This is a genomic window from Maricaulis maris, assembly GCF_003634045.1.
Lineage (GTDB): Bacteria > Pseudomonadota > Alphaproteobacteria > Caulobacterales > Maricaulaceae > Maricaulis > Maricaulis maris.
Genome location: NZ_RBIM01000003.1, coordinates 108626 through 164776, shown reverse-complemented (window position 1 = coordinate 164776; position 56151 = coordinate 108626). Strand labels below are relative to the sequence as shown.

Annotated in this window: 56 protein-coding genes (1 of these 56 running past the window's edge); 32 read left to right on the top strand and 24 right to left on the bottom strand. The window is 63.3% G+C overall.

From position 1 onward, the window contains the following. Positions 1–2165 carry the 3' portion of an NHL repeat-containing protein gene (locus C7435_RS06780; protein ID WP_233350700.1) on the top strand. It extends 568 nt beyond the left edge of the window, so the window shows 2165 of its 2733 coding nt (coding positions 569–2733); its start codon lies beyond the left edge, outside the window; it ends in the stop codon at positions 2163–2165. Here C7435_RS06780 and C7435_RS06775 read toward each other — a convergent pair. The 4 genes from C7435_RS06775 to C7435_RS06760 all read right to left on the bottom strand — a co-directional run bounded on the left by C7435_RS06775 (position 2162) and on the right by C7435_RS06760 (position 4801). Next, on the bottom strand, positions 2162–2836 hold the full coding sequence (locus tag C7435_RS06775; RefSeq protein WP_121210529.1) for a class I SAM-dependent methyltransferase: 675 nt from the start codon (positions 2834–2836) through the stop codon (positions 2162–2164). The genes C7435_RS06780 and C7435_RS06775 overlap by 4 nt on opposite strands. 69 nt (positions 2837–2905) lie before the next feature. Next, the gene (locus C7435_RS06770) at positions 2906–3355 is read right to left on the bottom strand and encodes a flagellar basal-body protein FlbY (RefSeq protein WP_121210528.1); all 450 of its coding nucleotides are present in this window, start codon (positions 3353–3355) and stop codon (positions 2906–2908) included. A gap of 2 nt (positions 3356–3357) precedes the next feature. Next, positions 3358–3684: a rod-binding protein gene (locus C7435_RS06765; RefSeq protein ID WP_075190474.1), complete on the bottom strand. Its 327-nt coding sequence runs from the start codon at positions 3682–3684 to the stop codon at positions 3358–3360. Between the two features lies 1 nt (position 3685). Then, positions 3686–4801: a flagellar basal body P-ring protein FlgI gene (locus tag C7435_RS06760; RefSeq protein WP_121210527.1), complete on the bottom strand. Its 1116-nt coding sequence runs from the start codon at positions 4799–4801 to the stop codon at positions 3686–3688. Between the two features lie 216 nt (positions 4802–5017). Between C7435_RS06760 and C7435_RS06755 the strand changes: the two genes are divergently transcribed. Then, positions 5018–5461: a flagellar assembly protein FliX gene (locus C7435_RS06755; protein WP_233128305.1), complete on the top strand. Its 444-nt coding sequence runs from the start codon at positions 5018–5020 to the stop codon at positions 5459–5461. 161 nt (positions 5462–5622) lie between these two features. Beyond that, entirely contained in the window at positions 5623–6051 is a 429-nt protein-coding gene (dksA, locus tag C7435_RS06750) for an RNA polymerase-binding protein DksA (RefSeq protein WP_075190475.1), read from the top strand. Positions 6052–6060: 9 nt separating this feature from the next. On the opposite strand, the gene C7435_RS06745 is transcribed toward dksA, so the two are convergent. The 5 genes from C7435_RS06745 to C7435_RS06725 form a co-directional block, all read right to left on the bottom strand. Next, on the bottom strand, positions 6061–6987 hold the full coding sequence (locus C7435_RS06745; RefSeq protein ID WP_170150365.1) for a sulfite exporter TauE/SafE family protein: 927 nt from the start codon (positions 6985–6987) through the stop codon (positions 6061–6063). Positions 6988–7105: 118 nt separating this feature from the next. Next, positions 7106–7861 (bottom strand): flagellar basal body L-ring protein FlgH, encoded by a 756-nt coding sequence (gene flgH, locus C7435_RS06740; protein WP_075190477.1) that lies wholly within the window; start codon positions 7859–7861, stop codon positions 7106–7108. Positions 7862–7877: 16 nt separating this feature from the next. Continuing rightward, positions 7878–8822 (bottom strand): flagellar basal body P-ring formation chaperone FlgA, encoded by a 945-nt coding sequence (flgA, locus tag C7435_RS06735; RefSeq protein ID WP_075190478.1) that lies wholly within the window; start codon positions 8820–8822, stop codon positions 7878–7880. A gap of 12 nt (positions 8823–8834) precedes the next feature. Next, positions 8835–9620 carry a flagellar basal-body rod protein FlgG gene (gene flgG, locus C7435_RS06730; protein WP_075190479.1) on the bottom strand — a complete coding sequence of 262 codons (786 nt, stop codon included), beginning with the start codon at positions 9618–9620 and terminating at the stop codon, positions 8835–8837. Between the two features lie 16 nt (positions 9621–9636). Then, complete coding sequence (locus tag C7435_RS06725) at positions 9637–10386, bottom strand: flagellar hook-basal body complex protein (protein ID WP_121210525.1); 750 nt, start codon at positions 10384–10386, stop codon at positions 9637–9639. Between the two features lie 262 nt (positions 10387–10648). Between C7435_RS06725 and C7435_RS06720 the strand changes: the two genes are divergently transcribed. From C7435_RS06720 to C7435_RS06700, 5 genes are read left to right on the top strand one after another with little or no spacing between them, the layout of a single operon-like run. Further along, positions 10649–11212 carry a flagellar basal body-associated FliL family protein gene (locus C7435_RS06720; RefSeq protein ID WP_075190481.1) on the top strand — a complete coding sequence of 188 codons (564 nt, stop codon included), beginning with the start codon at positions 10649–10651 and terminating at the stop codon, positions 11210–11212. Between the two features lie 29 nt (positions 11213–11241). Continuing rightward, positions 11242–12372 (top strand): flagellar motor switch protein FliM, encoded by a 1131-nt coding sequence (fliM, locus tag C7435_RS06715; protein ID WP_075190482.1) that lies wholly within the window; start codon positions 11242–11244, stop codon positions 12370–12372. After that, positions 12369–12761, top strand: coding sequence for a DUF6468 domain-containing protein (locus C7435_RS06710; RefSeq protein ID WP_075190483.1), 393 nt, complete (start codon positions 12369–12371; stop codon positions 12759–12761). The genes fliM and C7435_RS06710 overlap by 4 nt, the downstream gene beginning before the upstream one ends. 4 nt (positions 12762–12765) lie before the next feature. Beyond that, positions 12766–13494: a MotE family protein gene (locus tag C7435_RS06705; protein ID WP_075190484.1), complete on the top strand. Its 729-nt coding sequence runs from the start codon at positions 12766–12768 to the stop codon at positions 13492–13494. Continuing rightward, entirely contained in the window at positions 13478–16909 is a 3432-nt protein-coding gene (locus C7435_RS06700; protein ID WP_121210524.1) for a tetratricopeptide repeat protein, read from the top strand. Before C7435_RS06705 ends, C7435_RS06700 begins: the two co-directional genes overlap by 17 nt. A 1-nt stretch (position 16910) precedes the next feature. On the opposite strand, the gene C7435_RS06695 is transcribed toward C7435_RS06700, so the two are convergent. From C7435_RS06695 to C7435_RS06685, 3 genes are read right to left on the bottom strand one after another with little or no spacing between them, the layout of a single operon-like run. Next, positions 16911–17333, bottom strand: coding sequence for a hypothetical protein (locus tag C7435_RS06695; protein WP_075190486.1), 423 nt, complete (start codon positions 17331–17333; stop codon positions 16911–16913). A 55-nt stretch (positions 17334–17388) separates the two neighbouring features. Then, positions 17389–18144, bottom strand: coding sequence for a flagellar type III secretion system pore protein FliP (fliP, locus tag C7435_RS06690; RefSeq protein ID WP_121210523.1), 756 nt, complete (start codon positions 18142–18144; stop codon positions 17389–17391). Beyond that, a complete protein-coding gene (locus tag C7435_RS06685) occupies positions 18141–18458 on the bottom strand; it encodes a flagellar biosynthetic protein FliO (protein WP_075190488.1) in 318 nt (105 codons plus the stop codon). The genes fliP and C7435_RS06685 overlap by 4 nt, the downstream gene beginning before the upstream one ends. Before the next feature lie 107 nt (positions 18459–18565). Here C7435_RS06685 and flgB point away from each other — a divergent pair, with 107 nt between their 5' ends. Genes flgB through fliE form a run of 3 tightly spaced genes read left to right on the top strand, consistent with a single transcriptional unit; the run spans position 18566 to position 19794 of the window. Beyond that, positions 18566–19006 carry a flagellar basal body rod protein FlgB gene (gene flgB / locus C7435_RS06680; RefSeq protein ID WP_075190489.1) on the top strand — a complete coding sequence of 147 codons (441 nt, stop codon included), beginning with the start codon at positions 18566–18568 and terminating at the stop codon, positions 19004–19006. A 9-nt stretch (positions 19007–19015) separates the two neighbouring features. Beyond that, positions 19016–19429 (top strand): flagellar basal body rod protein FlgC, encoded by a 414-nt coding sequence (flgC, locus tag C7435_RS06675; protein ID WP_075190490.1) that lies wholly within the window; start codon positions 19016–19018, stop codon positions 19427–19429. Between the two features lie 44 nt (positions 19430–19473). Next, a complete protein-coding gene (fliE, locus tag C7435_RS06670) occupies positions 19474–19794 on the top strand; it encodes a flagellar hook-basal body complex protein FliE (RefSeq protein WP_075190491.1) in 321 nt (106 codons plus the stop codon). 831 nt (positions 19795–20625) lie between these two features. On the opposite strand, the gene C7435_RS06665 is transcribed toward fliE, so the two are convergent. The 3 genes from C7435_RS06665 to C7435_RS06655 all read right to left on the bottom strand — a co-directional run bounded on the left by C7435_RS06665 (position 20626) and on the right by C7435_RS06655 (position 26491). Continuing rightward, the gene (locus C7435_RS06665; RefSeq protein ID WP_121210522.1) at positions 20626–22515 is read right to left on the bottom strand and encodes a DUF885 domain-containing protein; all 1890 of its coding nucleotides are present in this window, start codon (positions 22513–22515) and stop codon (positions 20626–20628) included. Between the two features lie 20 nt (positions 22516–22535). After that, positions 22536–24434: a DUF885 domain-containing protein gene (locus C7435_RS06660; protein WP_121210521.1), complete on the bottom strand. Its 1899-nt coding sequence runs from the start codon at positions 24432–24434 to the stop codon at positions 22536–22538. A 167-nt stretch (positions 24435–24601) separates the two neighbouring features. Beyond that, positions 24602–26491 carry a DUF885 domain-containing protein gene (locus tag C7435_RS06655; protein WP_075190494.1) on the bottom strand — a complete coding sequence of 630 codons (1890 nt, stop codon included), beginning with the start codon at positions 26489–26491 and terminating at the stop codon, positions 24602–24604. A gap of 110 nt (positions 26492–26601) precedes the next feature. On the opposite strand from C7435_RS06655, the gene fliQ reads away from it, so the two are divergent. From fliQ to C7435_RS06625, 6 genes are all read left to right on the top strand, one after another. Then, a complete protein-coding gene (fliQ, locus tag C7435_RS06650; protein WP_075190495.1) occupies positions 26602–26865 on the top strand; it encodes a flagellar biosynthesis protein FliQ in 264 nt (87 codons plus the stop codon). Continuing rightward, on the top strand, positions 26862–27614 hold the full coding sequence (gene fliR, locus C7435_RS06645; RefSeq protein WP_075190496.1) for a flagellar biosynthetic protein FliR: 753 nt from the start codon (positions 26862–26864) through the stop codon (positions 27612–27614). The genes fliQ and fliR overlap by 4 nt, the downstream gene beginning before the upstream one ends. A gap of 14 nt (positions 27615–27628) precedes the next feature. Further along, positions 27629–28720 (top strand): flagellar biosynthesis protein FlhB, encoded by a 1092-nt coding sequence (gene flhB / locus C7435_RS06640; RefSeq protein ID WP_121210520.1) that lies wholly within the window; start codon positions 27629–27631, stop codon positions 28718–28720. A gap of 39 nt (positions 28721–28759) precedes the next feature. After that, on the top strand, positions 28760–31321 hold the full coding sequence (locus tag C7435_RS06635; protein WP_121210519.1) for a hybrid sensor histidine kinase/response regulator: 2562 nt from the start codon (positions 28760–28762) through the stop codon (positions 31319–31321). A gap of 110 nt (positions 31322–31431) precedes the next feature. Then, the gene (locus C7435_RS06630; protein WP_121210885.1) at positions 31432–34113 is read left to right on the top strand and encodes a valine--tRNA ligase; all 2682 of its coding nucleotides are present in this window, start codon (positions 31432–31434) and stop codon (positions 34111–34113) included. Beyond that, positions 34113–35084: a DUF3137 domain-containing protein gene (locus C7435_RS06625; RefSeq protein WP_121210518.1), complete on the top strand. Its 972-nt coding sequence runs from the start codon at positions 34113–34115 to the stop codon at positions 35082–35084. Before C7435_RS06630 ends, C7435_RS06625 begins: the two co-directional genes overlap by 1 nt. Before the next feature lie 3 nt (positions 35085–35087). Here the strand turns inward: C7435_RS06625 and mnmH are convergent, their stop codons facing one another. Beyond that, a complete protein-coding gene (mnmH, locus tag C7435_RS06620) occupies positions 35088–36161 on the bottom strand; it encodes a tRNA 2-selenouridine(34) synthase MnmH (protein WP_233350698.1) in 1074 nt (357 codons plus the stop codon). 33 nt (positions 36162–36194) lie between these two features. On the opposite strand from mnmH, the gene selD reads away from it, so the two are divergent. Continuing rightward, positions 36195–37244 carry a selenide, water dikinase SelD gene (gene selD / locus C7435_RS06615; RefSeq protein WP_121210517.1) on the top strand — a complete coding sequence of 350 codons (1050 nt, stop codon included), beginning with the start codon at positions 36195–36197 and terminating at the stop codon, positions 37242–37244. Positions 37245–37283: 39 nt separating this feature from the next. After that, positions 37284–37883 carry a 2'-5' RNA ligase family protein gene (locus tag C7435_RS06610; RefSeq protein WP_121210516.1) on the top strand — a complete coding sequence of 200 codons (600 nt, stop codon included), beginning with the start codon at positions 37284–37286 and terminating at the stop codon, positions 37881–37883. Between the two features lie 93 nt (positions 37884–37976). On the opposite strand, the gene C7435_RS06605 is transcribed toward C7435_RS06610, so the two are convergent. From C7435_RS06605 to C7435_RS06595, 3 genes are all read right to left on the bottom strand, one after another. Continuing rightward, entirely contained in the window at positions 37977–38768 is a 792-nt protein-coding gene (locus tag C7435_RS06605; protein WP_121210515.1) for a DUF2145 domain-containing protein, read from the bottom strand. A 1-nt stretch (position 38769) separates the two neighbouring features. Next, entirely contained in the window at positions 38770–39048 is a 279-nt protein-coding gene (locus tag C7435_RS06600) for a hypothetical protein (RefSeq protein ID WP_147422645.1), read from the bottom strand. Between the two features lie 217 nt (positions 39049–39265). Beyond that, a complete protein-coding gene (locus C7435_RS06595) occupies positions 39266–40054 on the bottom strand; it encodes an exodeoxyribonuclease III (RefSeq protein WP_121210513.1) in 789 nt (262 codons plus the stop codon). Between the two features lie 82 nt (positions 40055–40136). On the opposite strand from C7435_RS06595, the gene C7435_RS06590 reads away from it, so the two are divergent. After that, entirely contained in the window at positions 40137–40691 is a 555-nt protein-coding gene (locus C7435_RS06590) for a hypothetical protein (RefSeq protein ID WP_147422644.1), read from the top strand. Positions 40692–40759: 68 nt separating this feature from the next. After that, positions 40760–42025: a M1 family aminopeptidase gene (locus tag C7435_RS06585; RefSeq protein WP_121210511.1), complete on the top strand. Its 1266-nt coding sequence runs from the start codon at positions 40760–40762 to the stop codon at positions 42023–42025. Between the two features lie 2 nt (positions 42026–42027). Here the strand turns inward: C7435_RS06585 and C7435_RS06580 are convergent, their stop codons facing one another. The 4 genes from C7435_RS06580 to C7435_RS06565 all read right to left on the bottom strand — a co-directional run bounded on the left by C7435_RS06580 (position 42028) and on the right by C7435_RS06565 (position 44173). Further along, complete coding sequence (locus tag C7435_RS06580) at positions 42028–42705, bottom strand: nitroreductase (RefSeq protein ID WP_121210510.1); 678 nt, start codon at positions 42703–42705, stop codon at positions 42028–42030. 174 nt (positions 42706–42879) lie between these two features. Continuing rightward, complete coding sequence (locus tag C7435_RS06575; RefSeq protein ID WP_121210509.1) at positions 42880–43359, bottom strand: VOC family protein; 480 nt, start codon at positions 43357–43359, stop codon at positions 42880–42882. A 1-nt stretch (position 43360) separates the two neighbouring features. Then, entirely contained in the window at positions 43361–43714 is a 354-nt protein-coding gene (locus C7435_RS06570; RefSeq protein ID WP_121210508.1) for a DUF1428 domain-containing protein, read from the bottom strand. A gap of 18 nt (positions 43715–43732) precedes the next feature. Then, positions 43733–44173: a VOC family protein gene (locus C7435_RS06565; protein WP_121210507.1), complete on the bottom strand. Its 441-nt coding sequence runs from the start codon at positions 44171–44173 to the stop codon at positions 43733–43735. A gap of 114 nt (positions 44174–44287) precedes the next feature. On the opposite strand from C7435_RS06565, the gene C7435_RS06560 reads away from it, so the two are divergent. After that, positions 44288–44974 carry a winged helix-turn-helix transcriptional regulator gene (locus tag C7435_RS06560; RefSeq protein ID WP_233350697.1) on the top strand — a complete coding sequence of 229 codons (687 nt, stop codon included), beginning with the start codon at positions 44288–44290 and terminating at the stop codon, positions 44972–44974. Between the two features lies 1 nt (position 44975). On the opposite strand, the gene erpA is transcribed toward C7435_RS06560, so the two are convergent. Beyond that, positions 44976–45305 carry an iron-sulfur cluster insertion protein ErpA gene (erpA, locus tag C7435_RS06555; RefSeq protein WP_121210506.1) on the bottom strand — a complete coding sequence of 110 codons (330 nt, stop codon included), beginning with the start codon at positions 45303–45305 and terminating at the stop codon, positions 44976–44978. Between the two features lie 95 nt (positions 45306–45400). Between erpA and C7435_RS06550 the strand changes: the two genes are divergently transcribed. From C7435_RS06550 to C7435_RS17100, 10 genes are all read left to right on the top strand, one after another. Continuing rightward, positions 45401–46591: a deoxyguanosinetriphosphate triphosphohydrolase gene (locus C7435_RS06550; RefSeq protein WP_121210505.1), complete on the top strand. Its 1191-nt coding sequence runs from the start codon at positions 45401–45403 to the stop codon at positions 46589–46591. Positions 46592–46688: 97 nt separating this feature from the next. Further along, the gene (locus tag C7435_RS06545; RefSeq protein WP_121210504.1) at positions 46689–47546 is read left to right on the top strand and encodes an SPOR domain-containing protein; all 858 of its coding nucleotides are present in this window, start codon (positions 46689–46691) and stop codon (positions 47544–47546) included. Further along, positions 47543–48559 carry a beta-N-acetylhexosaminidase gene (nagZ, locus tag C7435_RS06540; protein ID WP_121210503.1) on the top strand — a complete coding sequence of 339 codons (1017 nt, stop codon included), beginning with the start codon at positions 47543–47545 and terminating at the stop codon, positions 48557–48559. Before C7435_RS06545 ends, nagZ begins: the two co-directional genes overlap by 4 nt. A 47-nt stretch (positions 48560–48606) precedes the next feature. Further along, on the top strand, positions 48607–49422 hold the full coding sequence (locus C7435_RS06535) for a segregation and condensation protein A (protein WP_075190516.1): 816 nt from the start codon (positions 48607–48609) through the stop codon (positions 49420–49422). Continuing rightward, positions 49415–50224, top strand: coding sequence for an SMC-Scp complex subunit ScpB (gene scpB / locus C7435_RS06530; RefSeq protein WP_121210502.1), 810 nt, complete (start codon positions 49415–49417; stop codon positions 50222–50224). Before C7435_RS06535 ends, scpB begins: the two co-directional genes overlap by 8 nt. 67 nt (positions 50225–50291) lie before the next feature. Further along, positions 50292–50516, top strand: a complete 225-nt coding sequence (locus C7435_RS06525; protein WP_075190518.1) for a twin-arginine translocase TatA/TatE family subunit — start codon at positions 50292–50294, stop codon at positions 50514–50516. Between the two features lie 3 nt (positions 50517–50519). Further along, entirely contained in the window at positions 50520–50987 is a 468-nt protein-coding gene (gene tatB, locus C7435_RS06520) for a Sec-independent protein translocase protein TatB (RefSeq protein WP_121210501.1), read from the top strand. A 5-nt stretch (positions 50988–50992) separates the two neighbouring features. Then, a complete protein-coding gene (tatC, locus tag C7435_RS06515; protein WP_121210500.1) occupies positions 50993–51808 on the top strand; it encodes a twin-arginine translocase subunit TatC in 816 nt (271 codons plus the stop codon). Positions 51809–51878: 70 nt separating this feature from the next. After that, positions 51879–53156, top strand: a complete 1278-nt coding sequence (gene serS / locus C7435_RS06510) for a serine--tRNA ligase (protein WP_121210499.1) — start codon at positions 51879–51881, stop codon at positions 53154–53156. Positions 53157–53467: 311 nt separating this feature from the next. Continuing rightward, positions 53468–56151, top strand: a 2684-nt coding sequence (locus C7435_RS17100; RefSeq protein WP_170150364.1) for a tandem-95 repeat protein, incomplete at its 3' end; no start/stop codon positions are given.

Here is a 56151-nt window from a genome sequence, read left to right as displayed (position 1 = left end):
GCGGCGTCACCCAGACGATCAATATCGATCTGGCCGACATGGGCGCGACGACGCGCAATCTCGACAACATCTCCGACCACATCAACACCCAGCTCGAAGCCGCCGGTGTCATCACGCGCTTCGAACGCACCAAGATCGGTGAGAAGAATGATGTCGGTGTGGTGCCGGGCGATAATTACGGTTTCCTGATCGCCGGCGTGTCGACGGAAACCGTGTCCTTCTCGGCCTCGGCGGCCGAACCGGCCCTCTATTTTGCCGGCGTATCGGGCATCAATGACAGCGCCGGCGGACAGGTGGTCAAGCTGACCGACCTGGCCAGCGGCGACCCGCAGACCGATTACTCGACCCGTTTCAGCGCCGATCCCAATGAGACCGAAGTCGCTGTGGTCGGCGGCGAGGAAGGCGAGACCCGGATCAAGCAGGAAGACAATCCGCTCGAGATCCACGCCACAGTCGCCTCGAACGATGGCGGCATATTTGTTGTCGGTCACACCACGGCCTCGACGGATGGTCAGACGCTCAAGGGCGAGCAGGACCTGGTGCTGGCCAAATATGATTCCACCGGCAATCGCGTCTGGAGCCGTGTGCTCGGCGCGGCCGAAAGTGCCCAGGGCCTGTCGATCGCGACAGACAGCAGCGGCAATGTCGTTGTCGCCGGCAAGGTCGAGGGCGGCCTCGGTGACAGTACCCAGATCGGCGGCAGTGACAGTATTGTCGTGAAATATTCGGCCAGCGGCGTCGAGCAATGGAACCAGCGCTTCGGCGGCACCAAGGACGACCAGGCCGGCACTGTCGCGATCGGCGATGACGGCACCGTCTATGTCGCCGGCAAGTCGGCCAGCGCTTTTGGCGATGATGCCCACGAAGGCGGCGGCACGGACGGTTATATCCGCGCCATTGATGCCAGTGGCACGACCCTTTGGACCCGACGCGTCGGGTCGACCGGCGAGGAAAACGTCTCGGCGATTGCCATCGCGGAAGACGGCAATCTGGTGGTCGCGAGTGAGGAGGATGGCCGCGCCGTCCTGCGCAAGTTTGACGTCTCCGACGACACCTCGGCCGCGATCTGGGAACAGGATTTCGGCGATCTCGCTGACGGCCGTATCGGTGGTCTCGCGATTGACGCCAGCGGGATTTACGTGACCGGCGCGGCCGGCAGCAGTTTCGCGCCGACGGCACCAGTCTCGGCCCATGCCGGCGGCGTGCGCGACGCTTTCGTGATGAAGCTGACCGATGGCGGCACGCCGACCACTGACTTCCTGACCTTTGTCGGATCCGACAAGGATGACGCGGCGGCCGGTATCCAGGTCCACAACGGCAAAATCTATATCGCCGGCAAGACGCTCGGCGGCATCAATGGCGATACGCTCAATGGTGAGCGCGACGCCTTTGCCGCCCAGCTCGACGGCACCACGGGTGCGCTGGACTGGTCGACCCAGATTTCCGGACGCGGCGGCCTGGCCGATGCCAAGGGTATTGCGCTCTCGACCACCGATGACAGCGTGCTCGACGCGCTTGGCCTGCCGACCGGGACGCTGACCTATTCAGACAGCCGCGTGGTCACCGACCGCAGCTCGGCTCGCGAGGACGACTTCTTCTATATTTCGGTGGACGGTGGTCGCCGCAAGAAAATCACCATTGACGCCGATGACACGATGCGGTCGCTGACCTTCAAGATCAACGCCACGCTGGTCCTCAAGGGCACCGCCGATGTGCGCCGCTCGACCGAGGGCGACATGCTTCGCATCAAGGCGGCGGAAGGCTCGACGATCGAGCTGTTTGCCGGCAGCGAAGGGCGCGATTTGCTCAAATCCCTTGGCATTTCTCCGGGCGCAATCGTCAATAATGGCTCCCTGCTCGACAAGGATGACAAGACGACCGACGCGCCGCCGCTGTTTGCGCTGGACCTTCCGACCTCCATGTCCCTGAAGGAAATGGACTCGGCTGAAAAGGCGATGGAAGCGATCCAGGACGCCCTGTCCAAGATCCAGCGCGCCTATCGCGACCTGACCATGGACCCGGCGCTCAAGGATTTGCTGAATGGCCCGCAGGCGGGCAAGACGGGCGGCACGGTTCCGGCCTATTACAATTCCCAGCTGGCAAATTATCAGGCCGGGCTCGACCGACTGAACTCCGGCTCCAGCTCCGGTGGCCTCTACTTCTAGGTGGTCTTCACAAATTGCAGGACGAGAAGGCGCGGCGGTGTTCCGGCGCTGATTGCGGTGCCGTCTTCGACCGGTTCTTCGAGCTTGCGAAGTGACAGGCCGGCTGCCTGCGCGGCGGCAAGGTAATCCGACACTCCGTGATAATAGGCCTCGACCATTGCCTCGCTGCCATCGGCCCGGTCGAAGCGGGCCTGGCTGCCGCGCAGCTGCCGGAAAGGGTGAAGCTCAGACAGGTACAGCCGTGCGCCCGGACGCAGGGTCCGCGCAGCCTGCGCCATTACAGGCCCAAGCTCGCGGACATGCTCCAGAACCAGATTGCCAACCACGACATCCGCCGTGCCGGGTTCGACCGGCCATTCCCGGGTGATGTCATGCTCGATAAAGCGGACATGCGCACCCAGTCCACGCTCGCGCGCCCGCGCCAGCATGTCCGGTGACAGGTCCATCGCGATCACACCGGCGGCGTGCCGAGCCAGATGCGCCGTGTTCTTTCCGGTGCCGGCCCCGAACTCGACCACGATCGCGCCGGCCAGCGGCAGGTCGGCGGCGATCAGGCAAGCGGCGTCGAGATCGCGGGTCTTGTTGTCATTGCTGTCATAGACAGCCGCCCAGTCGCGATAGGCGGTGCGGGCGGGGATGTCGTCGGCGGTGCGGGGTGTCGAGATGGACATGAGGCGGCTCCCTTGTGGCTGGAATGCCAGCCGGAAGCCGCCTCGTAAATACGCGTTTGTCGTTGTGCGTCAGGCTGTGCGGTTGACCGCGATCGCAAAATTGCCGCCGCGACCGGTCTGCTGGGCCGCGCCGGGTCCATAGCCGCCGGCTGTGGAACGCTGGCGGGCGGCTTCGTCGGCGATGGCCTTGACCACGCCTTCGGTCACCGTCTTGAGGGCGCCGACAATGCGGCCATTCTCGGCCAGCGATTCATGGAAGCTCTGGGTCGCCTGGCGCAGCGCCGCCTTGAGCGGGGCCGGGGCGCCGGCAAAGCGGGTCGGTTCCTTGCGGGCCCGCGCGACTTCGGCGCGGTAGATATTGGCCAGTTGTGATTTCTCGTCCTGCAGGCCGAGAGCGTCCTGGGGACGGCGGTCCTTGAACAGGCGCGTCTCCTCATTGATCAGATCGGTCAGGCGCTTGGTCAGCTTGAGCAGGCCCTCGGCCCGTTCGGCCGGACTGGCGGCAGCAAGTTCGGTCATCGCTAAATCTCCCCGGTTTCCTGGTAGCGCAGGATTTCTGATGTCAGGCGGTCGGCGAGGCCAAGCCCGCCGGACTGCGCCATCACCTTAGCGTATTCTTCATGCAGCAGGCCGGTGAAGGCGCGCTCGCCCGAACCGCCGCCGAACGGATTTTCCTCGCCGACCTGCGAGAACATCTGTTCGATCATCTGCGACAGGAAGAAGCTCTCGAAGTCCTCGGCAATGGCGCGGGCTTCGGTTTCGTTGCGGGCGCCACCGATATTCGGCGCGCCCTGGGCGCGGCCGGTGCCGGTGGCGTTGGCGAGCTGGAGTTCGAGGAAATTGTCCATCCTAGAGGACCTCGATCTCGGCCTGCAGGGCGCCGGCGGCCTTGATCGCCTGCAGGATGGTGATCATGTCGCGCGGGCTGACGCCCATCGCGTTGAGACCATCAACCAGCTGGCTCAGCGAGACACTCTCGTCCAGCACGCCCAGGCGGGTATTGTCCTCGGTGACCGAGACATCGGTGCGCGGCAACACCACCGTCTCGCCCTGCGAGAAGGGGGCGGGCTGGCTGGCGACTGGGTTTTCGGTGACGGTGATGGTCAGATTGCCCTGGGCGATAGCGACGGTGGAGACGCGGACATTTTCGCCCATCACGATGGTGCCGGTGTTCTCGTCGATGATGACGCGGGCCGGGATATCGGCCTCGACACGCAGCTGCTCGACTTCGGCCAACAGGTCGATCATGTCGCCGTCGAAATGGCCGGGACGCGACAGGGTGACCGTGCTCGGATTGGTGGCGCGGGCGGCGCCCGGTCCGACATAGGCATTGATCGCATCGGCCATGCGGCGGGCGGTGGTGAAGTCGGGATTGCGCAGGGACAGGCGCAGGCTGGCGCGATTGGCCAGCTCGGCCCAGGGGTCGACGCCCGAGCCTTCGAACGGGTTCTCGACCAGGGCCCCGTTTGCGATCCGGCCCGAGGTCGGCACACCGCGGGTGATGCTCGCACCGTCGCCTGCCGCTTCAAAACCGCCGACCGCGAGCGAGCCTTGGGCGACGGCCCAGGCGCGGCTCTGGCTGTCGAACAGTGGCGTGGCGACAAGGACGCCGCCCTGCAGGCTGGAGGCGTCACCGATGGCCGATACCGTGACGTCGATGCGGCTGCCCTGCGATGAGAAGGCCGGCAGCGAGGCGGTCACCATGACGGCGGCGACATTGCGCGTGTTCAGGTTGGCATCGCGGGTATTGACGTTGAAATGTTCCAGCATCGCGTTGAGCGACTGGTTGGTGAAGGCGGAGTTGCGCAGGCTGTCGCCCGACCCGTCCAGACCGACCACCAGACCGTAGCCGACCAGATGGTTGTCGCGGACATCCTCGACATCGACCATGTCCTTGATACGCGAAGAGGCCAGCCCGGGGGCGGCCAGGGACAGGGTGGCGAGAAGGGCGATGATCAGGCGCATTTTGCGGTCTCCGGAACGTGTTCGCGGATGACCTTGCCAGTGGCGTGCCAGTTTCCCGGATTTGGTTAATAAAATAAAACGCTGAAAAACAATGGCTTGGCGAGTAGAGTGGCTCTCGCAGGGGCGGAAAATCCCGCCACCTGCAATCCCGGACCGGCAGTTTTTGCCGATCCGGGGTGCCGGGTTAAGCTTCTGTTAAGCGCCCCGGTCGCATCCATGACACGTCATCACGAGGAAATGATTCCCGCCATGAAAGTCTCCGGACCCAGCTCAACCAGCTCCGTCTCAGCCGGCAAGCGCAAGACCACGTCGCGCGCCTCCGGGGAAGGATTCTCGCTGGACACGCCGGCCAAGACTGCGGGTTCGATGACGGCCAGTTCGGTCTCGTCCGTACAGTCGGTCGATGCCATTCTGGCGCTGCAGGGCGTGGAGGATTTCACGCAGGCCCGCAAGCAGGCCACCAACCGCGCCTTTGACATGCTGGACATGCTCGACGAGCTCAAGATCGCCCTGCTGGAAGGCGGTCTTCCGCGGGCCAAGCTGATCGCCCTGATGGACCTTTTGCAGACGCGCCGCGACGCCACCAATGATGCGCGGCTTGAAGCGGCGCTCGATGAGGTCGAGACCCGTGCTGCGGTTGAGCTGGCCAAGTTCAGCTAAACTCGCCACTTCGACACAAATCATTCAAGCTTTTTCGCTATTTGCTGCGTCTAAATGGTGTGGCAACAGCGTCTCCACATTGACTTGGGCGGCTCGGTGCATATTCTCCGGCCCGCTTTCTGGGGGAGAGCGCTGTACCGCGTGGAGTTGAGTGGAAAGCGATGAGCCAAGCTGAACCGATCGAATTACCCAAGGATTATTTCCCGTCGGAAGACGAGCCGTTCATGAATGACCGGCAGAAAGAATACTTCCGCCGGAAACTCATGGCTTGGAAGGACGACATCCTCCGGGAGAGCCGCTCGACGATCACCAATCTCCAGGAAGACATGGGCGCCCTGCCGGACCTGGCGGATCGGGCCTCGACGGAGACCGACCGGTCGCTGGAACTGCGGGCCCGTGATCGTCAACGCAAGCTGATCTCCAAGATCGACAAGGCCCTGCGCCGCATCGAAGAAGACGAGTACGGCTATTGCGACGAGACCGGCGAGCCGATCTCGCTGGCTCGTCTCGATGCCCGCCCGGTCGCCACGCTCAGCCTAGAAGCCCAGGAGCGCCACGAGCGCAAGGAACGCGTCCACCGCGACGAATAGTGCGGGCCGTCATAGCACCAGCAGTGCTGCGCCGGATCCGGTGATCCAGAGCGCGGTCATCAGCTTTAGGCGCAGCCCGCCGAGGGCATGGGCCAAGCGACGGGCAAAGAAACCGCCAGCCGCCACGGCGGGCGCGGCAAACACCAGCACACCCCAGTCCAGATGCCCCGCCTCGAAGTGGTAATGACTGCCGACCCACACTGAAACCGCCGAGACGATCACCGCCGTCGAGACACAAATGTCGACCGGGAAGCGGCGCAGGAAGAGGGTCAGCGCCAGCAATTCCCCGATCCCGACCGAAAACAGGGCGGTTGCTGCCCCGCCGGCCAGTCCGATCAGCAAAATGAGGACATGGTCCAGTGACTCCAGCCGTTCGCGCTCGGCATGCGGGCTGCGCAGGACGATGAGCTGGATGATCAGCGCACAGCCCAAGCCAATCGAGAAAAGCTTGAACAGCAGGAAGGCAAGCTCGCCATTCATGCCGGCCAGATACTGGGTCGCGACCAGAGCCGGCAGGCCGGTGGCGAGTGCCATCACCACGACGCGCCCGACCACGGGCCGGTGCGCGATCTCGTCGGGGCGCACGCCCGGACGATAATAGCGGTTGAGCCAGGTCAGCGCGCCGACGCCCATCCCGAAACACTGGATCGAGAAACTCGTCCCGACGGTTTGCAGCGGTCCCAGGTCGAGCAGGCCGCTCTCGCGCAGGACCGAGAAGACCGGCACGAAGACGACGCCGCCCCCGACTCCGGTCGCGCTGGCGACCAGCGCTCCGGCGAGTCCGACGATGCTGATCGGCCACAGGCCTGCAATCTGCGGCCAGCCGGGGGCGGACAGGATCAGCACAGCCCCATAGGCCAGCGCCAGCAATGCCAGGCAGGCGAGGGTGAAGCGGCGGACCGGGCTGGTCCGAAGCGAAGGCGCGAAACTGGTCATGGCGTTGAGATTAGCTGTCGCCGTCGGCCCGGCAAGCGCCCGCATACACAGAAAAGAGGGCCGTCACGCGCGTGGCGTAACGGCCCAGTCGATCCCGATGGTGGCGGGGTTTCGTGTCCTAGAACGGCATCAGGATGTCGTAGAGTTCCTGGCCGTAGCGCGGGCGCTGGGCATCGGAGAGATGTCCGCGGCCGCCGTAGGAAATGCGGGCTTCGGCGATTTGCGTGTGGGCGATCGTATTGTCCGATCCGATGTCCATCGGACGCGCAATGCCGGTGATGAGAAGTTCGCGCACCTCGTTGTTGACGCGGACTTCCTGACGCCCGGCGATCACCAGATTGCCGTTCGGCAGGACCTGGGTGACGAGGGCGGCAACCGTCAGCGAGATGCTTTCAGTGCGGTTGACCGAGCCGGAGCCGGCCAGTGACGAGGTCGAGCCGAGGCTGGTCAGCGAGGTCGGGTCGATATTGTCGTTGAAGAAGCCGGTCAGGTCGGCGCCGAGGAAATTCGTCAGATCGCTGTCTTCGGCTGAACTGCGCGAGCGGTTCGTCGTGTTGTTCAGCTGGGCGCTGTCGGAAATATCGATATTGACGGTGACGATATCGCCGACCTGGTCGGCCCGCGGATCACCGAAGAAGGTCGGCGAATTGGCGTTCCACAGCGAGTTGTTGGCGGTCGCGTTCTGGGCATAGCGCTGCTGCGGCATGCGCGGCATCGGCATGGGAAGTTGCGACGGTCCGGTGCCGGCCAGCTCGGCCGGGTTCTGGATCGGGGTCATGGGCGGGGCCTGGCCGATATAGGACAGGCGGTCGGAGGTCGCGCAGGCCTGCAGGGCAGCGGCGGCGATGACGAGGGCGGCGAGTTTGCGGATCATGACGGGATCTCCTCGATCAGAAGCTGGTGGCCGGTGAGGCGCCGACGCGGGCGCGGCCCGGACCATCGACAAGGGCCTCGATCGTACGGTTCGATTGCAGGTTGACGAAGCGGGCGACCTCGCCGTCGGCGGCATTTTCCATCGCCCGTGCGCGCACGGTCAGCTGGATGCCGGGGACTTCAAACATCAAGGTGACCAGGTCACCGCGTTCGACCATCAGCGGACGCTGCAGGTCGTAGCCGCGCACCGGCTCGTTCGGACGCAGGGCGCGACGGGTCTCCAGCCCGACTAGTTCGGACGGGTCGAGAATGGCGTCGGGCCGGATGCGGTCGGCACGATGGCTGATCCAGGTGATGTCACCGGCGGTGATTTCCTGGCCGGCGGCGATCGGACGGGCCAGAACCGGCAGTTCGATCGTGGCATAGGCGCGCCCGGTGACGCGGACGGTCTGGGCGCCGTGATAGGGCGCGATCTCGGCCGCCAGCATGCCCGAGCGACTGTCGAAGGAGAGATCGTGGATTTCCGGCCCGCCGGCGCTGTCGAGGGGGGCGTGCAGGGACATTGCCGTGTTCGACAGCTGGACGTCGTGGACGCGACCTTCCGAGGCGAAGAGTTCGCCTTCCAGCATGTCGGCCAGGGTCTGGGCCGTGACGACGCGGCTGGCGCGTTCGATCGACAGGCGGCGCAGGCCGGCGGCATTGGCCCAGTCGAGATCATTCTCGAGTGCGATGCGGCGGACATAATTGACGTCCAGCGCGGTGCGGCTGCCCGGGGCCGGCGCGCGGGCGACGACGATGTCGGCCTGCGGTCCGGTGATCTCGAACAGATCGCCCAGGGTGATGTGGGCGCTGTCGACGCGGATGGTTTCGCGCAACACGACCGGCTCGGATGCCAGGGCCGCGGATGTCGCCAACGGTGCCGTGGTGAGGCAGGCGAGGGCAATGAGACTTGTGCGGATCATCTATCTCTCCCGTTAGCGAAGGTTGGAGGAAGCGGCCATCATCTCGTCAGACGCGGTGATGACGCGGGCATTCATTTCATAGGCGCGCTGGGCCTGGATCAGGGCGGTGATCTCGGACACCGAATTGACGTTCGAGGTTTCCACGAAGCCCTGGCGGATCGTGCCGAAGCCCGGCGAACCCGGCGTGCCGGTATTGGCGGCGCCGGAGGCGGCGGTTTCCAGGAAGATGTTGTCACCGCGGGCTTCAAGGCCGGCCTGGTTGAAGAAGGTTGCCAGTTCGAGCTGGCCGAGCGTCTGCGGGTCGGTCTGGCCGTCGATCAGGGCCTGGACCTGGCCTTGGGCATTGATCGCGATTTCGCGAGAGCCCTGCGGGATGGCGATGCCCGGCGCGACGGTGTAGCCGTCCGTGGTCACCAGCTCACCTTCGGGGCTGATCGAGAAGTTGCCGGCGCGGGTATAACCGTCCGAACCGTCCGGCATCTGGACCCGGAAATAGCCATGGCCGGAAATCGCCAGGTCGAACGGGTTGCCGGTGTTGGACAGGGCGCCCTGTTCGGTGATGCGGTAGATCGAGGCGGTCTGGACACCCAAGCCGACCTGGACACCGGTCGGCACGATGGTGCCGGCGTCGGATGAGTCCATGCCCATCTGCTGGACATTCTGGTAGAGCAAATCCTGGAACTCGGCCCGCTGGCGCTTGAACCCGGTGGTGTTCATGTTGGCCAGGTTGTTCGAGATCACTTCGACATTGAGCTGTTGAGCCTGCATGCCGGTGGCGGCGGTGGTGAGAGCACGCATATTCGTTCTCCTCCGATCAGATCCGGCCAAGGCGCTCGATGGCGCGCTTGTTCAGGTCTTCTGCTTGTTCAAGGAATTTCGAGACCGACTGATAGCTGCGCATGACAGCCATCATGTCGGTAAGTTCGAGGATCGACTGGACGTTCGACTGTTCGACAAAGCCCTGGTTGACGCTCGGCTCGAGCATCGCCAGCGGGGCGTCGGCGGGGTCGTCGCTTTCCGGAATCGTGTAGCGGCCATTGCCCTGCTTGGACATTTCCGCACGATTGGCGATCTCGAACACGCCGATCCGGCCGATCTGCTGGCCGTTCTGCATGATCATGCCGCCATCAATGACCTGAATGTCGCCGGCAGAGGCGTCGATCAGGATCGGGCCGCGCGTGTCGGCGTCGAGCACCGGCGCGCCATCGGAGGCGACCAGCTGGCCGGCGCCATCGAGGCGGAAGCGACCGTCACGGGTATATTGTTCATTGCCGTTGGCTTCGACGGCAAAAAAGCCTTCGCCCTCGATCGCGAGATCGAATTCACGACCGGTGAAGGCGAGCTCACCCTGGCGGAAATCACGGGCCATGCCCCACGTGTTCACGAACTGGATGTCCGACGGTCCGTCGGCATGTTCGGCGGTGGGCGCAGCGCGGTTTTCCAGCAGCAGGGATTCAACCTTGAAGCCGGCGGTGTTGGCGTTGGCGATATTGTTGGCCACGACGTCCATTGACCGGCGAAGGGTCATCTGGCGCGACAGGCCTATCATCATTGCGTTGTCCATCGGGTGGTTCCTTTCTGGAGCCGGGGGTCCGCCGTCGTCATTGCGCGGCAGTTGCCCGACAAGCTGCACGCGGCGTGCCAAGGTTAATTTTGATGGAAAACAAGAGGTTGACGGGGAGGGGTCAAATCGACCGGCAAGCCTTTCCGGCAAAGACCGTCACAGCGGTGGGAAGAAGTTGCCGGGTCGCGCCCGATCACTACGAAACGTTAACCGCGCTCACCGTTAATGGGGTCAGACGATTCCCCCGAATGGGAGCCACGCAATGGCTGACGAGAACGACGACATCGAAGAAGAGACCGAAGGCGAGGAGAAGCCGAAGAAGAACCCATTGAAATTGGTTCTTTTTATCGGTTTGCCGGTCCTCATCCTGCTGCTCGCGGGCGTGGGCGGTTTCATGATGTTCGCCGGTGGTGGCGATGATGAAGAACAGCATGCGGACGCTGGTCACGGCGAGGCCGGAGACGGTCATGGGGCCGCTGACGCCCACGCCACCGAAGAAGTATATTATTATGACCTGCGGGAGGGTGACGGCACCGAAGAGACCATCACCACCAATATCCGCTCCTCGACCGGCCGCCCGGTCATCGTTCAGTTGAAGATCACCTTCGAGTCCAGCCGCGACGATCTCGGCCCGGTTCTCGAAGAGCATGTCGATCCGATCATGGATCAATTCATCATGTTCCTGCGCGAGCTGCGTGAAGACGATCTCTACGGATCGGCCGGCATGCATCGTGTGAAGCTGGAATTGCTGCGCCGGGTCAACCTGGCGATCGAGCCGGCCCAGATCGATGCGGTCTGGATCCAGGAATTCATGATTGTCGACTAGGCCCGAGACGACCAACGGAAAGCACACGCATGTCTGACGATATGGACCAAGATGCACTGGCGGCCGAATGGGAGGCCATGGCCGAGGACGGAGACGACCTCGACCTGGCGTCCGAATGGGAGGCCATGGTCGGTGCCGAGGATGACGAGCAGGACCTGCCGACGGTCGGCGGTGGCGCCGAGCGCATCCTCAACCAGGATGAGATCGACAGCCTGCTGGGCTTCTCGCTTTCTGATGACGACGCTGCGGACAAGTCCGGTATCCGCGCCATCATCAATTCCGCCCTGGTCTCCTATGAACGCCTGCCCATGCTGGAGATCGTCTTCGACCGCCTTGTGCGACTGATGACGACCTCGCTGCGCAATTTCACCTCGGACAATGTCGAGGTCTCGCTCGACAATATCTCGTCGATCCGCTTCGGCGATTACCTGAATTCGATCCCGCTGCCGGCCATCCTCGCTGTCTTTCGTGCCCAGCAGCTCGACAATTACGGCCTGCTGACGGTCGATTCCAACCTGATCTACTCCATCGTCGACGTTCTGCTCGGCGGTCGCCGCGGCACGTCCGCGATGCGGATCGAGGGGCGCCCCTATACGACGATCGAGCGCATGCTGGTGCAGCGCATGATCGAGGTCGTCCTTGGCGATGCGAAGCAGGCTTTCCAGCCGCTGACCGATGTCGATTTCGACCTCGAGCGCGTCGAGACCAATCCGCGCTTTGCGGCCATCGCCCGTCCGGCCAATGCGGCCATCCTGGTCAAGCTGCGGATCGACATGGAAGACCGCGGCGGTCGAATCGAGCTCTTGCTGCCCTATGCGACTCTGGAGCCAATCCGGAAAATGCTGCTCCAGCAGTTCATGGGGGAAAAGTTCGGACGTGATAATATCTGGGAAGGCCACCTGGCGACCGAACTCTGGTCGACCAAGATGGAGGTCCAGGCCGTGCTCGACGAGCAACGCGTCTCGCTGGGCACGGTGGCCAATTTGAAAGTCGGTGACACGCTCTATCTCGATGCATCGCCGACCAGTGATGTTGAGCTGCGTTGCGGCCAGGTTCCCCTGACACGCGGCCGCATGGGCCGTATCGGACATAATGTTGCCCTGCGACTGAGCGGACCGCTCTCGCCGGGTGCGAAAAAAGCAATGATGAGGTTTGCATGACGCTCGCTGCCCTGATTTTCGAAGGTCTTGTTGCCGCCCTGCTGGTGGTGGCCGTGGTCATGTGCTGGCGCGTGGATCGCCGCCTGAACGCCTTGAAGAAGGGCCAGGACGGGGTGCGCGAATCCGTGATCGCCCTCAATGAGGCAACCGATCGGGCGCGGGCCAGCCTCGGTGCGCTCGAGCGCGCCACGGCCCAGTCCGCCGAAGTGCTCGAAAAGCGCGTCGGTGAAGCGCGGACCCTGGCCGACGAGCTGCGTCTGGTGACCGGCAATGCCGATCGCAAGGCCGACAGCCTCGCCCAGCGCCGCACGCCGCGTCGCCGCGCTGCCGATATTTTCCCCGATGGTGCCGGTTCGCGCGTCATCAATGATCTCAAGGATGTGAGGTAGCGCCATGCGCGAGCCCCTTCGCTTTCTCACCGTGCTCGCCGTCCTGATGGGCGGTCTGCTGGGCCTGAAAACCCTGTCGATCGCCAATGGCGCCGCCGATTGGTGGGAAGCCCAGGGCAGTGCCATGGCGGCCGTCGCCGTGACCCGCGGGGCCGAGGACGAAGACGAGACCCAGGCCGACGCGCCGATCATGCCGGCCGAACATGCCGTGCAGGCGCCGATCGAGCCGACACCGAGCGCGTCCGACGTCTCTGCCGCCTTCGCCGAGCGCATCGCCAGCGGTGTCCGCACTGCCGAGGAAGAGCGCGTCATCTACCGTCTGCGCGAGCGCTCGACCGAGCTTGATGCGCGCGAACGTGAGCTGGAAACCCGTGAAGCGCTGATGCTGGCCATGGAACAGCGCGTCGACACCAAGATCACCGAGCTCAACGAGCTGCGCACCCAGGTCGAAAGCCTGGCCGGCGAACTCTCCGAGCGCGAGGACGAGGACATGGCGGTCATCGTGGCCTGGTATTCGGCGATGGAACCGCGTGACGCCTCCGAGCGGATCGCGACCCTCGACATGGAAACCCAGCTGCAGATCGCCTCGCGCATGTCGCAACGGGTCTTCGGGGCCATCCTGGCCGAGATGAATACGGGCGCGGCTGCCGCGCTGACCGAGCGCATGGCGAGCCGGTCCAACCTGCCGGAAACCGTTGCCGAGCTGGAGGCGCGGATTGCCGAAGGCGGCTAGACATATTGGCTGTCTGGCCGGGAGCCTTGTTCCGCTTCTCCTGGCCTCGACCGCGCTGGCGCAGACGCCGGCCACGCTGAGTGTCGAGCGCGGCGATAATGCCCTGCGCCTTGTGATCGACTATGAGGACAGCGTTGGCGACAATCTCCCGACCGCCGATATCAGCGTTGAACATACCGTCCTGATTGCCCGTCTCAGTGAACCGCTTGATGCCGATGTGTCGCGCTTGGTCGGGGATTTGTCCGGCCTGGCGGCCCGGGCCCGGCTTGATCCGGACGGGGCAACCCTGCGGATTGCCCTCAACCAGACGGTCGATGCCTATACCTCCGCCAGTTACGACCAGATCGCGATTGATTTCGTGCCGGTCGGTGGCCGTCGTCCGGACGCTATCGTGTCGCCGCGCGAAGCCCGCGAGGTCGAAGAGGCCCGGCTGGCCGCCGAACGCGCCGCCCTGCCGCCACCGCCGCCACCGCCCGCCGAGGCCCTGCCGGTCCGTCACCGGGTCGGGCAGGCGACCGAATATACCCGCATTGAACTCATGTGGCCGCGCGAGGTCGGGTTCCAGCTGAGCCAGACTGGCAACAGCGCCGAGGTTCGTTTCGACGCGCCGGCGGAGATCGATCTCAGCCGCGTCTCCGGTTCGCCGCCGCGTTTTCTCAACCGGCTCACGACGCGCCGTGAAGGCGATGAATTCGTGCTCGGCCTGGTGGTCGAGCCGGGTGTCCAGGTCCGCGCCTGGGGTGAGGATGGCCGGGTCGTGATCGATCTGCCCGATCCCGCCTATGTCGATGCGGCGACCCTGCTGGCCGAACTCGGCGACGCGTCGGATGCCGCGGCCACCAATCGCGCCACCGCCGACGAAGATGCCGACCAAGATGCCCCCCAAGATAGCGACGAAGGCACCGTCGCCGCACCGACGCGCACGCCGTCCACGCCCGCGCCTGTGCAAGTCGCTGACAATCAAGCGGAAAACACCAATATCACGGACGCAGCGCCGACCGGTCCGACGCGGTTGCAAAACCCGGAGCCCGGCGCCGATCCGGTGCCCGAGGGCGGCGTTGTTCGAGCGGAAGTGTCTGATTTCAATGGTGACCTGCGCATCGAGTTCGACTGGGCAGCGCCCCTCGGCATGGCCGTATTCCGCCGCGGAGACGCCATTTGGGTCGTCTTCGACACCGCCGCCCAACTCGACCTCCGCGAACTCGACGGCACCAATGGTCGCCATGTCAGCGGTCATACCGGTATCAATAGCCAAGACTTTGTTGCCGCTCGCATAATCGCTCCATCGACCTCCCAGGCCGAGGCCCGTCTGGACGGCAATCGCTGGACAGTCGTCCTCTCAGAACGCATCGCCTCGCCACCCCGCCCGATCATCGTCCGCCGCGATGCCCGTCGCGACCGGCCGGGCCGGATACTGATGGACATGGCCAGTGCGAATGCGATCCGCTGGGTTGATGATCCTGTTGTCGGTGACCGCATTGGTGTGATCACGGCGATGGGGCCCGTCCAGGGCCTGACCGCGCGCCGGGACTTTGTTGGCGGGGCCTTGCTGCCAAGCGCCCAGGGCGGTGCCGTGCAAGCCATTGCCGAGGATATCGAGATCGAGTTGATCGGCGCCGGTGTCGCCATCAGCCGGCCCAGCGGGCTCGACCTGACGCCGACAGCGACCGCAGGCCGCAATGCCGCCGACGGTTCCGTCCTGTCCAATATTTCCTCGCCGGCGCTGATGTATTTCGACGCCTGGCGCGGCGCCGGCACCTTTCCCGACGAGTGGTCGGCGCGCCTGCGCCGAGCGGCCCTGGAAGACGGCACGGACGGGCAGCTTGCCCTGGCCCGTTTCCTGTTGGCACGCGATCTGGCGCCGGAAGCGCTCGGCATGGTCGAGCTGGCACTGGATGCCGAACCCGAGCTCGTCAATGATCCGCATGTCCGCGCCCTGCAAGGCGTTGCCAGCTACCGGATGCACCGGCTCGACGATGCCGAGACCTTCCTCGCCCATGCCGGCCTGGCCCAGGACGTGGCTGCCGATCTGTGGCGCGCCATGATCGCGGTCGAGGAGGAGCGCTGGGCGGATGCCCGCCGGCGTTTCAACACGGGCGCCTCGACAATCTATTACTACCAGCCGGAATGGCAGGCGCGGTTCAATGTGGCCCAGGCGTTGACGGCGCTCGAGCTGGGCGACACGGCGGCGGCCCAGAGCCATCTCTATGATGTGGAGTCCGGCGAGCCGGACCGACATACCCAGCTCGATGCCAATTATGTCGCCGCCCGCCTGTCCGAGGCCCGCGGTGATCTTGATGACGCCATCGAGCGGTTGACCGATCTGGCGGCCTCGGGTGACCCCGAGGCTGAGGCCCGCGCCCTGTTTGACCTTTACCGCCTGCAGCTGGCCGACGGTCGGCTCAGCCGCGACGAAGCCATTGAGAGCCTGGAAAACCTGCGCTTTCGTTGGCGCGGCGACACGATCGAGCTGGAAACCGTCCGCACGTTGGGTGAACTTTATGTCCAGGCGGGTGATTTCGCCGGCGGACTGGAAACCATGGCGACGGCCCAGGCCCGCTTCCCGGGCACCGAGGCCGGTCGCCGGATCGGTGAGGACATGGTGTCGATCTTCCGCCGTCTTTTCCTGGACGGCGAGGCGGATCGCATGGACCCGGTCGAAGCGGTCGCGATCTTCTATCAATACCAGCACCTGGCGCCGATCGGTGCGGATGGCGACCGCATGATCCGTCGCCTGGCCGACCGCTTGATTGCATTTGACCTGCTCGATCCGGCATCGGAACTCCTGCAGCACCAGGTCGACAATCGCCTGCGTGAACCGCTGGCCCGCGCCCGTGTCGCGACGGATCTCGCCATCGTCTACCTGATGGACCGTCGCTATGAGGACGCCCTCAACACGATCCGGCGTTCGCGCATTGCCGGCCTTCCCGAAGAGCTGGTCGATGAGCGCTATCTTCTTGAGGCTCGTGCCCTGTCTGAGCTGGGGCGATCGGATCAAGCGCTTGAGCTGATCGCGTCCGACCGGTCCGACGCCGCCAACCGGCTCCGCGCCGATGTGGCATGGAACGAGCGCGACTGGGGCAATGCCGGTCGGCGTCTGGAAGGCATTCTGGATACGCGTTTCAATGATCCCAGCCCGCTGGTGCCGACCGAGGAAGACGATCTCCTGCGGGCCGCCATCGCCTACAGCCTGGCGCGCGACGCCACCAGCGCCGTCCGTCTCGGCGAGCGTTATGGCGAAGCCATGGCCGAGACCGACCACGCCGCCGCCTTCCGCCTTTTGACCAATGACGATGCCACGCCGGGCAATGTCCGCTTCACCGACATGGCGTCCCGCATCGCCTCGATCGACACGCTGGACGCCTTCATGGAACCCTTCCGGGCGCGTTTCGTGAATGGTGGCGGGCCGAGCTAGGTCAATCCCGCGATACGGCAGGTCGATCGTGCCAAAACAGGTAGATCAGCTGGAGCAGGCAAATAGCTTCAAAGATCAAGGATATCAATCCATTCACATCTATGAAGCTGAAGCCATCCAGTCCGGCAACGATCCAGTCTATTTTGTAAAGCACTACCGCCACGGCATATGTTGGCAGGTATTGCCGGTTGCGCCGGATCAGCAAAACCAAAGTTCCGAGCGTCAACAAAACGGCCGTGTAGAACGAAACTTGCTGAACAATCCCGACGGATTGAACGAACTGGATCATTTCGGGTGAGAACCAGGCATGACTGGCGCTGGTCGTCCGTATCAGGAGTTCCGCACCCCACCAGTAACCCGTATAAAGCAATTGTCCGATCAGGATGACCAGCGCGATCAATCTCGGCGCGTTGTGAACTAGCATGGTGCGCTTGATCTTCGTTGCTCAACAACAAGTTGAGACGACTGATGGCAAGCGGTCAATTCAACGTCCCGAAACTCTGCACCAGCGATCCGGTCACCAGTCGCCAGCCGTCCACAAGCACGAAAAAGATCAGCTTGAAGGGCAGGGAGATCACGATAGGGGGCAGCATCATCATGCCCATCGACATCAGGATCGAGGCCACGACGAGGTCGATGATCAGGAAGGGGATGAAGAGCAGGAAGCCGATCTCGAAGGCGCGGCGCAGTTCGGAGATCATGAAGGCCGGTGCGACGATCCAGAAATCGGTCTCTTCCGGTGTTTCGGGCACGGACTGTTGCGACATGTCGATGAAGAGGGCGAGATCGTCCTCGCGGACATGGCTGAGCATGAAAGTCTTCAAGGGCCCGGTCGACAGGTCGAAGGCCTCGGTCAGCTCGATCTCTTCCTCCAGCAGCGGCTGGATGCCTTGTTCGTAGGACTCGGTGAACACCGGCGCCATGATGAAGCCGGTCAGGAAGATGGCCAGTGACACCAGAACGGCATTGGGCGGGCTTTGTTGCAGGCCGAGTCCGGTCCGCAGCAGCGACAGCACCACGATGATGCGCACAAAACTGGTCGTCATGATGACGATGGAGGGCGCGATCGACAGGACGGTCAGCAAGGCAATGAGCTGCAGCACGCGTTCGGTCAGAGCGCCTTCCTGCCCCGCGTCGATGGTGACGGTCTGGGCGTCGGCCTGGAAACCGGCCAGCGTGATCAGGCCGAGCAGGAACAGGCTGAGGCAGGTCCAGAAGCCTTTGCGGGCACTCATGCGGGCCGCTCCATCTTGAGAGGTTCCGGCTTGGCGGGGCCGGTCGACAACACCGTTTCCCGTTCCGCCCCCATCAACACGATATGCTCCTGATCGTCGGCCTGGAGGATGACAAGTCGCCGGCGCGGGTCGATGACCAGGGTTTCACGGACTTTCAGGCGTCGGACCTGACCGCCCAATTGGCGCAAGCCGGTCATCTGCTGCAACAGCCAACCCTTCTGGACGGCATAGCCGAACAGGCCGAGGCCACCCAGCAGGACCACCAGAATGGCGATCGCGAACAGGTAGCTGGTCCAGTTGACGATATCGGACATCGCGGCGCGGCCTCATAAACAATAACCATGGTCTGGGGTGCTGCGGTTAAGTCGGCGTTAACCGTGCGCGACCACCTTCATTCATAACCGAGAAAGGGGATTCGCGCATGCGACCCGATGACGTGCCGGTCCTGGCGCTGCTTCGACAATCGATGAGTTTTCACGCGGATCGCCAACAGGTGATCGCGGAAAACATCGCGAACGCGAATACGCCGGGCTACACGCCGCGGGACCTGGACGAGTCCGACTTTCATGCGGCGCTGCGCTCGCAGATGAGCGGCGGTTCGTCGGCGCCGCGTGGAGCCGTCGGGCTGACCACGACGAATGCCGGCCACATCCCGGCCTCGAGCACGGGCGCGGGTGCCTCGGAAAACTGGGAGCCGGTCGACAGTCCGGACTCCGAAACGACAGTGAACGGGAATTCGGTCGTACTCGAAGAACAGATGGTCCGGGCCCAGGAAAACCGGATGCGCTATGAGAGCGCGCTGACCCTTTACCAGAAAAGCCTTGGCTTGCTGCGCACGGCAATCCGTGCGCCGGGCCGATAGGAGTGACCGATGGGTAATGCCTCAGACGCGATGCAGATTTCCGCTTTCGGCATGCGGGCGCAAGCCGCCCGGATGCGGATCATCTCGGAGAATATCGCCAACGCCGATTCCACCGCCCGCGAGCCGGGTGGCGACCCCTATCGTCGCCAGGTACCCGTGTTCGAGGCTGAACTTGACCGTGCCACCGGCCTCAATGCCGTGCGCATGACCGATGTGGCGCATGACCAGAGTGAATTCACGCTGGAATATGATCCCGGTCACCCGGCCGCCAATGCCGAAGGCTATGTCCAATACTCCAACGTGCAGACGCTGGTGGAGATGATGGATATGCGCGAAGCGATGCGGACGTACGAAGCCAATCTCAACATGATCGAGAACGCCCGCCGCATGCAGGAGCGGGCGCTTGATCTCCTGCGCCGCTAGAACAGCACACGCGCACGCCAGAACCAGGATGAAGGACAAAGTCCATGGCCGCTGATCTTTCCGCCGTACAGGCCTATCAGGCCGCAATCCGCACCGCCCAGCAATCGGCGATGGGGTCGGGCCAGGACGCTGCTGCGTCCGGCGCCGGCATTGATTTTGGCTCACTGGTCTCAACCGCCATCGCGGACACCAGCCAGTCGCTGGGCGCGGCCGAGCAGATGACGGCCGCCGGTGCCGCCGGCGAAGCCGAGCTGATCGATGTCGTCACCGCCGTTTCGGCGGCCGAAATATCGCTGGAAACCGTCGTCGCCGTGCGCGATGAGGTGGTGAAGGCCTACCAGGAAATCCTGCGCATGCCGATCTGACGGCAAGGCCTTGTCGCAATGCTGAAAAGCCCCGGTCCAGGCCGGGGCTTTTTCGTGTCTGGGTGGGGCGTTGGGGGGCAAGGTCGCACCACCCTATATTTTTCCCGGAGGCGCACAGCGCCATCCGGGATTGACGGGAACCGCATCGCTTGCCGGAGGGTTTCGTCGGTCCCGGCTCTCCGCCCCGCTTTTGCGGGGCTCCGGCCGGGAAAAATGTGTTTGGATTTGCGGGGGCTGTGGAGGCAAGGCGGAGAAACGCGCCGCTTATCCCCGCCCTGCGCCTCAAAAACCGTCATCCTGACGAAAGTCAGGACCCAGCCTCGCAGGCCCGATTTCACCAAGTTTGGCAACAGCTTGCGTCGCAGACTGGGTCCCGGCGTGCGCCGGGATGACGGTGTGTGGGGTGGAAATAATCACAAAACTTATCCGCACCCCCTCGGCCATGCCCGATAATACCCTCGGTTTTCGGGACGGGAGGCGCGGGCCCTGTCACTTGCGCCCGGAAGCGAGCGGAGCCTGTCCGCGTCTCGGGGGTGACAACCCGAAACTCCGGCAGGGCGTGCGATCAGGTCGCGGGGCACTAAACGACCGACCCCATCTACCAGACGCATTGGAATCGGTCCGGAGACGGTCCGAGAAATCTCCGCGAACGGGATGTCGGCGATGTCACGTTTTCAAATCAAACCGGTTATCGGCATTGGCCGACATCCCGTTCTCCTCCCATCTCTCCGGCGTGAAAGCGTGCGGAGCGAAAGGGCATGTGATTGCAACACATGAAAAAGGCCCCCGGCTGTGCGCCAGGGGCCTTGTCCCGTCAGATCAGGTTTCGCGTCAGTCCTGCGCGTCCTCGATCCAGGCATTCACCCGTTCTTCCAGCACCGACATTGGCATGGCGCCCTGGGTCAGCACCACATCGTGGAAGTCGCGGATGTCATAGGCTTCGCCCAGCGCCTCTTCGGCGACACCGCGCAGGCGCAGGATTTCCAGCATGCCGATCTTGTAGGCCGTGGCTTGGCCCGGATAGACGATATAGCGGTCGATGGCCGCAATATTGTCGCCGACCGGGTTGGGCGTGTTTTCGGTGAGATAGTCGATCGCCTCTTGGCGCGTCCATTGGTGATAGTGCAGGCCGGTATCGACGACCAGGCGACAGGCGCGCCACAGCTCCATCGCAAGGCGACCGAAGTCGGAATAGGGGTCGGAATAGAAGCCGTATTCGACCGGCAGGTATTCGGTGTAGAGACCCCAGCCCTCGGTGTAGGCGGTGTAGCCACCAAAGCGGCGGAAGGCCGGCACGCCTTCCAGCTCCTGCATGATCGCCAGCTGCATGTGATGGCCCGGGCTGCCTTCATGATAGGCGAGGGCTTCCATCTGATAGGTCGGCATCAGCGACATGTCGCGCAGGTTGGCATAGTAGACGCCGGGGCGTGAGCCATTCGGCGCCGGACGCTGGTAGAAGGCCTTTCCGGCGCTGTCCTGACGGAAAATTTCAACACGGCGAACCTCCAATTCGGCGCGCGGGAAGGTGTTGAACATTTGCGGCAGCGTCTCGGTCATCGTGTCGATCAACGCGGTCGCGTCGGCGAGATAATCGGCCCGGCCCTCATCCGTATTGGGGTAGTAGAACTGCTCGTCGGTGCGCATGAATTCGAAGAATTCCTGCAGCGAACCCTCATAGCCGACCTGTTCCATGATGCCGCGCATCTCGTCATGAATGCGGGCCACCTCGGCGACGCCGAGCTGGTGGATCTCTTCGGCCGAGAGATCCATCGTCGTATAGCCATTGAGCAGGTAGTTGTAGAACTCGCCGCCATCGGGATGCTTCCACACGCCGTCATCATTGGTGGCCATTTGTGCCTGTTCCTCGAACAGGGCGATGACGCGCTCATAGGCGGGCGCGACAGCCTCGGTGAGGGCGGCTTCGGCTTCACTGACCAGGCGGGCCTGCTCGGCCTCGTCCAGTCCCAGCGCTTCGACCTTGCCGGTGAAGTCGGCGAGGATCGGGCTGGCATCGCCGTCATCAAACGGCGCGCCGGTGATGATGTTGCGGGCCGTCGCGATCATCGGCTCATAGGTCCACAGCGGCGTCAGCACACCGAGTTCGGCCGAGCGGCGCGAATTGGCGATGTTCTGGTCCATATAGGTCGGCAGATTACGCAGGCGACCGATATAGGCCTGCGCATCCTCGACCGTGTCGACGCGGTGATTGTTGATCAGGAAGGAGGCCGCATTCATGTGCGGCCCGGACCGCGGCGTGAAGGTGTAGCCGTGATCGAGCCAGCGCTGGCCTTCGGCGGCGCGTTCGCCATTGTATTCAAACAGGCGCCAGGACAGTTGCGCGCTATCGTCGAGCGCGTCGAAGTCGAAGGTTTCGCGCATATGGGCCAGGTCGGCCTGGCCGATCTCATAGCTTTCCAGGGCGAATTCGGGCGAGGCGTCGGACCATTGGTCGTAATTCGTCTTCATGCCGAGGAAGGTCTGGGTCATCGGCGAGCGCGCGACATTGCGATCGAAGACTTCCTGGAACCAGGCATTGAGGCGGTCGGACTCGGTCTCTTCGCCAGCGGTTTCCGCGACCTCGGTGGCGGCGTCTTCACCGGCCATTTCGGTGGCTGCGCCGGTCTCGGCAGGCGTCTCGACGACAGCCTCGTCCTCGGTCGCGTTGCAGGCGGTCAGCAGGGCCAGGGCGGAGACGCCGGCGGCCAGGTGGAACATGCGCATTGTATTACCCCTCTTGAGTTCTATTCGGCCGTTTCGGCCCGGTTATCATCGACATAATCATTGACCAGCTCGGTCAGCACGGCGAGTGGCAGCGATCCGTTGGTCAGCACGACATCATGGAATTCGCCATAGTCAAAGGCGTCGCCCAGTTCGGCCTGGGCGAAGTCGCGCAATTGCCGGATCCGCATCTGGCCGGTCTTGTAGGAGGTCGCCTGTCCCGGCCAGACGATATAGCGCTCCACCTCGCGGGTGATCTCCTCCTCGGTGAAGGAGGTGTTCTCGGTGAGATAGTCGATGGCGTCCTGGCGGCTCCATTGCAGGGCATGGATGCCGGTATCGACGACCAGCCGGCCGGCGCGCCAGAGCTCGTAGGCGAGGCGGCCGAAATCCTGGTAGGGGTCGGTGAACATCCCCATATCCTTGCCCAGGCTTTCGGCATAGAGCGCCCAGCCTTCCCCGAAGGCGGACAGGTACAGGAAGCGCTGGAACATCGGCGTGCCTTCCTGTTCCTGCGCCAGGGTCAGCTGGAAATGGTGGCCGGGAATGCCTTCGTGATAGGCCAGTGTCTCCATTTGGTAGATCGGCAGGTTCCGCATGTTCAGGGTGTTGGCATAATAGATGCCGGGCCGCGAACCATCGAGCGCGCCGGTATTGTAGAAGGCGGTCGGCGATCCGGCGGCGCGATAGGGCTCGACTTCACGCACCACCATCTCGCCTTGCGGCAAGGTGTCGAAATAGTCCGGGATCACGTCGCGAACGCGGTCGAACACGTCTGAAACTTCAGCGATGTAGCGCGCGCGGCCTTCATCGGTGGACGGGTAGTAGAATTGCTCGTCGGTGCGCATGAATTCGAAGAAGTCCTGTAAGGAACCCTCGAAGCCGACCTCATCCATGATGCCGCGCATCTCGCCATGGATGCGCTCGATCTCGGCCAGGCCGGTATCATGCACTTCCTGCGGTGACAGGTCGGGCAAAGTTGTGAAGGCGGCGAGCTGGCTTTCGTAATAAGCTTCGCCGCGCGGCAGTTTCCAAGCGCCGTCACGGTCATCTGTCATCTGTTCGTGGCGCTCGAACATGGCGATCAGACGCTCATAGGCCGGACCGACGACATCGGTCAGGGCGGCTGTGCCGCGGGCGATCAGGTCGGCCCTGGCTTCATCATCAATCTCCAGCGCATTCACCTTGGCGGTGAAATCGGCCAGCAGGGGAGAGACGGCGTCACTGTCGTCAAACGGCGCACCGGTGATCACGGCCCGGGTATTGCCGGTCAGATAGTCGAAGGCGAAGCGCGGCGGCATGACGCCGGCCTCGGCGCGCCCGTCGGCGCGTGCGATGAGGAGGTCGAAGACCGGTCCGATCCCGTTGAGACGCGAGATATAGGCCTCGGCATGATCGGCGGTGTCGACCCGGTGTTGGCCGATCAGGGTCGACGGCATGCCGGTATGCGGCCCGAACATCTGGGTGAAGACATAGGTCTGATCACGGAATTCATATTGGCGGATGCCGGTTTCCTGCAGGTATTCAAAGACCCGCCAGGAGACACGGGCGTCGCGGTCCAGCGCGTCAAAGTCGAAGGTCTCGCGCATGTGGGCGAGACGCTCGATCCGGCGTTGCTGAGCAGCGTCTGCCGCGGCATCGCTGACATCATCCCAGCGGCCGTAGGCGTCGAGGTCGTCAATCCGGCCAAGGCCCGTTTGTTGTTGCGGCGAACGGGCGAGATCGGCTTCGAACAGCTCGGCATACCAGGCGTAGAGGCGTTCGCTCTCGGTCTGCTCGGTTGCGGCTGTGGTGGTCGCGCTGGTTGTCGCGGGCGCAGCGGTCTCGCCCGCCACAGTGTCGCTACCGGGTTCCTGCGGCGAGCAGGCGGCGATCAGGGCCGCCATGGATGCGCTGGCAAGCCAGGTTGAAAGCTTGGTCATGTTGATCTCCCCGAGTGCGCCCGGTCTCTCTCCCAGACCAGACGGACCCTCGTCAAAAGCAATCCAGCCGCCGCACCAAGTTTGGTGCGGCGGCTGATGAAACGAGCCGGCGGCAGAATAGCCCGCCGTCTGCCCGGCCTGTCAAACCACAAGCGCGTCAGGCGCGCCTACTCGGCCAGTTTGTGGGCGATCCAGGCGTCGACCAGCTCCTCGAGCAAGGTCAGCGGGATCGAGCCATTGGTCAGCACGATATCGTGGAATTCGCCATAGCTGAAATCATCGCCCAGCTGGTCCATGGCGCGCTGGCGCAGATCGAGAATGGTGAGCATGCCGACCTTGTAGGACACCGCCTGACCGGGCCAGACCATGTAGCGGCGGACCTCATTGGCGATATCGCCTTCCGGCATCGGCGTGGTCGCCAGCATGTAGTCGGCCGCCTCCTGCTCGGTCCATTGCAGGTGGTGGATGCCGGTATCGACGACCAGGCGCGCCGCCCGGAAGACCTCATAGGAGAGGCGTCCAAAATCCTGATAGGGGTCGGTGAAGAAGCCCATGTCCTTGCCGAGGTTTTCGGCATAGAGCGCCCAGCCTTCGCCATAGGCGGAATACCATTGCAGGCGCTGGAACATCGGCGCGTTCTCGAGTTCCTGGGCCAGCGAGGACTGGAAATGGTGACCCGGTGCGCCTTCGTGATAGGCGAGGGATTCCATCAAATAAGTCGGATTTTCGCGCATATTGGCGAGATTGACGTAATAGGCGCCCGGTCGAGTTCCATCGAGCGAACCGGATTCATAGAAGGCGCCGGTCGCGGTTGTGATGCGGTAGTCCTCGACCGCGCGGACCTCGAGCTCTGCCCGGGGCAGCTGACCGAAAAATTCCGGCGCGGCTTCGCTGATCTGATCGATCATCGCGGCGGACTCGGACAGGTAGCGCTGGCGGCCCTCATCGGAGTCTTCGTAGTAGAATTCGTCGCTGGTACGCAGGTGCTCGAAGAAGTCCTGCAGCGAGCCTTCAAAACCGACCGTCTCCATGATCTGGCGCATCTCGCCATGGATGCGTTCGACCTCGTCCAGACCGGTCTGGTGGATCTGGTCCGCCGTCATGTCCGTGCGGGTGGTGTAGTTCATCAGCTGGCTGCGATAAAAGGCCTCGCCGTCCGGCAGGGCCCAGGCGCCGTTATTGGCTTCGCCGGCCAATTCGCCATGGGCCTGCATTGTCGCAATCAGATGATCATAGGCCGGTCCGACGCTGGTCAGCAGGGCCGTTTCGGCGCGGTCGAGCAGGGCTTGGCGGGTGTCGTCGTCAATGTCGATCCCGGCCAGCTTGGTCTGGATATCGCCCCAGAGCGGCGAATCCTCGCCGCTATCGTCGAACGGGGCGCCGGTGATGAAGCGCTCGGCCGCTCCGATGATGATGGGATAGGCGAAAGCCGGAGCGATCACCCCCGCCTGCGCCCGGTCATCGGCCTGCTGCGTGTAGACATTGAGCACATCGCCCACTGTTTCCAGACGACTGAGATAGGCCTCGGCATGCTCGAGATTGTCGATCCGGTGATAGCCGATCAGCGTCGAAGCCAGGCCGGTATGCGGTCCGAAGAAGGACGAGAACACATAGTTGTGGTCCCAGAATTCGGACTGCTGGGCATTGTTCTCGTGGATGAATTCGGAGAAACGCCAGGTGACCTGAGCTTCCGGCGTCAGGGCGTCATAGTCGAAATTCTCGCGCATGTAGCGTTGCCGGTCGGCCGAGCGTTGCAGGCCGGCTCGGAAAGCCGCCTCGCTGGGATCGTCCCAACGGCCATAGGCATCGAGATCATCAATCATCCCGAGATAAGTTTTGCCGATCGGCGAGAACTCGATTTCGCTTTCGAACTCTTGCTGGAACCAGGCATACAAGCGCTCGGTTTCACTCTGCTCGCTCGCTGCGGTCGTATCGGTGCTGGTGTTCTCGACCTGGCTGGAGCCGGCCGCGGTCGTGGTTTCGGCTTCGTCGGCAGGCGTGCAGGCGGCCAGCAGGGCGAAGGCGCTCGCGCTGGCGAGCAGGGCTTGGATGCGCATATTGGGTGTCCCCGTTTACAAGAATTGACTATTTCTTAACGCCGCAAGGGCATGCGTAAATATAATTAACCGTAAGACCGATTCTCCCCGCACGTGCAGAGGCGAGACCCGTGACCGGACCTGAAGTCCTTGATTTTGCAAGAGAGGCCATCTGGCTGATGCTCGCCATGGCGGCGCCGATCATGTTGGTCGGCCTGGCTGTCGGCGTGACCATCGCCCTGTTTCAGGCCCTGACCCAGGTGCAGGAGATGACGCTGGTCTTCGTCCCAAAGATCATCGCCATCTTCATTGCCCTGCTGCTCTTTTTGCCCCTGATGGGGGGGCTGATGGCCGGCTTCATGACGATGATATTCGACCGGATCGCCAATCCATGATCCCGGAGCTTCCCGCGCTGGTTTATGCGGCCGGACTGGTCTTTGCCCGCCTTGGCGCGATCCTGATGCTGCTGCCGGGTTTTGGCGAACCCTCGATTCCCGTCCGCATCCGGCTCGCCTTCGCGCTTCTCCTGTGTCTGATCATGGGACCGATCATTGCGCCCTCGCTGCCGGCCATGCCGGCGCAGCCGCTGGCGATGGCCGGGATCGTGATGAGCGAGGTCATCACCGGCCTGATGATTGGGGCCGTGGCGCGGATATTCGTGTCGACGGCAGCTGTCGCCGGACAGGTGATCGGCATGCAGTCCGGTCTCGCCATGGCCCAGTCCTTCGACCCGTCCCAGGGCTCGCAAGGGGCCTTGATCGCGACCTTCCTGAACCTGACCTTCCTGCTCGTTCTGTTGGCGACCAATACGCATCACATGCTTTTGCAAATGGCGGTGAACTCCTACTCCCTGTTCGAGCCGGGCGTCATGCCGTCAATGGCCGACGCGGCCGAATGGGCATTGTCGGCCTTCTCCGATGCCTTCCGCATCGGGGTTCAGCTGGCCTCGCCGCTGATCCTCTATGGCTTGCTCTTCTATCTCGCCCTGGGTGTGCTTTCGCGTCTGATGCCGCAAGCGCAGATCTTCTTTATCGCCATGCCTTCGAATATCATGGTCGGCCTGTTCATCCTCACCATCTCGCTCGGCGCGATGAGTGCGGTCTGGCTGGAGCGCATGCAGCGCTTCGCCACGGACATGAACTGAAGGGCTGAGCGCAGATGGCCGAAGGCGAAGACGACAGCCAGAAAACCGAAGAACCGACCCAGCGGCGGCTGGATGACGCGCGCAAAAAGGGCGATGTCGCCAAGTCGCAGGAAATTCCCGGCTGGTTCATCCTGGCGGCGGGCCTGGCCTTGTTGAGCTTCATCTTTCCGCTGATGTCGCGGGCGCTGGCCGGGAATATGGAAGTCTTCTTCGAACAACCCCACCGCTTCGCGCTGGAGCCGGGCGCGATGATGACGCTGATGCGGAGCGTCGCTTGGCAGGTCGTCGCCGTGGTCGGCTTTCCGATTGCCTTGCTCGCCGTCGCCGGCTTTGCCGGTCACTATGTGCAACAGGGCCTGTTGTTCACGACCGAGAAGATCCAGCCCAAACTCGACAAACTCAATCCCATCGAGGGATTCAAGCGCAATTTCGGACCGCAGGGCGTCGCCAATTTTCTCAAGGGCGTCGGCAAGATGGCGTTGGTCGGTGTGGCCGCCTTCATCGTCATCTATCCCAAGCGTGAAATCCTGGCCGGCATGCCGACGCTGGATATCTCTGCGCTGCTGGTGCTGGTGCGCCAGGGCGCGATCGAGCTGCTGCTCGCAGCCCTGACGGTCTACGCCGTGATCGCCGGGCTCGATTATATCTTCCAGCGCCAGAGCTTCATGAAGCGCAACCGGATGTCGCGGCGCGAGATCAAGGACGAGATGAAGCAGTCCGAAGGCGATCCGCTGGTTCGCGCCAAGCTTCGTCAGCTGCGCCATGAGCGCGCCCAGCGGCGCATGATGACCAAGGTGCCCGACGCCACGGTCGTGGTGACCAACCCGACCCACTACGCCATCGCGCTTTATTATGTGCAGGGCGAGACGCCGGCGCCGGTCTGTGTCGCCAAGGGTGTTGACGAGGTCGCGTTGCGCATTCGCGAGGTCGCCGAGGAAAACGCGGTTCCCATTGTCGAAGACCCGCCGCTGGCCCGAGCGCTGCACGCCACCGCCGATCTCGATGAGGAAATTCCCACCGAACACTTCCAGGCCGTGGCCAAGGTTGTCGGCTATGTCCTGTCTATCGCCCAGGGACAACGCGCGCGTTATCGCCCGAGCGAGTAGACTTCCCCTTTGCAGTCCTGATTCGCGCCGGAGAGCCGCATGGCCGACACGTCCCCGCCCACCCCGCAAGTCGATGCCAATATCGAGCGCAAATCCTTCTGGTCGAAACCGGCCGGACGGGTTGCCTTCTGGGTGTGTGGGGTGATTGCGGTGGCCGCGGCGGCGGTCGCGCTGATCGGTGCCGGCCAGGATGGCGGGCATGGCTTGGTCTATCTGTTCGGCTTGGCCGTGATCGCGGTCCTGATCCTGTTTGCGATCGCCGCCGGCGAGGCCGCGGGGCAGACCATGCGCCGACAGGTGGCCCGCAACCAGGCGCCGAGCACGACCGATCTCGGCTTTGCGGCGATGGACGGCTTTCCCGACCCGGTGCTGATTTCCGACCAACGCGGCGCCGCGCGCTGGGCCAATGCCGCCTATCGTGAACTGGCGCGCAAGGCGGGTGGTTTCGGGCAGAGTTTCGGACTGCCCACCGTTGACCGGTTGTGGGCCGGGTCCGGGGGCGGCGACGGCACGGTTTACCGGCTGGCACGGGCGGCCGCGCGCGGCGAGGGGGCCTGCGAACTCCTGCCGCCGCTCGACCTGGGCGAACACGGTGTGCAGCGCTTCCATCTGGAGGCGGCGCCGCAGGACGGCGGGCTGATCCTGTGGCGGCTGATGCCGACGGGTGAGCGCGAGAGCGGGGCGTCGACCGCACTGTCGGACTGGTCACAGCATTCCCCGGTAGCCCTGTTTTCGCTGCGGCCGAATGGCGATGTGCCGATGGGCAATGCCACGCTGCGCGACTGGCTGGGCCTTTCGGAAGGCGAAGCCTTCCCGCCACTCAAGGACATGCTGACCGGCGATGGCGCCCGCCGTGTCCTGCAATCGCGTGGCGGCGAGGGCATTGCCCGCATCGATGCCCGTCTGAAGGCGCGTGACGGGATTGAGAGTCCGGTCGCGATCGCCGTGGAGTGGGCGCCGGGTGATCCCGGTACCGGCCGTGCGGTCATGTACGGCCTGTCAATCACGGGGGCACCTCCGGGGGTGGCGCAGGCGATGGCGTCCGGTGATGCCGAAGCGCGCCCGGCGGCGGGCCGGACACTGGACGACATGTTCGGCAACGCCCCCTTCGGCGTGGTGCGCCTCGATGGTGCCGATCCGGAAACCGCGATGATCGAGGATGTGAATCCCGCCCTGGTCCAGCTCTCCGGTGGCAAGGCGCTGCCGGGGATCAAATTCTGTGACCTGTTCAACTGGGAGGATGGTCGCTCACCCACTGATGCCTTTGCTGCGGCGATGGCGGGCAGCAGCGACCCGGCCGAGGCGCGCCTCGACCGCGAGGACCGCTCGATTTATGTCCACCTTGCTTTCGCGCCGGCGCGCGGCGGCAAGCGTGTTGCCTATGTCATCGACGTCACCGCCTGGAAAGAGCTGGAACGCCAATTCAGCCAAGCCAACAAGATGCAGGCGGTTGGTCAGCTCGCCGGTGGTGTGGCCCATGATTTCAACAATCTGCTGACGGCTGTCCGGCTCAATTGCGACGAACTGCTCAACCGTCACCCGGTCGGTGATCCGGATTATTCCGAGCTGCAATCGATCAACCAGACAGTTGCCCGCGCGGCCGGCCTGGTCCGCAAGCTGCTGGCCTTTTCCCGCAAGCAGACCTTCCGCATGGAAACACTGGATATCGGCGACCTCCTGTCCGATGTCGCAGTCCTGTTGCGCCAGATCGTCGAGGAGACGGTGCGGCTGGACATCAAGCACGGCCGGGAGCTGCCATTGATCAAGGCCGACAAGGGCCAGCTCGAGACCGCCATCATCAACCTCGCCGCCAATGCCCGCGACGCCATGCGTGACAATGGCGGTGGCTCCCTGGTCGTCAAGACGATGCGCGTCGATGCCGACACCGTACGCAATGCCGGCGCTCCCAATCCGCGTGAGGGTGACTGGTTGGCGATTGCGGTGACCGATGAAGGTCACGGCATGGACAAGGCGACGATGGAGAAGATTTTCGAACCCTTCTTCACCACCAAGGAGGCGGGCAAGGGCACGGGACTTGGCCTCGCCACCGTCTATGGCATCGTCAAACAGTCGGGCGGCTTCCTGTTTGCCGACAGTGAAGTCGGCGTCGGCACCACCTTCACCATTTACCTGCCCGGCCACGAACCGACCGAGGAAGAGGCGGTCGAGCTGGAACAGGCCGAGGTCGCCAAGACGGTCGAGAAAGCCCCGTCCGATCTCTCCGGTCGTGGCCGCATCCTTTTGGTCGAGGACGAAGACGCCGTCCGTCAGATCGCTGCCAAGACCCTGGTCAAGCGCGGCTATGAGGTCGTTGAGGCCTGTGATGGCGAGGAAGCCTATGAAATCCTGGAAGACGAGGAGGAGGGGTTCGACCTGATGATCTCCGATGTCGTCATGCCGGGACTGGACGGGCCGGGCCTGCTCAAGAAGGCCCGCGACCTGCTCAAGGACACCCGCGTCGTCTTCATCTCCGGCTATGCCGCGGAGCAATTCTCCGAGACCTTGTCCCAGGAACAGGATGTCTCCTTCCTGCCCAAACCCTTCACGCTCACCCAGCTGGCCGAGAAGGTGAAGGAAGAACTGGGTCAGAAAAGCGAATAGCGACGTATTGGCCGGTCTGCTGACGGAACCGATCCGCAGTTTGCGGGCTGACAATTCGGGAGAGATGTCCATAAAGGTGGCAAACGCGCGCGCTCGTGCGCCCCAAGCTCATGCGGACCCTCATGGAAAAGACTTTCAACCCGACCGACGCTGAAACCCGGATCTATCAGGCCTGGGAAGACAGCGGGGCTTTCCAGCCAAAGAATGACGACAATGCCGAGGCCTTCTCGATCGTCATTCCGCCGCCCAATGTCACCGGTCGCCTGCATATCGGTCACGCGCTGAACAATACGCTGCAGGACGTGCTGGTTCGCTATAAGCGCATGCTGGGCTGTTCCGTCCTGTGGCAACCGGGCACCGACCATGCCGGCATCGCCACCCAGATGGTCGTCGAGCGCCAGCTGGCCGATGAAGGCAATATCTCGCGCCGCGATATGGGCCGCGAGGCTTTCATCAAGCGGGTCTGGGAATGGAAAGAGGAAAGCGGCGGCGCCATCATGCAGCAGCTGCGCCGCCTCGGCGCGACCTGTGACTGGTCGCGCGAACGCTTCACCCTGGATGAGGGCCTGTCCAAGGCGGTCCTGAAGGTCTTTGTGGAGCTGCACCAGCAGGGCCTGATCTATCGCGACAAGCGCCTGGTGAACTGGGATCCGCACTTCCAGACCGCGATCTCCGATCTCGAAGTCGAGAACCGCGAGACACAAGGCCATTTCTGGCATTTCGCCTATCCGCTGGCCGATGGTTCCGGCGAGCTGGTGGTTGCCACGACGCGCCCGGAAACCGTGCTCGGTGACAGCGCCGTCGCCGTCCATCCGGACGACGAGCGCTACCGGCACCTCATCGGCAAGATGATCAAACTGCCCATCGCCGACGTGGAAATCCCGATCGTCGCCGACGAGCATGCCGATCCCGAGCAGGGTACGGGCTGCGTCAAGATCACTCCGGCGCACGATTTTAACGATTTCGAGGTCGGCAAGCGTCACGACCTGCCCAAGGTCAATATTCTCGACCGCGAAGCCCGCCTCCTGACCGAGGATGACGGCACAGGTGGTCTCGACCGCATTCCCGCCGAATGGCGCGGCGTGGACCGGTTCGAGGCGCGCAAGAAACTGGTCGCCAAGATGGAAGAGCTGGGCCTGCTCCGCGCCGTCGAGGACAAGGTGATCCAGCAGCCCTATGGTGATCGCTCCGGCGTCGTCATCGAGCCCTGGCTGACCGATCAATGGTATGTGAATGCCGGCGAGCTGGCCAAGGACGCCATCGCCGCCGTCGAGGATGGCCGCACCACCTTCCATCCCAAGACCTGGGAAAAGACCTATTTTGAATGGATGCGCAATATCCAGCCCTGGTGCATCTCGCGCCAGCTCTGGTGGGGGCATCGGGTGCCGGCCTGGTATGATGAGGACGGCAATGTCTTCGTCGCTGAAAACGCTGAAGCCGCTGCCGAACAGGCGCGTGCCAAGCTCGGAAAAGACGTTGAGCTGACTCAGGACGAAGACGTCCTCGACACCTGGTTCTCCTCCGCGCTCTGGCCCTTCTCGACGCTGGGCTGGCCGGATGACACGCCGGAGATGGTTGAGCGCTATTACCCGACTTCGGTCCTGATTACCGCTTTCGACATCATCTTCTTCTGGGTTGCCCGGATGATGATGCAGGGCCTTCATTTCATGAAGGTCGCGCCCTTCAAGGACGTCTATATCCACGCCCTCGTCCGCGACGAGAACGGGCAGAAAATGTCCAAGTCCAAGGGCAATGTGATCGACCCGCTGGAGCTGATCGACGAATACGGCGCCGATGCCTTGCGCTTTACCCTGGTCGCCCAAGCCGGGCAGGGCCGCGATATCCGCATGTCCAAGGAACGCGTTGAAGGCTATCGCAATTTCTCCACCAAGCTGTGGAATGCGGCCCGCTTCTGCGAAATGAATGAGTGCGTCGTGCGGGACGGGTATGATCCGAAATCGGTCACGCAGACCGTCAACAAGTGGATCCTGTCGGAAGCCGCCCAGGCGGTCGAGGCGATCAATGCCAGCCTAGACACCTATCGCTTCAACGACGCCGCGGCGGCCGCCTACCGTTTCGTCTGGAACGTGTTCTGCGACTGGCACTTGGAATTCGCCAAACCGCTCTTCAATGGCGAGGATGAAGCTGCCAAGGCCGAGACCCGGGCAACGACCGCTTTCGTGCTCGACCAGGCCCTGAAAATGCTCCACCCCTTCATGCCCTTCGTCACTGAAGAGCTGTGGCAGCAGACTGGCACGCGCGACACCCAGCTCATCATTGCCGACTGGCCGCAGCTGGACGGTCTCCAGAATGTCGAAGCCACGGCGGAAATGGACTGGCTGATCAACCTGATCACCGATATCCGCCGCCTGCGTGCCGAGATGAATATCCCGGCCGGCGCAAAATTGCCGCTGGTGGCCGTTGGTGCTGACGCCGAAGTGGCGGATCGTCTGGCTCGCCACGACGCGCTGATCCAGCGCATGGCCCGCCTGTCCGAAGTGTCGATGGCTGACGCCGTCCCACCGGCTTCGGCCCAGACCGTGCTCGGCACCACCACACTGGCCCTGCCGCTGGAAGGCGTCATCGATTTCGGTGCCGAAAAAGACCGCCTCGCCAAGGAGGTCGCCAAGCTGGACGGTGAAATCGGCCGTCTTGAAAAGAAGCTCGGCAATGAGCGCTTCGTCGCCAATGCGCCGGAGAGCGTCGTCGCCGAACAACGCGAAAAGCTCACCGACTATGCCGGCCAGAAAGCCAAGATGGCCGAAGCCCTGGCCCGGCTCGAGGCGATGTGATGGACGCGCGGTTCAGCAGACTCTGGGACGACAAGCTCGAACCCTGGCTGTCCGGGCTGGAGGGGGATCGGCTCCGTTTTGTCCGTCTGCGCTGGTACTGGACGACCGGTGGGGTGGCGCTGGGCGCCGCCTTCGCCACTGTGCTGGCTTACCAGGGCGCCGAGGCTGTGCCGATCATTATGGCCCTGATCATTGGCCCCTTCCTGGGTTACATGATCGGCAGCCACGCGCTCCACAAGATGTCCAAGCGGATCAAGCTGGAGCTCAATTCCACCATCGCGGGCGCGCTGGGGCTGGTCTACCGACCCAAGCCGCAATCACCGGCCCGCTTCGACCGCCTGCGCGATTTCGGCCTGTTGCCGTCCTCGACCCGGCAGGCTTTTGAAGACCATTATTCCGGCACGCAGGACGGCTGCGATTTCGAACTCTATGAGGCGCATCTGGAACAGCGCCGCCGGTCGAACAAGCGGACCTATTACGTCACGGTGTTCCGTGGCGTCATCATCCGCATCAATTTCCCGCGCAAGGTTGAGGGCATCACCGTCATCACCCGCGATCAGGGCTGGTTCAATGGTCTCCAGGCGTTCGGGCGATCCTTCGGCGGCAACAAGCTTGAGCGCATCGGCCTTGTTGATCCGGTGTTTGAAAAAGCCTTCGAGGTCTATGGCAATGACCAGGTCCTTGCGCGCTATATGCTGACGCCGTCCTTCATGGAACGCCTCTTGGCACTGGAAACCAGCCTGAAGGGCAAGAATGTCCGCGCCGCTTTCGATCAGTATAGTGGCGAGGGTGAATTATTGATCGCCGCCGAGACCGGCAATCTGTTCGAGATCGGCTCCATGTCCACGCCGCTGACCCAGCCGGGACGCTTCACCAGGATCGTCGAGGAACTGGGCCATGTCACCGGGCTGATCGACCTTCTGATCGCGCCGGCCAAGCTCGATGAGCATGAGGAGCGGCAGGGCGAATAGCGCTCAGCCGCCAGCGATGATCCGGTCGGCCAATGTCTCGAGCGCAGCCTCATCCAGGGTCGCGGTTTCCAGCACTGATCGCCGCTTCGTCGCGCCATCGCGGTTGCGCGCCCGGTCATAGGCCGGGTCGTAATGGGCGGTGACGAGGGCGGCGGCGAGGGTCTGGAAGTCACCGGTCTCGGCCAGGGTCTGCCAGGTCTCGATATCACTGCGGGCATGGAAACGGCGCAGGACGTCGATGGCCGCGAGTAATTTGTCCGTGTCGGCGGCAAGGTCGGGATAGGCGGTCATCAAATAGCGCGCGCGCTCCGCGACCGGGGCGCGGATTTCAAGCCGCGGCGCGGCCTGCATCGCGGCCCACAGGCGCTGCGGTACCCGGCGCTGGCCGACCTGGCGGCTTTCCGCCTCGACATAGACCGGACGATCCATGTCCAGATCGCGGATGTTGCACCAGAGCGCGCTTTCAAACGCCTTCTGCCCCGGTTGGGCTTCGTCGGAGAAATCACCGAAGATCGAACCGCGATGGCAGGCCAGGCCTTCCAGGTCGATGACCTGTTCGCCGCGCGCTGCGAGAACATGCAGGAGACGGGTTTTCGCCGTGCCGGTCTGGCCGTCGATCAGCACGACAGGAAGCGGCGCCTCGCGCTCCAGCTCGGCCACCACCTGCCGCCGCCAGGTCCTATAGCCGCCGTCGACCAGCGTCGTTTTCCAGCCCACGGCCGCGAGAATGGTCGCCATGGATTGCGAGCGCATGCCGCCGCGCCAGCAATAGACCAGCGGTTTGAATTTCTTGTCCTTCTCAGCGAGGGCGGTCGCGATGTGAAGTGAGATATTGCGGGCCGCGATGGCGGCGCCCATGCGGCGGGCTTCGAAGACCGAGATCTGGGTGTAATGGGTGCCGACCTGGGCCCGTTCGGCATCATTGAGGACGGGCAGGTTGATGGCACCGGGCAGGTGGTCTTCGGCAAATTCCGACGGCGAACGCACATCAATGATGGCATCAAAGCGTTCCAATCCGCGCCCGGATAGGTCATCAGTGGTGGCAATGCGTTGCATCGGCGTGTCGATCCCGGTCATCGGGCCAGACTAGCCAATAATGGAAGGTTCGCGATGATGGATGACACAGGACCGATCCGCCTGAGTTCACTGGCCCATGGCGGCGGCTGCGGCTGCAAGCTCGATCCGGCGGTGCTCAGCGACATTCTCGGTACGCCCTCGGCCTTCCCCTTGCCGAAAGAGCTGATCGTCGACGCGTCCACCCGCGATGATGCCGCCGTCTGGCGTATCAATGACGAGACGGCGCTGGTCGCCACCACCGATTTCTTCACGCCGATTGTCGATGATCCGGAGGTCTTCGGGAAGATCGCGGCCACCAATGCCCTGTCCGACGTCTATGCCATGGGCGCCACCCCGATCTTCTGCCTCGCCCTCGTTGGCATGCCGGTCGGCAAGCTGCCGGCCGAGATGATCCGCGCCATTCTCGCCGGTGGCCGCTCGGTCGCCGAGGCGGCGGGCGCGCCGATTGCCGGCGGTCACTCGATTGATGCTGCCGAGCCGATCTATGGTCTGGTGGCGCTGGGGACGGTGCATCCTGATCGTTTGTTGACCAATGCTGGCGCGAAACCGGGCGATGTCCTGATCCTCGGCAAGCCGATCGGGATCGGCGTCTTTTCGGCCGCGTTGAAGCAGGACCGTCTGTCAGACGAGGGCTATGCCGCGATGGTCGCCTCGACGACCCGTCTCAACACGCCCGGTGCCGGCCTGGCTGTGCTGGGCGGGGTGCATGCCGCGACCGATGTGACGGGATTTGGCTTGCTGGGGCATCTGTCCGAGATGTGCGACGGCGCCGGCGTGCGCGCCGTGGTCGAGCGGTCGAAAATTCCGGTCTTTGCCGAGGCGCGGGCGTTGGCGGCGGACGGCGTCAAGACGGGCGCCTCGGGGCGGAACTGGGCGGCGGTCGGCGGCGCGGTGCAAACCCCGGCCGACTGGGCCGCGATGGATGAGGTGTTGTGGTGTGACCCGCAAACCTCGGGGGGCCTCCTGGTCAGCTGTGCGCCGGATAGCGCCGAGGCGGTGCTGGCGCATTTCCATGACGCCGGTCATGTCGAGGCCGTCGTGATCGGTCGGGTCGAGACGGGCGCCGGCATTGAGGTGATCTGAGGTGAGGCCGCGTTTGCAAGCCCGGCCGGGGGAGTTTCCATGTCCGATCAGCTGAGCTTGCTGGCACCGGTCCGTAAGACGGACCGGCTCTTCTTTGCCCTGTTTCCCGATGCCGGAACCGCCGGGCATATTGGCGGTCTGGCGGAAGAATTGCGCGCCCGGCATGGCCTGGCGGGCCGCCCGCTGGGCATGGAGCGCTTCCACATCACGCTGACGCATCTGGGCGATTTCGAGGGCTTGCCGCGTGATCTTGTCGCCAAGGCGCGTGGAGCGGGCGATCGCGTCGCTGCGGCGCCCGTCAGTGTGCATTTCGACCGGGCGGGGAGCTTCTCCGGACGCCCCGGAAACCGGCCCTTCGTGCTGCGCTCGAGCGAGGCCGAGACGCCGGTGACGCAATTCCAGCGCATGCTCGGGCAGGCGATGATGGCCACCGGTCTCGGCGACAAGGCGGGCGATTATCTGCCGCACGTCACCTTGCTCTATGACGACGCCCTCATTGATGAGCACCCCGTCGCGCCGATCTCCTGGACCGCCACCGAATTCGTACTCGTCCACAGTCTCCTGGGCCGGACAAAACACGTCATTCTCGACCGCTGGGCGCTGAACGGGGCGATTGTTCGATCAGACGGCGGCGTCTGACGGACCTGTTTCCTGCTTGACATGACGCGGATCGCGGCGCGGGTCGGCAACGGCGCAGGCCCAAGCCGTTGTTTGCGATTCACGCGCCCGGCCTTACTCCCCGAACCCGGCTTGGATCTCAAAACTTTCCTCCGCCAACTCAAACGCCAGCATGAAATCCGCGATCGAGGTGAAGCTTGCGATCTCGACCGGTCCGCTTGCCTGATCGTCAAGGCGGATGCGCGGGTCGAACCAGCCGGCTGTCAGGCGTTGCCACCAGCCAAGGCGGACGAGGGTGGGGGCGAAATAGGCGTCGAGATTGATCTTGATGCGGGTGCGGTCATCGGTCAGCCAAGCGGCGGCTGCGATCACATCGAGCATGAATTCGGTGCAGTTCTGATAGCGCAGGTCAGACGGGTTGGAGAGCAGGGAATAGGCAGGCTGGTGCAGATTGTCATACTGGTCCGAGGCCAGCACATCGAGCAGGCGGATCTGCATGGCCTCACTGGGGATGATCACCCCGACTTCACCGACCGCGTCGCCACGCATGAAGTCCAGTGGCCAGTCCTGGGCGAGGTAGGACCGGGTCGGGTCGGCTTGGCCATGGTAGAGATTATAGACGGCGTAGCCATGCCCTTGTGACCCGTCAAACTCGGTGACCGGGCCATAGACCCAGAAGGCGGCATGGGTGTAGCGCACCCCGTCGGGCAAGTCGTCGCGCGGCCGTCCGGAGCGGAAGACCAGCGCAATATAGGCGCCGCGTTCGGCCAGTTCGCGCTCGACCTGTTTGGAAAAATCAGCCGCTTCGCGCAGCGTGAAATGATCGACCGGACGGGCATCGCTGTCACCGTGCGCCGGGGCGGGGAGGGTGAGGAAAAACAGGCAACACGCGATCAGGCGAAACATCTTACCGATCCGGGTCGGGGTCGATGGCGGGCTGGTTCACCACTGTGTCGCTGACCGGAAGGCCGCTGCGCCGGCGATCCGGCCCGGGTGCACTGTCCGAATTATGCCGCGCCCGCGCCATGCGCTGGGCGGCCCGGGCGTGGAGCCGGCCCGAGCTGGTCGCCTCGTCGGTTTCGGCGTGTTCGGCTTGCGTCGGGGCGGGTTCGGACTCCGGAGGCTGGCTGTCCGCCGGGCCGACATAGAGAGCCATGGTAAAGGTCGAAATCAGAAGAATTCGCATGTGTTCGTCCGTGCAGGCAGGTCCCTCACCCTGACCATACACGACCCAAGCAGGCATTGGGCGAAAATTTCGTCACAGGGGCGAGAGGCGGGGCGCACCGATGCGGACGGTCCCTGCGAGCCCGGCGGCGGCATGGGGGCTGGTGGCACACGGGCTGCCGGCCTTCGACACCGTGCCCGAAGGGGGCGGTCAAAGGGATCGCCGCCGCAAACGGCGCCTAAAGAGAAAAACTGCCGACGATCGGAATGTGGTCGGAGGCCTTTTCCTTGCCGCGCGTCTTGGTGTGGATCTCGATGCCTTCCAGCCGGTCAGCGGCTTGCGGCGAGCACAGTAAGTGGTCGATGCGGATGCCATGGCCCTTATTCCAGCGGCCGGCCTGATAGTCGTAGAAAGTGTATTGGTGACCACGCCCGTCGAGCTGTTCGAAGGCCTCGGTCAGGCCGAGCCATTTCAGCGCCCGGAAGGCGGCACGGGTTTGCGGCAAGGCAAGCGCGTCGCGCTCCCATTCGGCGATGTCCCAGCAATCACTGTCGCGCGGGATGCAATTATAGTCGCCGGCCAGGATGAGCGGTTCCTCGAAGGCCAGGAGGTCCTTGGCGTGTAAACGCAGGCGCTCCATCCAGGCCAGCTTGTAGTCGTATTTCGGACCGGGCGCCGGATTGCCGTTCGGCAGATAGATCGAGGCGACGCGCACCGGGCCGCTTTCGGCCGAGATCACCGCCTCGATATAGCGCGCCTGCTCGTCACTCTCATCGCCTGGTAAGCCGCAGCGGACCTCCTCGATCGGATGTTTCGAGAGGATAGCGACGCCATTGTATGACTTCTGGCCGTGGGTCTCGATATTATAGCCCAGATCCTCGATCTCCAGCCGCGGGAAGCCCTCATCCACCGTCTTGATCTCCTGCAGGCAGGCGATATCCGGCTTGGCCTCGCTCAGCCAGTCCAGCACATTGGGCAGGCGGGCCTTGACGGAATTGACGTTCCAGGAGGCAATAGTCAGGGTCATGATGGATCACGGGTCTTGGTTGGCGATTGAGCGCGCAGCCTAACCCGTTTCGGCGACGAGAAAAGACGCAGGAGCGCGGCAGATGCACAGACAGGTTTTGAGCGCGGGATTGGGTGTGATGCTGCTGGTCTCGACCGGTCAGGCGCAGGACGCCGGTGCGGATGACGCGCCTGTCCTGCGCGAGGAATTGATGCCGCTCGCCTTTCTCGCCGGGTCTTGCTGGACCGGCGTGTTTCCCGGCTCGGAGACCTTCGACGTGCATTGTTACGAGCCGGTCTATGGCGGCCAGTATCTGCGTGATGTGCACGCCGTGCCGCAAGGTGCAGATGTCTATCGCGGCGAGACGCTTTATCATTGGGATGCCGAAGCGGAGGTGATCACCTATCGCTATTACAATTCCATCGGCGGCGTGTCCGACGGCACGATGACACCTGATGGCGACCGCATGCTCTTTCCCGACGAGACCCATCGCGGGCAGGATGGGGAGGAACGCGTCTTCTCGACGGTGATGGAGATCACCGGGCCGGACGGGTATTCCGTCGTCACCAGCGAGGATGGGGAGGTTGTCATGCAGATCGAATTCCAGCGGATTTCGCGGCAGGACGCTGATGAAATGGTGCCGGGCGGCGTTTGGTAGGCGATCCCGTTTGCATCTGATCCGGCCGGTTGCCGCATCCCTTGGCTGACAACAAGCCGGGGAGCATCATGCCAGTCAAACACGCCATTCGGACGGCCAGCGCCGCCATCATTATCGGTCTGACTTCGGCCGCATCGGCCCAAGAGGCCAGCTACCACTATGACGGGGACCTCCGGCTCAGCCCGGAAACCGGCATGTTGGACGCCGACTGGACGTTGACGGTCAATGATGGCGAACGGTCCGAATTGACCCTGTTCCTCAATGCGGCGTTCGGCGAGGCGGAAATCAGTGGCGTGAGGGTCCGATCCGTTTCAAGCCAATTGGTTGATGGTTTCAACGGACCCATGCGGGCCTACACGGTGATGCTGCACCCCGAAGCCGAGGGGCAGGCGCGCGAGGTCCAGGTGAGGTATGCCGGAGCACTGTTTCCGGAGCCCCCTGAAACGGCGATCAACACGCTGGATACACGCAAGGTCGAATTCACGGTCGACAGTTTCTGGCTGCCATTTGATGCGGGCTTTGATGCCCTGATGACAGCGGAATTGGATGTATGGTTGCCCGGCGAATGGGCCGGGGTCGCCATGCAGTCGATCGAGCGCGTACCGGGTGGCTTCCAGGTCGTCCAGGAAACGCCCACGCTCGATCTCGCCTTCACATTGATGGCTGACTATCAGCGTCATGCCGCGCCGGGCTATGCCATTTACGACACCCGCGATCCAGCCGGCGCGAATATCGGGGCGGCGGTGGCGGCGCTTGATCATTGCACCAGCTATCTCAACACGCTGTCGGGCCCGGCCGGACCTTTGCCGGACGCGTCGATCGTCGTGACCAGCCGTAATGAGGGCGGGTATTCGCGGGGTACGTTGATTGCCCTGACGGATATCGCGGAGAGTTCCGAGGCCAGCCTGACCCAGTTCATCTGCCACGAGCTGGGCCATTACTGGAGCCATGGCAATGCGATGACGGTCGAGAACTGGCTCAATGAGAGCTTCGCCGATTATGTTGCCATCATGGGCATGCGCGATGCGCTCGGGGAAACAGCTTTCGAGGAGCGCCTGGCCCGCTATCAGACCCAGCTCGACACGGCATCAGTAGCGTTGCCGCCTGTGTGGACGCCCGCAACGACCGAGCGTCCGCCCTATCTGGTCGCCTATCGAAAAGGGCCGCTCGCCCTCTCCCGTGCTGAGGCGCTGATCGGGCGTGAGGCGTTTGAGCGCTTTATCCAGGCCGCGATGGAAGCGCGTGTCTCGACGACCCCGCAAATGCTGGACGTGTTCGAGGCGGTCGCCGGGGCCGAGGCGCGGACCGCCTTCGAAGCGATCCTCGCCGAATAGGCTCAGTGTTCCAGGAAGGTGGTGAAGCTGTCGACCGCATCGCGTTCCGAGCGCAGCGTGTTCACCGCCGCATCCGGGTCAGCATGACCGAGCGCCATGCCGCACCAGATCCGCTCCTCCGGTGACAGACCGATAGCGGCGCCGACGGTTTTCCAACGGGTCATCCAGGCTTCCTGGGCGCAAGTCGCCAGCCTCTTTTCCTCGGCCGCCAGCATGACGCACATGATGAACATGCCCAGATGCCCCCATTGATTGGGGTTCATGCGGGCGTCGAGGCTGAAGAAGAGGCCGACCGGGGCGCCGAAGAATTCGAAATTCTTCAACAGGTGGTTGAGCCGCGCCGCCTTGTTGTCGCGATCAATCCCCATCGTCTCATACATCTGCTCGCCCAGCGCGTGGCGGCGGGTGCGGAAGGGTTCCCAGAGTGATTTCGGATAGGCACCGAAATCATTCTCGTCACCGAACGGATCGACCTCGAGGCGCATGCGGACCGTGTCGATGATGCGTTGGCGCGCCTTGCCGGTCACGACATGGACGGTCCAGGGCTGGAGATTGCCGCCGGACGCAGCCCAGCGGGCGGTGTCGAGTATGTCGCGTATCTCCGCCTCGCTGACCGGCGTGTCGAGAAAGGCGCGTGTCGAGATGCGGCGCCGGGCGATATCGGAAAAAGAGCTGCTCATGTCGTCCCCGTCATTGTGCCGGGGAGAGTAAGCGGGTTCGCCGTGGCGTAAAGGCGTCAGTGGTGGAAGTCGGCGGAAATGCCGGGGCTTCATCGCGGGCATGCGGGCGCATGCACCGGTCTGAAGCCCCGACCTCCCGTTAGTGCCGGGGAGCGCGGGAGCTGGTTTGCCCGGTCAGTCGCCGCGGGCGGCGGCCTGCATGGCGAGCAGGTCGAGCTTGACCATGCCCATCATGGCTTCGGTTGCGCGCCGGGCCCGATCCGGGTCGGGATCGGCCAGCAGGGCCTGCAGCCCGTCCGGGATGATTTGCCAGCTGACGCCGTAGCGGTCGGTCAGCCAGCCGCAGTGCATCGCCGTGCCACCGTCCAACAGCGCGTCCCACAGCCTGTCCTGTTCGGCCGGGTCCGTGCAGGTGACCATGATCGAGGCCGCCGGGCTGAGCGTGAAGTGCGGGCCGCCATTGAGCAGCATGTAGGGCGTGCCGGCGAGGGTGAAGGAGGCCGCCAGCGCTTCGCCGGCCTTCACACCACCGGGCGTGTCGACATTGAGCCGCTGGATATCGCCCATCTCGGCCTGCGCGAACAGCGAGACATAGAAACGGGCCGCCGCTTCGGCATCACCATCGAGCCAGAGACAGGTGGCAACCTGCGTCACATCAAACCTCCAATACCGTATCGAAACCGCCGAAGATCATCCGCTTGCCGTCGAACGGCATCGGATTTTTCTCCGGGTCCATCCGCGGATCTTCCATCATCGCCTGCATGGCCTTGTCGCAGGCCGCCTTGTCCGGCCAGATGATCCAGGAAAAGACCACGGTCTCGTCGTCGGCCTTTTTGACCGCCATCGGGAAGGACGTCACTTCGCCATCCGGGACATCATTGCCCCAGTTTTCGACGATCTTGATCGCGCCGAATTCCCGGAAGATTTCGGCCGCGATCCTGGCATGGTCGATGAAGGCCTGCTTGTTGGCATTGGGCACGGCAGCGACAAGTCCTGAAACATAAGTCATGGCTGGTTTCCTGTGTTGCTAAACGGGTTCGGGAGTTTGCGTGTCGGCCATCGCCTCTTCGGCGGCGGCCATGTCCATCCACATCACTTCCCAGATATGGCCATCCGGATCGGCAAAGCTGCGGCCATACATGAAGCCGTGCTCCTGCACCGGGGTCGGGTCGGGCGTGCCGCCGGCGGCGATGGCGGCCTGTCGGATCTCATCGACCGCTTCGCGGCTTTCCCGCGACAGGCAGTTGAGCACCTGCACCTGGCTGTGGGCATCAATGATGGTGCGATCAGTGAAGTCGGCGAAGCGCTTGTGGGTCAGGAGCATGATGCTGATCGTATCCGACAAGACCATCATCGCGGCGGTGTCATCACTGAAGCGCGGCTCGTTGACGGCGCCGATGGCGGTGTAAAAGGCAATCGACCGGTCGAGATCGGTGACCGGAAGATTGACGAAAATCATCTGAGTCATGGTTGAGTGTCCCTGTGGTGTTCGGGCTGTTTGTTGGTCGTCCCTCATGCGACTTTGACCAGACTGCCGCGCCGAGTTATAAATTGCAACATCGAAGTTAGAAAAAATAACTAAATGAACATTGTTCGCCCGGCCAAACGCTATAACGACGCCTGCGCCGCTGCCCATGCGATGGAATTGCTGGGTGAGCGCTGGGCCATGCTGGTTGTGCGCGAACTCCATACCGGCCCGCGCCGCTTTACCGATATCCGCGCCTCGCTGCCGGGCATCAGCGCCAATGTGCTGACGCAAAGGCTTGAAGGGCTGGAGCTGGCCGGCATCATCCAGCGCCGCGAATTACCGCCGCCGGCGGCATCGCGCGTCTACGAACTCACCGACTGGGGGCGCGAGAGCGAGCCGATCTTTCAGGTCCTGGGGCGGTGGGCCGCACGTTCACCCTGGCATGATCCGACCCAGGCCTTCTCGGCTGCGTCCTTCATGCTGTCGCTGCGCACCATGTTCGATGCCGAACGCGGCAAGGCCTATCGCGGCCGACTGAACTTCATTATCGGCCATACCCGGCTCGCCTGCCGCATTGCCGACGGCGCGCTGGAGATTGCGCCGGGCGAGTTCGATGCGCCGGATGTGGTGATGACCGGGGAGGGGCCGGCGCTGGCCGGCTTCATCTATGGCGGGGTGCCGCTCGCGGCGCTGGAGGCCGATGGCGCAGTCGCGGTCACCGGTGACCGGGCGCTTGCCGAAGCCCTGCCGGCGCTGTTTCCACTGCCGGACCGGTTTCCAATGCCGAACGCCGCCGACTAGCTCAGATTGAAAAGCTCGTACCGCAACCGCAAGCCGCTGTGGCGTTGGGATTGTGGATCTTGAAACTGGCACCGATCAATTCGTCGACATAGTCGATTTCCGAGCCGTCGAGGAAGGGCAGGGAGGCTTCGTCTATGACGACCTTGGCGCCGTCACGTTCGATGACCATGTCGTCGCCATTGACCGCCTCATCCAGGTCGAACGTGTAGGAAAAACCGGAGCAGCCGCCGCCGACCACGCCGATCCGCAACAGGCCGGCCGAGGCCTGGCTGGCGATGATGGCGTTGATCTGTTTCGCGGCCGAGGCCGAGAGGGTGACATTGGCGGACATGATGAAGCCTGTATTTGCCCCGACGGGGCCTTTGGTTTTGTACCTGTGTCGTCCTATATGGACCTCCCTCCGCGCGGATAAAAGGCCCCGCTGACATGATCATTGCCGCGACCGACCGTACCCGCGCGCCCTATGCCTGCCATCCCTCGCAATCGCGCGGCCGCCGTTATCCCCAGCCTGACAGTGCGATGCGCAATGCTTTCCAGCGCGATCGCGACCGCATCATCCACTCGGCGGCTTTCCGCCGGTTGAAGGAAAAGACCCAGGTTTTCGTGGCCCATGAGGGCGACCAATACCGCACCCGTCTGACCCATTCGCTGGAAGTCTCACAGATCGCTCGCACCCTGGCGCGGGCCTTGGGCGGCGATGAGGACCTGGCTGAGGCCCTGGCACTCGCCCATGATCTCGGTCATCCGCCCTTCGGCCATGAGGGTGAACGCGTTCTGGCGCAAAAGATGAAGGATTTCGGCGGCTTCGATCACAACGCCCAGACCCTGCGCGTGATCACCAAGCTGGAAGTCCGCTACCCTGAATTCGACGGGTTGAACCTCACCTGGGAGACGCTGGAAGGTGTGGTCAAGCACAATGGCCCGCTTTTGACGGCCGGTCAGGGCGAGGCCGACCTGCCCTGGGCCTTCACCGATTATGACGGCTGGCGTGAGCTGGAATTCGCCACGCATGCCGGCCTGGAAGCCCAGATCGCGGCGCTGGCCGATGATATCGCCTACAACAATCACGACATTGATGACGGTTTGCGCTCCGGCCTGCTGGAAATGGAGCCGCTGCTGGACCTGCCCCTCGTCGGTGAGATATTCGCCCGGGTCCGGTCGCGTTGGCCGGACAAGCCGCAGGCGATCATCGTGCATGAGGCCGTGCGCGAGCTGATCGGGGTGATGGTTGAGGATGTGCTCACCGAGACCCGCCGCCGGCTCGACCTTGCCAAACCCGACGACGCCCAGGCCCTGCGCGAACTCGACCATCCGGTCGTCGCTTTCTCCGAGCCGATGCTGATGCATCTGGCGGCGCTGCGCCGCCATCTCTTCGCCCACATGTACAAGCACTACAAGGTCAACCGGATGATGAGTCAGGCGCGGCGGGTGACCAGCGACTTGTTTGACCTCTATCTCGGCGATCCCGGCGTGTTGCCCAGCGATGTGCAGGCAGGCATGACGGGGGCCGGAACGGCGCAGACGGCGCGTGGCGTTTGTGACTATATCGCCGGAATGACAGATCGCTTTGCAGTGGAAGAGCACAGACGGCTTTTCACCGTGCAGGGGTATTTCTAAACTGTCGCGGCGGTAAGGGCATATCGACCGCAGTGTTATCGTGTTGCGGCGGGTCGCGATTCGCGTGGCCGCCGGGCAAGTGTGAGAACCGGATTTTATGACAGACCAGGACGAGGAAAGCCGGATCGGGGCCTATGCCCCTCCCGCCGACGAATTCGCCACCTTTGATGCGCGTGACGAGGATGCCCGGCGCGGGCTGCTCCTGTTGACCACGGCGCTGGCGGCCTTCGTGCTGTTCCTCGGTGTTGTCTGGAGCGCCTATAATCAGGGATTGCGCGATAGCGGTCGCGATGGCGCGCCGCGCCTCATTCCCAACGAGGAACCTTATCGCGAGCGTCCCGTCGACCCTGGCGGCGAAGAGACGCCCGATACCAATCTGGAAGTCTATGACCGGTTGACCGGCGAAGACGGGGCCGATGATCCGGTCTCCGTCCGTCCGGGGCCGGAAGAACCGCTGGAAGAAACCAGCCGTCCGGCGCTTCGTGTCGAGCAGGTTGACGCCGATGATGCGTCCGCAAATGCACCGATCGAGACCGCGGAATTGCCAGATGCGACGCCGCGCCAGGCGCCGCAGCGCCCGGAACGCCAGCCCGATCCGGAACCGGAAATCGAGGTGCAGCAACCGGCCCGCCAACCGGACCCGGCGCCCGTCGATACCCGTCCTGACACGCCGGCAGGCACGGCGACCGCTGGTGTCGACCTGTCCGGCAGCTGGGTGGTGCAGATTGCGTCCTTCCGCACCGAAGCGGACGCCGAGGCCGCCTGGGTCGCTTTCCGCACCCGTTTCTCGGACATCTCCGCCGGCATGGCACCAGACGTCGCCTCGGTCGAGATCGAAGGGCGCGGCACCTATCACCGCCTGCGCATTGCCGCCTTTGGCGAGCGCGGTGATGCGGTGAGTTTCTGCACGACCCTGCAATCGCGTGGTCAGGACTGTCTGGTGGCGCGGCGATGACCATTGCTTCGGTGATCTACGGGCTCGGCGGGACCAAGCTCAGCCCGGACGAGAAAGCCTTTTTCCGCGATATCGATCCGTGGGGCTTCATCCTCTTTGCCCGCAATATCGACAGCATTCGGCAAGTGTCGCGCCTGACGCTGGAATTGCGCGATTGCGTCGGCCGGGATGCGCCGATCCTGATCGACCAGGAAGGCGGCCGTGTTGCCCGTCTGCGGCCACCAACCTGGCGCGCCGCGCCGGCGGCCCAGCGCTTTGCCGATCTCTGGTTCGTCGACGAGGAATTGGCGATCGAGGCGACGCGCACCAATCACCGCTTGCTGGCCCATGAGCTGCGCACGATCGGGGTTGATGTCGATTGTGCGCCGGTCGCGGATCTCCGGATTGAGGGCGCTGACGACATTATCGGTGATCGCGCCTTCGGGACGACGCCGGAGCCGATCATCCATCTGGGCCGGGCTGCTATGGACGGATTGATGGCGGGCGGTGTGGCACCGATCATCAAACATATTCCCGGTCATGGCCGGGCTCGGGCCGACAGTCATCTCGAGCTGCCGGTTGTGCCGGAAGAGCACGGCCTGTTGTCGGAAACCGATTTTGCCCCGTTCAAGGGTCTCAATGACGCCCCGATGGCGATGACGGCCCATATCCTTTACGCCGATATCGACCCGGATCAGCCCGCCACCCAGTCGCCTGACATGGTCGGCAAAATCATTCGCGGCGAGATCGGTTTTGACGGTCTTTTGATGACCGATGATCTGTCCATGAAGGCTTTGAGCGGCACTTTCCGCGAGCGTGGCGAACTGTCCATCAAGGCCGGTTGCGACATGCTGTTGCACTGCAATGGCAATATGAGCGAGATGATCGGGGTCGCCGAAGGCACAGCGGCGCTGGCCGGTCGTGCGCTTGAGCGGGCCGAGGCAGCGGAAGCGGCGCGGGATGTGATCGAGGAATTTGACCCGGTCGAGGCCGAATCGCGGCTCAATGACTGGCTGGACAGGCTTCCGGCCTGATCCGTCGGGTTGGGTGACTTGGTCAAGCTGTCTGAAACGGGAGCATCGTGAGCGAGGAATTCGAGGAAGACGTCCGGTTTGAAGCCGCCGAGAACGCCGAGACCGATGCGCTCGTCGTTGATCTCGACGGATTCGAGGGACCGCTCCACCTCCTGCTCGCACTCGCCCGCAAGCGCAAGATCGATCTCGCCAAGATCTCGATCCTCGAACTGGCCGAGCAATATCTGCTCTTCATGGAGGCGGCGCGCCAGAAGCGTCTCGACCTCGCCGCCGACTATCTCGTGATGGCCGCCTGGCTGGCCTATCTCAAATCGAAACTCCTCCTGCCCAAACCGCCCAAGGATGAGGAGGACCAGCCGGCGGAAGTGCTGGCCGCGGCCCTGGCTTTCCGGCTGCGCCGTCTTGAAGCGATGCGGGCGGCCGGTGAGGCCTTGTTTGCGCGACCGCTGCTGGCGACCGATATTCACGTCCGCGGCATGCCGGAAGGGGTGCGGGCGACACGCTCGGTGGTCTACGAAGCCGATCTACATGATCTGCTGTCGGCCTATGCCAGCCGCCGGGTCAAGCAGGCGCGTTCGGTCTACCGGCCACCGACTCCCAAGGTTTATGGCCTGGAAACTGCAAGAGACCGGCTTGAATCGCTGATGCCGCAAATCAGTGAATGGCGAGAACTGGATAGCCTGCTTCCAGGGGCCGGGGAGTTGGGGGCAAATCCACCTCCGATGCGGTCAGTGCGGGCCAGTTCGATGCTGGCCGCGCTTGAAATCACCAAGGAGGGCCATGCACGATTGCGCCAGCATGAAGCCTATGCACCGCTATTCATGCGGTCGCTGTCCGGGGAAGAGGGCGCCGAGGATGACTGACGAGACGACGACAGACGAGCCGCAGGACGCAATTTCCAGCGCGATCTCCGCCTTGCGCGAGCGCGCCGCCCATCAGGGGCCGAGCGTTGCTGCGGATGCCGAGGCGTCGGAAGCGCTGGGTGTGCATCTCGCGGTCAATACCGAGCGCCAGAATCTGCGCATTCTCGAAGCGCTCCTGTTCGCTGCCGCGGAACCGCTCGACGAAGAGACACTGATCGGTCGCCTGCCGCTGGAAGCGAATGTCCAGGACCTGCTGGGCAAGCTGCAGGCGGAATACGCCGAGCGTGGCGTACAGCTGGCCGAGGTTGGTGGTCGCTGGCGCTTCGAGACCGCGCCGGACCTCGCCGAGGTGCTGGTCGAGGTCAAGCAGGAGCCGCGCAAACTGTCCCAGGCGGCGCTCGAAACCCTGTCGATCATCGCCTATCACCAGCCGGTGACGCGGGCCGAGATCGAGGAAATCCGCGGTGTTGCGGTGTCGCGTGGCACGCTGGACCTGTTGTTCGAACTGCGCTGGGTGCGACCGCGCGGTCGCCGCCGCACGCCGGGCCGCCCGGTCACTTACGGGACGACCCAGGCCTTCATGGAATATTTCTCACTGCAATCGATCGGTGATTTGCCCGGCATGTCCGACCTCAAGGCGGCCGGCCTGCTTGATGCCCGCCTGCCGCCGGACTTCTCGGTTCCGGACCCGACCCGCAGTGTCGAGCCGGACCTGTTGGAAGACCCGCTCAGCGATGAGGAAGCGCATGCCTTCCATGTCGACTTCATGGACGGCGATGACGAACCGGACGGTGCTGCCTGATTGACAGGTTGGACGGCGCTGGACAAACGCAGTAGACCCAATTGGCGCGTTTCAGACGGAGGGGCAAATGGCTCCCGGCATGTGGCAAATTCTACTGGTGGTCCTGCTTGCGGTGCTGCTGTTTGGCGGTCGCGGCAAGATTGCCTCGGTCATGGGTGACTTCGCCAAGGGCATCACCAGCTTCCGCAAGGGGCTGAAGGATGATGAAGGTGAGGGCGAAGAGTCGGCATCGGACACGCCGGCCGGCGCGCTCAATACCGAGACCCGCGAAGACGAAAAGACCGGGAGCTAGGCGATGAGCCCCGGCATCGGCATGCCGGAATTGCTGGTGGTCCTGGTCCTCGCTCTGGTCGTGGTCGGGCCGCAGCAATTGCCGGTCATGATGCGCAAGGTCGGTCAGATGATGGCCCAGGCCCGCGCCATGGCGAAGGATTTCCAGAACAGTTTCGAGGAAATCGGTCGCGAGACCGAGCTGTCCGAGCTGCGTCGCGAGATCGAGGCGCTCAAACAGTCCAATCCGGTCAACGAGATTGGTGGCGAGCTGAACAAGGCCGCCCGCGCTGCGCAGGATGATGATATCCGCCAGCTCAAGATGAAACAGGTTGAAAAAGACCAGGCCGTTCTGGAGGCTGCCAAGGCCGACAAACTCGCCGCACTCGAGCAGGCAGACGCGGACACGTCGGCCGGGGTGGACGACGAAGCCGCGACCGGCGAGGACACGCCGGTGCCGCAAAAACACGCCGACCAGATCAAGGGACGCTGAGCCGGATGGCCGAAATCGAGCATGATGAAGTCGAATCAAGCCGCGCGCCGCTGATCGATCATTTGATCGAGCTGCGCTCGCGGCTCGTGATCATCATGGGTTTCCTGCTGGTCGGCTTCATCGGCTGTTTCATCTTCTCCGAGACGCTCTATCAATGGCTCTTGCTGCCCTATCGCGATGCGGCTTCGATCGTGCGCGGGGTGCCGGTTGAAGAGCTGGACCTGACGGCGAATTTTTTCGCGCCGCTGGAATTCTTCTTTGTCCGGTTGAAACTCTCCCTGGTCGGTTCGATCATCATCATCTTCCCGGTCATCGCCTGGCAGATCTACGGTTTCGTCGCGCCGGGCCTTTACAAGAATGAGCGCGGTGCCTTCGCGCCTTTCCTGGCCATGTCGCCGGTCCTGTTCGGCCTCGGTGTGAGTTTCGTCTATTTCTTCGTCCTGCCGATGGTGATGCGCTTTTCGCTCGGTCAGGAACAATCGGCGGAACTGGTCGGGACACGGATCGAGCTTCTGCTCAACGTCTCCGACTATATGAACCTGATCACCACGCTGATGCTGGTCTTTGGCATTTCCTTCCAGATGCCGGTCTTCCTGATGTTGCTGGCCAAGGCCGGCATCCTCAGGGCGAAGACCCTGCTCAAGGGCTGGCGTTTTGCGGTTGTCGGGATTGCCCTGTTTGCCGCCTTTGCGACACCGCCCGACCCGATCTCGCAGATCATGCTCGGCGGGGCGCTGATGCTGCTCTACTTCATCTCGATCGGCGGCATGCATTTCATGCAGCCCTCCGAGACCACAGAAGACGAGCGCCAAGAGGACTGATCCGGTTTACGGCGCGCGCGGGCAGGGCTATAGCCCGGCCTCGTTATTTCATTGCAACCGGATCAGACCCATGCATGACATCAAGCTCATCCGCGACAATCCCGACGCTTTCGACGCTGGCCTCGCCAAGCGTGGCCTGGCGCCGCAATCCGCGACCCTGATCGAGCTTGATGCCTCCCGCCGTGCGGCGCTGGGCACGCAGCAGGAGGCCGAGACCGAGCGTAATGCTTTGTCGAAGCAGATCGGCAAGGCCAAGGCCACTGGCGATGAAGCCGAGTTCAACCGCCTGCGCGCGGAAGTCGACCGCCTCAAGACCGTCCTCGAAGAGTCCGGCCAGCAGGCGCGTCATTTCGACGAGGTGATGAACCAGCATCTCGCCGCGCTGCCGAACCTGCCGCATGACGATGTGCCGCAAGGTGCCGACGAGAACGACAATGAGGAGGTGCGTCGTGTGGGTGATCCCCGGGCAATGGATTTTGCCCCGCGTGACCATGTCGATCTCGGCGAGGGCCTCGGTCAGATGGACTTCAAGAAGGCCGCGGAAATTTCCGGCTCGCGCTTTGTTGCCCTTCGCGGTGGTCTGGCCCGCATGGAGCGTGCCCTGGCGCAATTCATGCTCGACCTGCATACGACCGAGCACGGGTATGAAGAGGTCAGCCCGCCTTACATGGTGCGCGACGAAGCCATGTTCGGTACCGGGCAATTGCCCAAATTTTCCGAGGACCTCTTCCGTACGACGGATGATCGCTGGCTGATCCCGACGGCTGAAGTCCCGCTGACCAATTTGGCCCGTGATACCATCCACGCCGAGGCTGATCTGCCCGTGCGCATGACCGCCTACACGCCGTGTTTCCGATCGGAAGCCGGTTCGGCCGGTCGCGATACGCGCGGCATGATCCGCCTGCATCAATTCCAGAAGGTGGAAATGGTCTCCATCGTCACGCCGGACGAGAGCGATGCCGAGCTGGAGCGCATGACCGGCTGTGCCGAAAAGGTGCTGCAGCTGCTGGAATTGCCCTACCGCGTCATGAAGCTGTGCACTGGCGATATGGGCTTTGCCGCCCGCCGTACCTATGACCTTGAAGTCTGGATGCCGAGCCAGGATTGCTATCGCGAAATCTCGTCCTGCTCGACCTGTGGCGATTTCCAGGCCCGGCGCATGGATGCCCGCTTCCGCAAGGACGGCGAGAAGCGTCCCGCCTTCCTGCACACGCTGAACGGATCCGGCGTCGCTGTCGGCCGCGCCCTCGTGGCGGTGCTGGAAAACCACCAGAATGCCGACGGCTCGATCTCCATTCCCGCAGCGCTGCGGCCCTATATGGGCGGGCTTGAGCGCCTGGAAGGCTGAGCCCGGTATCGGATGCCGGTGCGCTACTCAATTTCCCGCCTGACGATTCGGCGCTTTATTCTGCTCGCCCGATAGGGGAGTGGCCGGAGCGACCTTGCCGGCATCTGCCTCGTCGCTTGTTCCGCGGTTCCTGTGATAAGTTAATTGTAATCAGACGTTTCTGCCGATCTCGGTTCTTTAGAAGAGCGTGAAAAACCGGAGCCACCCATTTGGGCGATTGTTGTCGCCGCCCCTTTCCCCGACCGTTTGCCGATAATTTTGCGTTAGCGCATTGCTGACAATCGGGGGCGTCGCCCAGGCGGCGGATGATCATGGCGACCAAAAAATCCAACAACCAATCACGACAGTCTGCAGCCAACGCCGCTGCGCCGGCCAATCCGGGCATCGATATCGAGGGTTCCAGGCGTAGTGATTTGTTGTTCGGCACCGGGCGCGATGACGTCATTGACGGGCGTGGCGGCAATGACTTGATCCTCGGACTGGGTGGCAATGATGTCATCTCGGGCGGTGGCGGCAATGACATCGTCCTTGGCGGCTCCGGCGATGATGACATCAGCGGTGATGGCGGCAACGACCTTCTGTCCGGCGGCAGCGGGAATGACGTCATATCCGGCGGCGACGGCAGCGACCTTGTCCTTGGCGGCAGCGGCGATGACCAGATCAGCGGCGGGCGCGGCGGCGACACCCTGCTGGGCGGCGACGGCAATGACGTCATTGATGGCGGCGCCGGAAGTGATTTCCTGTCTGGTGATGACGGCGACGACATTCTTTTTGGCGGAGCGGGGCGCGACACACTGCTCGGCGGCGACGGCGATGACATCCTGTCTGGCGGTGCGGGTCGGGACACCATCATTGGTGGTCAGGGTCATGACACGCTTGTCTATGGCGGCAGTGTTCGTGATGCGCAGGTCACCGGTGACAGCAATCAGGCGGAAATTCGTGGCTCGGATGGTCGCGACACGCTGGAGGGTGTCGAGGCCATCCAGTTCGACGATGCGACCGTCTACCTGGATGGACGCAACAACGGTCCGATGGTTGAAGACCAGGCGGCGACGATCGGCGAGAATGATAATGCGGTCATCGTCAACGTTCTCGACGGGGCATTTGATTTTGATGGTGATGTGATCTCGCTCCAGTCGGTCGATGCGGGAGACTTTGCTGGCACGGTCAGTTTTGATGCGGCCACCGGTGAGGTTTCGCTCACGCCCGGCGCTGACTATGACTATCTGGCGGAAGGGGAGAGCGTTGACGTCACGCTGACCTACACCGCCACGGACGGCACAGACACGACGACCGGCACGATTGCGGTCACGATTACCGGTATCGATGATGAACCCTTGATCACGGCGATCGATCTCGGTGCGCAGAGTGAGGATGACGGCTTCATCTCCGTTGATCTGTTGGCCACAGCCACCGGTGACGTGATCGGCATTGAGGAGATCCAGTCGGTCGCCTCGTCCAACCCGAACCGGGCGATCAGCTGGGGTCTCGATCCGAACAATTACGACGCAGTGCAGCTGGACTTGAACCAGTTCACCGACCTTCAGGCCGGCGAAACGGAGACGGTCACCATCAGCTATGTGGTCGGCGACAATCACGGCGGCCTGACCACCAATACCGCGACGTTCGTGGTCGAGGGCTCGAACGATCTCCCGACCTTCAGCAGCTATCCGTTCTCCTTCGGTGAGAGCGAACCTTTGTGGGTCAATCTTCTCGCCAGTGTCCAGGATGTCGACAGCGACACGCTGACGGTCACCGATGTCGTCGCCACCACGAACAATCCGGACCGGGTTGTGACGGCGAACGTCAATTATGACGATGGCACGGTGACCTTCCCCTATGGCCAGTATGAAGACTTGGCCGAGGGCGAGAGCGAGATCCTGACCATCCGTTTCAATGTCGATGACGGCGATGGCGGCATTGTCGCCTGCGAGCTGAACTTCACCGTGATCGGCCAGAATGATGCACCCTATATCGAGCCGTGGAACTCGTCGCTCGAGGGCACGGTCGACGAGAATGATGCGCCGGTCCTGACCACGGGTGGCTCGATCGTGTTCGAGGATGTCGACACCAGCGACCAGCATTACGGCTATATCAACACTGTCGCCCTGTCGGGCACCACGGGCGATCTCAATCCGGGCAATCTCTATGGTCTGCTAAGCTTGGACGACTACGCCTCGGGCGGTTCTCTGGGCTGGACCTTCAATGCCGACAGCGGCTTGTTTGACTATCTGCAAGAGGGTGAGAGTGTCACCCTCACCTATGATGTCGAAGTCTCTGACGGCCGCGAGGGTGGCCAGACGACGGTTTCGATCACCATCGAGGGCTCGAATGACCTCCCGACCTTCAGCAGCTATCCGTTCTCCTTCGGTGAGAGCGAGCCTTTGTGGGTCAATCTTCTCGCCAGTGTCCAAGATGTCGACAGCGATACGCTGACGGTCACCGATGTCGTCGCCACCACGAACAATCCGGACCGGGTTGTGACGGCGAACGTCAATTATGAAGATGGCACGGTGACCTTCCCCTATGGCCAGTATGAAGACCTGGCCGAGGGCGAGAGCGAGATCCTGACCATCCGTTTCAATGTCGATGACGGCGATGGCGGCATTGTCGCCTGCGAGCTGAACTTCACCGTGATCGGCCAGAATGATGCACCCTATATCGAGCCGTGGAACTCGTCGCTCGAGGGCACGGTCGACGAGAATGATGCGCCGGTCCTGACCACGGGTGGCTCGATCGTGTTCGAGGATGTCGACACCAGCGACCAGCATTACGGCTACATCAACAATGTCGCCCTGTCGGGCACCACGGGCGATCTCAATCCGGGCAACCTCTATGGTCTGCTAAGCTTGGACGACTACGCCTCGGGCGGTTCTCTGGGCTGGACCTTCAATGCCGACAGCGGCTTGTTTGACTATCTGCAAGAGGGTGAGAGTGTCACCCTCACCTATGATGTCGAAGTCTCTGACGGCCGCGAGGGTGGCCAGACGACGGT

What these genes read in the sequence shown, in the direction of transcription:
- C7435_RS06525 (WP_075190518.1), top strand. Translation starts at nt 50,292, where the DNA reads ATGGCTCCCGGCATGTGGCAAATTCTACTGGTGGTCCTGCTTGCGGTG.
- C7435_RS06550 (WP_121210505.1), top strand. Translation starts at nt 45,401, where the DNA reads ATGATCATTGCCGCGACCGACCGTACCCGCGCGCCCTATGCCTGCCAT.
- fliP (WP_121210523.1), bottom strand. Translation starts at nt 18,144, where the DNA reads ATGAGTGCCCGCAAAGGCTTCTGGACCTGCCTCAGCCTGTTCCTGCTC.
- C7435_RS06605 (WP_121210515.1), bottom strand. Translation starts at nt 38,768, where the DNA reads ATGTTTCGCCTGATCGCGTGTTGCCTGTTTTTCCTCACCCTCCCCGCC.
- C7435_RS06720 (WP_075190481.1), top strand. Translation starts at nt 10,649, where the DNA reads ATGGCTGACGAGAACGACGACATCGAAGAAGAGACCGAAGGCGAGGAG.
- C7435_RS06760 (WP_121210527.1), bottom strand. Translation starts at nt 4,801, where the DNA reads ATGCGCCTGATCATCGCCCTTCTCGCCACCCTGTCCCTGGCCGCCCCC.
- C7435_RS06695 (WP_075190486.1), bottom strand. Translation starts at nt 17,333, where the DNA reads ATGCTAGTTCACAACGCGCCGAGATTGATCGCGCTGGTCATCCTGATC.
- flgB (WP_075190489.1), top strand. Translation starts at nt 18,566, where the DNA reads ATGCGACCCGATGACGTGCCGGTCCTGGCGCTGCTTCGACAATCGATG.
- C7435_RS06685 (WP_075190488.1), bottom strand. Translation starts at nt 18,458, where the DNA reads ATGTCCGATATCGTCAACTGGACCAGCTACCTGTTCGCGATCGCCATT.
- tatB (WP_121210501.1), top strand. Translation starts at nt 50,520, where the DNA reads ATGAGCCCCGGCATCGGCATGCCGGAATTGCTGGTGGTCCTGGTCCTC.
- C7435_RS06600 (WP_147422645.1), bottom strand. Translation starts at nt 39,048, where the DNA reads ATGCGAATTCTTCTGATTTCGACCTTTACCATGGCTCTCTATGTCGGC.
- C7435_RS06765 (WP_075190474.1), bottom strand. Translation starts at nt 3,684, where the DNA reads ATGGACAATTTCCTCGAACTCCAGCTCGCCAACGCCACCGGCACCGGC.
- C7435_RS06635 (WP_121210519.1), top strand. Translation starts at nt 28,760, where the DNA reads ATGGCCGACACGTCCCCGCCCACCCCGCAAGTCGATGCCAATATCGAG.
- C7435_RS06580 (WP_121210510.1), bottom strand. Translation starts at nt 42,705, where the DNA reads ATGAGCAGCTCTTTTTCCGATATCGCCCGGCGCCGCATCTCGACACGC.
- C7435_RS06610 (WP_121210516.1), top strand. Translation starts at nt 37,284, where the DNA reads ATGTCCGATCAGCTGAGCTTGCTGGCACCGGTCCGTAAGACGGACCGG.
- C7435_RS06570 (WP_121210508.1), bottom strand. Translation starts at nt 43,714, where the DNA reads ATGACTTATGTTTCAGGACTTGTCGCTGCCGTGCCCAATGCCAACAAG.
- nagZ (WP_121210503.1), top strand. Translation starts at nt 47,543, where the DNA reads ATGACCATTGCTTCGGTGATCTACGGGCTCGGCGGGACCAAGCTCAGC.
- flgH (WP_075190477.1), bottom strand. Translation starts at nt 7,861, where the DNA reads ATGATCCGCAAACTCGCCGCCCTCGTCATCGCCGCCGCTGCCCTGCAG.
- C7435_RS06565 (WP_121210507.1), bottom strand. Translation starts at nt 44,173, where the DNA reads ATGACTCAGATGATTTTCGTCAATCTTCCGGTCACCGATCTCGACCGG.
- mnmH (WP_233350698.1), bottom strand. Translation starts at nt 36,161, where the DNA reads ATGACCGGGATCGACACGCCGATGCAACGCATTGCCACCACTGATGAC.
- dksA (WP_075190475.1), top strand. Translation starts at nt 5,623, where the DNA reads ATGAGCCAAGCTGAACCGATCGAATTACCCAAGGATTATTTCCCGTCG.
- C7435_RS06775 (WP_121210529.1), bottom strand. Translation starts at nt 2,836, where the DNA reads ATGTCCATCTCGACACCCCGCACCGCCGACGACATCCCCGCCCGCACC.
- C7435_RS06625 (WP_121210518.1), top strand. Translation starts at nt 34,113, where the DNA reads ATGGACGCGCGGTTCAGCAGACTCTGGGACGACAAGCTCGAACCCTGG.
- C7435_RS06725 (WP_121210525.1), bottom strand. Translation starts at nt 10,386, where the DNA reads ATGGACAACGCAATGATGATAGGCCTGTCGCGCCAGATGACCCTTCGC.
- C7435_RS06585 (WP_121210511.1), top strand. Translation starts at nt 40,760, where the DNA reads ATGCCAGTCAAACACGCCATTCGGACGGCCAGCGCCGCCATCATTATC.
- C7435_RS06545 (WP_121210504.1), top strand. Translation starts at nt 46,689, where the DNA reads ATGACAGACCAGGACGAGGAAAGCCGGATCGGGGCCTATGCCCCTCCC.
- selD (WP_121210517.1), top strand. Translation starts at nt 36,195, where the DNA reads ATGATGGATGACACAGGACCGATCCGCCTGAGTTCACTGGCCCATGGC.
- flgG (WP_075190479.1), bottom strand. Translation starts at nt 9,620, where the DNA reads ATGCGTGCTCTCACCACCGCCGCCACCGGCATGCAGGCTCAACAGCTC.
- C7435_RS06595 (WP_121210513.1), bottom strand. Translation starts at nt 40,054, where the DNA reads ATGACCCTGACTATTGCCTCCTGGAACGTCAATTCCGTCAAGGCCCGC.
- C7435_RS06705 (WP_075190484.1), top strand. Translation starts at nt 12,766, where the DNA reads ATGCGCGAGCCCCTTCGCTTTCTCACCGTGCTCGCCGTCCTGATGGGC.
- tatC (WP_121210500.1), top strand. Translation starts at nt 50,993, where the DNA reads ATGGCCGAAATCGAGCATGATGAAGTCGAATCAAGCCGCGCGCCGCTG.
- C7435_RS06655 (WP_075190494.1), bottom strand. Translation starts at nt 26,491, where the DNA reads ATGCGCATCCAAGCCCTGCTCGCCAGCGCGAGCGCCTTCGCCCTGCTG.
- C7435_RS06770 (WP_121210528.1), bottom strand. Translation starts at nt 3,355, where the DNA reads ATGACCGAACTTGCTGCCGCCAGTCCGGCCGAACGGGCCGAGGGCCTG.
- fliM (WP_075190482.1), top strand. Translation starts at nt 11,242, where the DNA reads ATGTCTGACGATATGGACCAAGATGCACTGGCGGCCGAATGGGAGGCC.
- C7435_RS06590 (WP_147422644.1), top strand. Translation starts at nt 40,137, where the DNA reads ATGCACAGACAGGTTTTGAGCGCGGGATTGGGTGTGATGCTGCTGGTC.
- fliE (WP_075190491.1), top strand. Translation starts at nt 19,474, where the DNA reads ATGGCCGCTGATCTTTCCGCCGTACAGGCCTATCAGGCCGCAATCCGC.
- flhB (WP_121210520.1), top strand. Translation starts at nt 27,629, where the DNA reads ATGGCCGAAGGCGAAGACGACAGCCAGAAAACCGAAGAACCGACCCAG.
- erpA (WP_121210506.1), bottom strand. Translation starts at nt 45,305, where the DNA reads ATGTCCGCCAATGTCACCCTCTCGGCCTCGGCCGCGAAACAGATCAAC.
- C7435_RS06560 (WP_233350697.1), top strand. Translation starts at nt 44,288, where the DNA reads ATGAACATTGTTCGCCCGGCCAAACGCTATAACGACGCCTGCGCCGCT.
- serS (WP_121210499.1), top strand. Translation starts at nt 51,879, where the DNA reads ATGCATGACATCAAGCTCATCCGCGACAATCCCGACGCTTTCGACGCT.
- C7435_RS06755 (WP_233128305.1), top strand. Translation starts at nt 5,018, where the DNA reads ATGACACGTCATCACGAGGAAATGATTCCCGCCATGAAAGTCTCCGGA.
- C7435_RS06665 (WP_121210522.1), bottom strand. Translation starts at nt 22,515, where the DNA reads ATGCGCATGTTCCACCTGGCCGCCGGCGTCTCCGCCCTGGCCCTGCTG.
- fliR (WP_075190496.1), top strand. Translation starts at nt 26,862, where the DNA reads ATGATCCCGGAGCTTCCCGCGCTGGTTTATGCGGCCGGACTGGTCTTT.
- C7435_RS06630 (WP_121210885.1), top strand. Translation starts at nt 31,432, where the DNA reads ATGCGGACCCTCATGGAAAAGACTTTCAACCCGACCGACGCTGAAACC.
- C7435_RS06710 (WP_075190483.1), top strand. Translation starts at nt 12,369, where the DNA reads ATGACGCTCGCTGCCCTGATTTTCGAAGGTCTTGTTGCCGCCCTGCTG.
- flgA (WP_075190478.1), bottom strand. Translation starts at nt 8,822, where the DNA reads ATGATCCGCACAAGTCTCATTGCCCTCGCCTGCCTCACCACGGCACCG.
- C7435_RS06745 (WP_170150365.1), bottom strand. Translation starts at nt 6,987, where the DNA reads ATGACCAGTTTCGCGCCTTCGCTTCGGACCAGCCCGGTCCGCCGCTTC.
- C7435_RS06660 (WP_121210521.1), bottom strand. Translation starts at nt 24,434, where the DNA reads ATGACCAAGCTTTCAACCTGGCTTGCCAGCGCATCCATGGCGGCCCTG.
- scpB (WP_121210502.1), top strand. Translation starts at nt 49,415, where the DNA reads ATGACTGACGAGACGACGACAGACGAGCCGCAGGACGCAATTTCCAGC.
- flgC (WP_075190490.1), top strand. Translation starts at nt 19,016, where the DNA reads ATGGGTAATGCCTCAGACGCGATGCAGATTTCCGCTTTCGGCATGCGG.